The 40,430-nt window shown below is 43.5% G+C and carries 36 protein-coding genes and 1 pseudogene (1 of these 37 only partly in view); 20 read left to right on the forward strand and 17 right to left on the reverse strand.

Annotated elements, in window-relative coordinates:
- Both AC6H04_RS00895 and cobT read left to right on the forward strand, forming a co-directional pair.
- Nucleotides 1–198 carry the 3' end of a C1 family peptidase gene (locus AC6H04_RS00895; protein WP_497569896.1) on the forward strand. 1,131 nt of this gene lie to the left of the window's left edge, so 198 of the gene's 1,329 nt are visible here — the last part of the coding sequence; its start codon lies off the left edge, out of view; the stop codon is at nt 196–198.
- Nucleotides 199–438: 240 nt separating this feature from the next.
- On the forward strand, nt 439–1,482 hold the full coding sequence (cobT, locus tag AC6H04_RS00900) for a nicotinate-nucleotide--dimethylbenzimidazole phosphoribosyltransferase (RefSeq protein ID WP_497569897.1): 1,044 nt from the start codon (nt 439–441) through the stop codon (nt 1,480–1,482).
- A 297-nt stretch (nt 1,483–1,779) separates the two neighbouring features.
- Here cobT and AC6H04_RS00905 read toward each other — a convergent pair whose 3' ends face one another.
- A complete protein-coding gene (locus AC6H04_RS00905) occupies nt 1,780–3,057 on the reverse strand; it encodes a homoserine dehydrogenase (RefSeq protein ID WP_497569898.1) in 1,278 nt (425 codons plus the stop codon).
- Between the two features lie 168 nt (nt 3,058–3,225).
- Nucleotides 3,226–4,380, reverse strand: a complete 1,155-nt coding sequence (locus AC6H04_RS00910) for a D-alanyl-D-alanine carboxypeptidase family protein (protein ID WP_497569899.1) — start codon at nt 4,378–4,380, stop codon at nt 3,226–3,228.
- 603 nt (nt 4,381–4,983) lie between these two features.
- On the opposite strand from AC6H04_RS00910, the gene AC6H04_RS00915 reads away from it, so the two are divergent.
- Nucleotides 4,984–5,406 carry a GNAT family N-acetyltransferase gene (locus tag AC6H04_RS00915; RefSeq protein WP_497569900.1) on the forward strand — a complete coding sequence of 141 codons (423 nt, stop codon included), beginning with the start codon at nt 4,984–4,986 and terminating at the stop codon, nt 5,404–5,406.
- A gap of 227 nt (nt 5,407–5,633) precedes the next feature.
- Entirely contained in the window at nt 5,634–6,665 is a 1,032-nt protein-coding gene (locus AC6H04_RS00920) for a hypothetical protein (RefSeq protein WP_497569901.1), read from the forward strand.
- Nucleotides 6,666–6,760: 95 nt separating this feature from the next.
- Here the strand turns inward: AC6H04_RS00920 and AC6H04_RS00925 are convergent, their stop codons facing one another.
- From AC6H04_RS00925 to AC6H04_RS00935, 3 genes are all read right to left on the reverse strand, one after another.
- A complete protein-coding gene (locus tag AC6H04_RS00925) occupies nt 6,761–7,069 on the reverse strand; it encodes a transposase (RefSeq protein ID WP_497569902.1) in 309 nt (102 codons plus the stop codon).
- Nucleotides 7,070–7,165: 96 nt separating this feature from the next.
- Nucleotides 7,166–7,999, reverse strand: coding sequence for a phage integrase N-terminal SAM-like domain-containing protein (locus tag AC6H04_RS00930; protein WP_497569903.1), 834 nt, complete (start codon nt 7,997–7,999; stop codon nt 7,166–7,168).
- A gap of 115 nt (nt 8,000–8,114) precedes the next feature.
- Nucleotides 8,115–8,666 (reverse strand): hypothetical protein, encoded by a 552-nt coding sequence (locus AC6H04_RS00935; RefSeq protein ID WP_497569904.1) that lies wholly within the window; start codon nt 8,664–8,666, stop codon nt 8,115–8,117.
- 323 nt (nt 8,667–8,989) lie between these two features.
- On the opposite strand from AC6H04_RS00935, the gene AC6H04_RS00940 reads away from it, so the two are divergent.
- The 4 genes and pseudogenes from AC6H04_RS00940 to AC6H04_RS00955 all read left to right on the forward strand — a co-directional run bounded on the left by AC6H04_RS00940 (nt 8,990) and on the right by AC6H04_RS00955 (nt 11,667).
- On the forward strand, nt 8,990–9,463 hold the full coding sequence (locus AC6H04_RS00940) for an AP2 domain-containing protein (protein WP_497569905.1): 474 nt from the start codon (nt 8,990–8,992) through the stop codon (nt 9,461–9,463).
- Nucleotides 9,464–9,575: 112 nt separating this feature from the next.
- The gene (locus AC6H04_RS00945; protein WP_497569906.1) at nt 9,576–9,848 is read left to right on the forward strand and encodes a hypothetical protein; all 273 of its coding nucleotides are present in this window, start codon (nt 9,576–9,578) and stop codon (nt 9,846–9,848) included.
- Nucleotides 9,835–10,419, forward strand: a pseudogene (locus AC6H04_RS00950) (DNA/RNA non-specific endonuclease); the annotation flags it as partial. The gene AC6H04_RS00945 and the pseudogene AC6H04_RS00950, both read left to right, overlap by 14 nt.
- A 141-nt stretch (nt 10,420–10,560) precedes the next feature.
- A complete protein-coding gene (locus tag AC6H04_RS00955; protein WP_497569907.1) occupies nt 10,561–11,667 on the forward strand; it encodes a hypothetical protein in 1,107 nt (368 codons plus the stop codon).
- 55 nt (nt 11,668–11,722) lie between these two features.
- On the opposite strand, the gene AC6H04_RS00960 is transcribed toward AC6H04_RS00955, so the two are convergent.
- Complete coding sequence (locus AC6H04_RS00960; protein ID WP_180245625.1) at nt 11,723–11,878, reverse strand: hypothetical protein; 156 nt, start codon at nt 11,876–11,878, stop codon at nt 11,723–11,725.
- 94 nt (nt 11,879–11,972) lie between these two features.
- On the opposite strand from AC6H04_RS00960, the gene cls reads away from it, so the two are divergent.
- Nucleotides 11,973–13,427, forward strand: coding sequence for a cardiolipin synthase (gene cls, locus AC6H04_RS00965; protein ID WP_497569908.1), 1,455 nt, complete (start codon nt 11,973–11,975; stop codon nt 13,425–13,427).
- Nucleotides 13,428–14,235: 808 nt separating this feature from the next.
- Nucleotides 14,236–14,610, forward strand: coding sequence for a pyridoxamine 5'-phosphate oxidase family protein (locus tag AC6H04_RS00970; RefSeq protein WP_497569909.1), 375 nt, complete (start codon nt 14,236–14,238; stop codon nt 14,608–14,610).
- A 41-nt stretch (nt 14,611–14,651) separates the two neighbouring features.
- Here AC6H04_RS00970 and AC6H04_RS00975 read toward each other — a convergent pair whose 3' ends face one another.
- The 5 genes from AC6H04_RS00975 to AC6H04_RS00995 all read right to left on the reverse strand — a co-directional run bounded on the left by AC6H04_RS00975 (nt 14,652) and on the right by AC6H04_RS00995 (nt 18,903).
- Nucleotides 14,652–15,338, reverse strand: a complete 687-nt coding sequence (locus AC6H04_RS00975; RefSeq protein ID WP_497569910.1) for an ABC transporter ATP-binding protein — start codon at nt 15,336–15,338, stop codon at nt 14,652–14,654.
- Nucleotides 15,339–15,342: 4 nt separating this feature from the next.
- Nucleotides 15,343–16,398 (reverse strand): ABC transporter permease, encoded by a 1,056-nt coding sequence (locus AC6H04_RS00980; RefSeq protein ID WP_497569911.1) that lies wholly within the window; start codon nt 16,396–16,398, stop codon nt 15,343–15,345.
- A gap of 155 nt (nt 16,399–16,553) precedes the next feature.
- On the reverse strand, nt 16,554–17,081 hold the full coding sequence (locus AC6H04_RS00985) for a QueT transporter family protein (protein ID WP_497569912.1): 528 nt from the start codon (nt 17,079–17,081) through the stop codon (nt 16,554–16,556).
- 96 nt (nt 17,082–17,177) lie between these two features.
- Nucleotides 17,178–17,501: a MazG nucleotide pyrophosphohydrolase domain-containing protein gene (locus AC6H04_RS00990; RefSeq protein ID WP_497569913.1), complete on the reverse strand. Its 324-nt coding sequence runs from the start codon at nt 17,499–17,501 to the stop codon at nt 17,178–17,180.
- Between the two features lie 88 nt (nt 17,502–17,589).
- A complete protein-coding gene (locus tag AC6H04_RS00995; RefSeq protein ID WP_497569914.1) occupies nt 17,590–18,903 on the reverse strand; it encodes an NCS2 family permease in 1,314 nt (437 codons plus the stop codon).
- Between the two features lie 207 nt (nt 18,904–19,110).
- Between AC6H04_RS00995 and AC6H04_RS01000 the strand changes: the two genes are divergently transcribed.
- Nucleotides 19,111–19,683 (forward strand): NAD(P)H-binding protein, encoded by a 573-nt coding sequence (locus AC6H04_RS01000; protein ID WP_497569915.1) that lies wholly within the window; start codon nt 19,111–19,113, stop codon nt 19,681–19,683.
- Nucleotides 19,684–19,834: 151 nt separating this feature from the next.
- Here AC6H04_RS01000 and brnQ read toward each other — a convergent pair whose 3' ends face one another.
- Both brnQ and AC6H04_RS01010 read right to left on the reverse strand, forming a co-directional pair.
- On the reverse strand, nt 19,835–21,205 hold the full coding sequence (gene brnQ, locus AC6H04_RS01005) for a branched-chain amino acid transport system II carrier protein (protein ID WP_497569916.1): 1,371 nt from the start codon (nt 21,203–21,205) through the stop codon (nt 19,835–19,837).
- Nucleotides 21,206–21,301: 96 nt separating this feature from the next.
- Nucleotides 21,302–21,475 (reverse strand): hypothetical protein, encoded by a 174-nt coding sequence (locus tag AC6H04_RS01010; RefSeq protein ID WP_497569917.1) that lies wholly within the window; start codon nt 21,473–21,475, stop codon nt 21,302–21,304.
- Nucleotides 21,476–21,749: 274 nt separating this feature from the next.
- Between AC6H04_RS01010 and proB the strand changes: the two genes are divergently transcribed.
- From proB to AC6H04_RS01025, 3 genes are all read left to right on the forward strand, one after another.
- On the forward strand, nt 21,750–22,622 hold the full coding sequence (gene proB, locus AC6H04_RS01015) for a glutamate 5-kinase (protein WP_497569918.1): 873 nt from the start codon (nt 21,750–21,752) through the stop codon (nt 22,620–22,622).
- On the forward strand, nt 22,615–23,877 hold the full coding sequence (locus AC6H04_RS01020) for a glutamate-5-semialdehyde dehydrogenase (RefSeq protein ID WP_497569919.1): 1,263 nt from the start codon (nt 22,615–22,617) through the stop codon (nt 23,875–23,877). The genes proB and AC6H04_RS01020 overlap by 8 nt, the downstream gene beginning before the upstream one ends.
- 80 nt (nt 23,878–23,957) lie before the next feature.
- Nucleotides 23,958–24,308, forward strand: a complete 351-nt coding sequence (locus tag AC6H04_RS01025; RefSeq protein WP_497569920.1) for a hypothetical protein — start codon at nt 23,958–23,960, stop codon at nt 24,306–24,308.
- Between the two features lie 152 nt (nt 24,309–24,460).
- Here AC6H04_RS01025 and AC6H04_RS01030 read toward each other — a convergent pair whose 3' ends face one another.
- Entirely contained in the window at nt 24,461–24,847 is a 387-nt protein-coding gene (locus tag AC6H04_RS01030; protein ID WP_497569921.1) for a winged helix-turn-helix transcriptional regulator, read from the reverse strand.
- 177 nt (nt 24,848–25,024) lie between these two features.
- On the opposite strand from AC6H04_RS01030, the gene AC6H04_RS01035 reads away from it, so the two are divergent.
- The 4 genes from AC6H04_RS01035 to AC6H04_RS01050 all read left to right on the forward strand — a co-directional run bounded on the left by AC6H04_RS01035 (nt 25,025) and on the right by AC6H04_RS01050 (nt 36,349).
- Entirely contained in the window at nt 25,025–25,534 is a 510-nt protein-coding gene (locus AC6H04_RS01035; protein ID WP_497569922.1) for a type 1 glutamine amidotransferase domain-containing protein, read from the forward strand.
- A gap of 331 nt (nt 25,535–25,865) precedes the next feature.
- Nucleotides 25,866–29,429 carry a PD-(D/E)XK nuclease family protein gene (locus tag AC6H04_RS01040; RefSeq protein WP_497569923.1) on the forward strand — a complete coding sequence of 1,188 codons (3,564 nt, stop codon included), beginning with the start codon at nt 25,866–25,868 and terminating at the stop codon, nt 29,427–29,429.
- The gene (gene addA, locus AC6H04_RS01045; protein WP_497569924.1) at nt 29,416–33,108 is read left to right on the forward strand and encodes a helicase-exonuclease AddAB subunit AddA; all 3,693 of its coding nucleotides are present in this window, start codon (nt 29,416–29,418) and stop codon (nt 33,106–33,108) included. Before AC6H04_RS01040 ends, addA begins: the two co-directional genes overlap by 14 nt.
- A 154-nt stretch (nt 33,109–33,262) precedes the next feature.
- Nucleotides 33,263–36,349, forward strand: a complete 3,087-nt coding sequence (locus AC6H04_RS01050; RefSeq protein ID WP_497569925.1) for a YfhO family protein — start codon at nt 33,263–33,265, stop codon at nt 36,347–36,349.
- 74 nt (nt 36,350–36,423) lie between these two features.
- Here the strand turns inward: AC6H04_RS01050 and AC6H04_RS01055 are convergent, their stop codons facing one another.
- Nucleotides 36,424–36,612, reverse strand: a complete 189-nt coding sequence (locus tag AC6H04_RS01055) for a hypothetical protein (protein WP_497569926.1) — start codon at nt 36,610–36,612, stop codon at nt 36,424–36,426.
- Nucleotides 36,613–36,630: 18 nt separating this feature from the next.
- Nucleotides 36,631–37,155 carry a GNAT family N-acetyltransferase gene (locus AC6H04_RS01060; protein ID WP_497569927.1) on the reverse strand — a complete coding sequence of 175 codons (525 nt, stop codon included), beginning with the start codon at nt 37,153–37,155 and terminating at the stop codon, nt 36,631–36,633.
- Nucleotides 37,156–37,252: 97 nt separating this feature from the next.
- On the opposite strand from AC6H04_RS01060, the gene sfsA reads away from it, so the two are divergent.
- A complete protein-coding gene (gene sfsA / locus AC6H04_RS01065; protein WP_497569928.1) occupies nt 37,253–37,975 on the forward strand; it encodes a DNA/RNA nuclease SfsA in 723 nt (240 codons plus the stop codon).
- 241 nt (nt 37,976–38,216) lie between these two features.
- Here the strand turns inward: sfsA and AC6H04_RS01070 are convergent, their stop codons facing one another.
- Complete coding sequence (locus AC6H04_RS01070; protein ID WP_497569929.1) at nt 38,217–39,392, reverse strand: acetyl-CoA C-acetyltransferase; 1,176 nt, start codon at nt 39,390–39,392, stop codon at nt 38,217–38,219.
- Between the two features lie 157 nt (nt 39,393–39,549).
- Here AC6H04_RS01070 and AC6H04_RS01075 point away from each other — a divergent pair, with 157 nt between their 5' ends.
- Nucleotides 39,550–40,071, forward strand: coding sequence for a hypothetical protein (locus AC6H04_RS01075; RefSeq protein WP_497569930.1), 522 nt, complete (start codon nt 39,550–39,552; stop codon nt 40,069–40,071).
- Nucleotides 40,072–40,430: the final 359 nt, after the last annotated feature.

Below are 40,430 nucleotides of genomic sequence, written 5' to 3' on the forward strand. Positions count from 1 at the left end.
GGGCAGCCTAACCGTTGGAAGGTCGAAAATTCCTGGGGTGAAAAGAATGGCGAAAAGGGCTACTTTGTGATGACGGATGACTGGATGGATCAATTTGTCTACGAAGTCGTTGTGCACAAAAAGTACCTCACGGATGAGCAACGGGCGATTTTGGCTCATGAGCCAGTTGAATTAGCGCCATGGGATCCGTTGATGTAAGGTGAAATTGAATTTAAAAGAGGATAAGTCTCAATGATTAAAAACAGCGTCTCAAGAAATCTAATCTAGATTTCCTGAAGCGCTGTTTTTTCTACCAATATTTCAAAATAACACTATCTTCCACCCACTTTTTTGATAATTGCGCCATTATTATTGTTGTCTTTATGACCATTGATTGTAATCGCTTTCAGTCGGGAGTAGGCTAAATTTAAATTGTAAATCTTGAATGGAGGCACCGTCATGTTTAATGTTAGACCAACACTATCGCCTATTTCTGAAGCAAAACGTCACGCTATGAAGGTTAAACTGGATGGGCTTGCCAAACCCACCGGCGGACTTGGCAGACTTGAGACCTTGATGATCACCCTCGCCGGCATTCAGCAAACTACCGAACCCCACACAGCAAAAAGATGCGTACTGGTCTTTGCGGGTGATCACGGTGTTGAACGTGCCGGTGTTTCCGCAACACCGCGAAAGGTCACCTGGGAACAATCCATTAACACCCTTGAAGGGCACACAACCGTCGCTTCTCTTGCGATAGCGAATCACTGTGACGTCAAAGTCATCGATGTGGGTGTTGACCACGACCTTAGTGGCACTGGTGTCATCGATAAAAAAGTTAACTGGGGAACTAAGAATCTTGCTGAGGAGCCGGCAATGACCCGTGATGAAGCCATTCAGTGCCTTCAAGCCGGTTATGACGTTGCCTTAGATACCATTAACGAAGGCAATGACTTGTTGCTTATTGGTGAATTAGGGGTCGGTAACACGACCCCGGCATCTGCCATTATCAGCGTTTTACTGGGCGTCCCAGCTGCTGACGTTGTTGGTCGCGGTTCAGTGATTTCCAGTGAGCGAATGGCTCACAAAACCAAGGTGGTGGAAAAGGCTATCGCTGACTGGCAGCCCGATCCAGCTGACCCAATTGATGTTTTGAGTAAGGTGGGTGGTTTTGAAATAGGGGCTAAAGCTGGTGCCATACTTTGTGCGGCTGAACATGGTGTCCCGTTGATCTTAGATGGTTTCTTATCCTATGCCGGTGCCGTTATTGCGGAGAAACTTGATCCCGGTGTGAAGGACCACTTGATTGCCTCACATCTCTCTCGAGAATTTGGTTCTAAATGTGCGCTGGATTGGCTAGGATTAACGCCGATGTTAGACCTCCAAATGGCGGTGGGCGAAGGTAGTGGTGCTGTTTTGGCACTCAGTCTGATTGATGCCATGCAATCCGTATTGACGCACATGAATACTTTAGCCGATATCGACGTGCGCTTTAAACCGTAAATGTTATCGATATGGTAGATCCTGGAATCTAAAAACAAACGTTGTATCATCAGTTGATGCTAGTAAGTGTCAGTATTTAAACTAGTTTCTTGACCGAAACATCGCCTAAAATTTATTTTAGTTCACTACTTAAATCTAGCCTTAACTGGTTCCACAACTCAGATTCCGGCCATATAACACCCCAAAACGGCATTCCGATGTTTCTTGTCGGGATGCCGTTTTGGGGTGTTATATTCTGGAGTCTACCGAGTTGTGTCACACATTCCACTCTTTAAACGCTTATTTTCACACGCTATTTTACAAGACCTTATAAGCCGCCAGCAGTGACATGGTGTTGACTTTGCTTAAGTGAGTCTTCAAATCGTTTAATTGTGCTTTTGACATTTCATGGGTAATGATGACCACTCGTGCAGTCTGATCATCGTTTTTAGTTTGAACGATCTGACTGAAACTAGCGCCGATCTGGGTCATAATTTGCGTGAATTTCAACATTTGACCCGGGGCATCAAGCATCTTGAGTGACAGGTAGTAGGGATAAATAACGTTTTTAGGGTCAACTTTACCAACTTGACTTTGATAATTGTTAAAGCCATTACCGGTAGTGCCCAGGACGATGTTTTTAGTCACGGAAACAATGTCACTTAACACGCTGTTGGCAGTTGGTAAGCCACCGGCACCAGGGCCATAGAACAGGGTTTCACCAACGGCTTTACCAGTAACCATGACAGCGTTGTTTTCGTTGTTGATAGTGGCCAGCGGATGATCCTGAGGAACCAGTACAGGACCCACTTCGGCGAAAACACCATCATCAATTCGACGTGAGATTCCCAGTAGCTTGATAGTATAGCCAAAAGCATCGGCCTGCTGGACGTCTTTTTGTTGAATGGTTGAAATGCCTTCTACGGACATATTGGATATCTTAATGTGAGTACCATAGGAGAATTGACTGAGAATCACCATCTTGTAGGCAGCATCGATACCTTCCACATCATTGGTTGGGTCAGATTCTGCAAAACCCAGCTCTTGAGCTTTCATCAGTGCCTGATCATACGACCAGTGATTCCGTTGCATCTGGGTCAGAATGAAGTTAGTAGTACCGTTGACGATACCTTTAACTTCCGTGATGTAATCGGCTGCGAAACTGGTGACGATGGTTCTCAAAATCGGAATACCACCGGCAACGCTGGCTTCATACATCAAATCACAGTGATTTTGTTTTGCGATGACTGCCAGTTCTTCACCAGCGGAGGCAATTAAATCCTTATTAGCCGTTACCACGTGCTTCTTAGCGTTTAACAAGGAAGTGATGATTTCCTTGGCCGGATGAACGCCACCCATGACTTCAACCACAATTTTGATTTCTGGGTCGTCTACGATGGTATTCAGGTCATCAGTAACAGTGACGCCTTCTGGCACTTCGCTTTGATGTTTAGCAACGTTTCTAACGACCACGGTTTTAATGCTAAGGTTTCGACCGGTGATATTTTGAACCTTATGGGAATTTTCAGTAATCATTTTGAGGACGCTGCTGCCAACGGTCCCTAGGCCAACAAGGCCAATTTTAATTTCATCCATTTGTCGGGCTCCTTGTCTGATTCTATATTTGTCTAGTATAGCAAATAATATGAGAACTTTGTGAAAATTAAAGATGAATTCTCATATAACTAGGAAAATGCAGGTAAAAAAACTCACCTAAACTGATCAGTCTAGGTGAGTTAAGGTATTGTTCGCTTAGTGAAAAGATTAGAAAATTTGTGAAAAAGCTTTGCCGATACCAGCGAAAAGGCGACTAAACCAGTTAGTACCAGTAGCATTACCCTGTTTAGCGACTGGTTTAGCCACCGTTTCAGCAGCCGTCCCATTTTGGTTAGTGACGTTTGGTAACCCCGTATGGTTAAAACTGATGGTTGTGAGTGGCTGTCCCTTTTTCACGGGTAATTTGGTTGTAGTTAACTTGTTAGTGACGTTAATCTTGTTTGGATCTTGGCCAATACGGTACCACACCCGCGTTTGTTTTTCGGCGGGGTTAACCGTTACCTTGTGGCCTTGAATGTCATACGTTTTAGCTGTTTCGGTGACGGGTTTACTGCGCACCGTTTTATCCAAATGCGTAATTAGACCGTTCATCGCAGAGAAGGTACTCTGACTGCCAATGATCGTTGCGATGAGTTCCCGCCCGTTGCGCCAGTAGGTTATTGTTAAACACAGACCTGCCGTTTCAGTATAGCCGGTTTTCAGACCGGTTAAATGGTTGCTGGCACGGTAATAGTAGCCTGGTTTTAACATGGAATTAGCGTTGACCAGAGTTTGACCATCCAGCTTATAAGTTGCCTTATTGCTCCACTGGTTAATTTGCGGGTACGCTTTAATCAAATGCTGTGCCACGATACTAATGGCCTTAGCGCTAACCATGTTTTGTGCCTTGTCAGAAGTACCTGATAGCTGATAGCCGTAATGCTTCAAATCAGTATTATCCAGACCAGAACTGCTGATAAAATTGGCATCGATTCCCCAGGCTTTGGCTTGATGATTCATCATGCTAATAAACTTGGTATTATCGCCACCGGTAACTGCTTTGCCAAGTGCAATGGCTGCTGAGTTAGAAGAGGCAATTAATGCTGCCTGATACAATTCTTTGACGGTATATTGGTTCGAGTGCTTAATTTTAAATGTACCTAAGGCGTAACTTTTGCTCATTTTGATCAGTTGATTATCAACCGGCACTTTATCATTCCAGTTGAGTTGATGATGCTTGATGGCTTGAGTTGTCAGGTAAAGGGTCATCATTTTGGATAGACTGGCAATTGGTAATTGTCTATCGGCGTGATTTTCATATAGTGTCTGACCACTTTTTGCATCCATGACATAAGCTGATTTGACCTTCGTATAATCAGACATCCGGGTGTCCTTTTTACTCTTTGCGAAGCTAGGGCTAGCTGGTGTAAACACCAGTAGCATACAAATAAGTGCAATCAGAAAATTTGAAGTGCGCTTTTTATTGTAAGTATTTAAAATGACAGTGACACCTCCGTTACACAAAACTGAAACTAGTATAGCAGAAAACACCCATCAAAAGAGTCAAAGAAAAGGTTAAATTATAACGAGAATGGGTTGAAGGGCTCAAATGACTGGAAATATTCATATCATATTATTACTATAATATATATATTATTGATTATCATTTGCCACAAAAAACGACCGTCTATTGGGGCGGTCGTCTCTTGAGAATATTCTTTTTAACCATTGTTATGGCTATAAAGAGAATATAGATTGGTTATTAGGTTATTTGGTATGAGGTTACTATAATCCCAAATAACCGGATTTTCAACCGTTTTAAGGAGATTTTTTGGCTTTATTATGATGATAAACTAAGTATATAATTTATAATTAATGAAAATTATAAATTGGAACAAATGATTCAGTTAGTAATTTTTCCACTTCGCTCGAATAAATAATGCTATAATTTTTTCTGAAGTGAACGATAAGGGGGCAGACACTTAAGTGAAAGTTAGACCAATGAAGCCAAGTGATCGCCAAGCAGTCGCGGAAATTTATTTACGTGACCGTCAGCTGTATTTTCCGTGGGTAGCGCATCCTGACATTACGGATTTTAACCATGATTCGCGGGGCGAAGCGGTTTTCGTAGCAGAAATCGATGGACAAGTTGCTGGTTTTGTCAGTCTCTTACCCGTAATGGATTTTATCCATCTGCTGTTTGTATCGCCGGAGTTTCGGCATCAAGGGGTTGGTCATGCGCTAATTCAGCGGATGCGGCAAGAAGCTATCGGTAATTTAACCTTGAAGTGTGTGATTGATAATGAGGCTGCGCTAAACTTCTATGCTCATGAGGGATTTAAGATTAGGCGGGAGGACCGAATTGCGGTTCCAGCTAACTACACGTTAATTGACTCAGCTCAACAGTAATAACAGATAACCTGATCATTTATTGACGATGATCGGGTTATTTATTGTTTAAATGAGCTTATAAGAGGGGTTCTTATTATTTGTTGAAATGAATTAACCCGTGGACCTATTATTAAAGTAGTTTTAAAAGGGAGAGTTAGAGGATTTTGAAACGGTTTATTTTGTTCATTATAAGTTTTGTTTTGTGTTTGGTTTGGGGTCAGCCCACCAAGGTAGGGGCATCAAGCGTGCATTACCAGCATTCGTCAGCCTTAATTTATCACCCATCTCAAGTGCGTACCGTTAACGATTCAAGTGTACATTTCATCAATGCGCCAGGCAGATACACCCACATGAGAGCTTCTAACAAAGTCAATTGGGTTAAGTCAGTATCTGGTCATCATGGGGCTTTTAAGACGCGCCTGTTATTACCTTACCCTGGTAAAGGTACTGAGCACTGGGGAAATCCGCAAGCTATTGCTATGTCAAAAAATAATCTGATGTATATTGTGTATTGTCCCACTACTTTGCGAAACAGAGGGCGCATTGTACAGTATGATTTAAAACGTTTAGAGCAGTTAGGCGTTTATAAGAACCCGCAAATTTTACGGACGGTGTATGTTAAACATCACGGTAAGTATTCTAAGCGCCAACGAAAACTGCAACAAGCCATTAAAATCGGGCCGCTGTTTGATACCGGTCATGGTCAGACGCTGGCGATTAATCCAAGGGATAACGGCCTATATATGTGGCGTGATAATCGGAAGCGAGACAATAATGACAGTCAGACCACTACTCGTTCATATTTGCAGCATATTAATGCTCAGTCTTTGAAACCAGATCGAGTGATTAGTTTTTACCTACGTGCTCATGGAAAAACGTTTTACGGTGGCGGCACCCAAACTTTTGATCAGTATGGCAACACTTATTTCTGGTGTTTAAACGGCTCAGAAGCTGAGATTTACAAAGGGAGAATATCGGGTCATTCCGTTAAATTCCGACGAACCGATCAAACGCTGAAGCGGGCACCCGGAACGCACGTCCAAAGTATGGGATATAATGCGAAACGCGGCCGGCTATATTTGGTGGCCGATGATTCCATTGTTAGTTTTCCAGCTAAACAGTTGAACGGTCGCGGGTCGTTAACTAAGCATTCTTTTGAATGGTCGAGACTGGTACCTAGACGTGAGATGGAGGGATTGACCTTTGATGTATCAGGTCATGCATACCTACTGGCTAATCACAATCCAGAGGTTCTTCGATCGACATCTGTTTACTAAATAAGGCGATATAATCTGTATGGTAAAGATTAAACAGCGACTGATTCCCACGTGAGGAAATCAGTCGCTGTTTAGATTGATTTACATTTAAGTAATCACAGTTGTCTCGGTGACGGTGATTCAAAATTACGGTAATTGCCGTCATGTTTTGAGTGATGACGATGGTGACCATGGCCGTGAGAATGATCATTTTGAAGTTGCAGTGCTAACTGCTTCGTTTTTTCACGTTCGATTTGGAGCTTCTTCTTATAGATGTTAGTTTTAACATGACCATGAATTAACAGTGCCAGCGGAATCATTTGAATTGCTAGACCAGCAGGAATCAACCAGGGGTTTTCTTTTACAAATTCAGCCCGCTGATTAGCGAGTTTTGCTAAATCAATAGTAACCGTTTTCTTTGCCATAAAAACCACACTCCTTTGCCCCTAATCATACCGTAAAGTTTGTCTAAATGCAGTGGGAAGGATTGAAAAATAGGGTGTTTTTATGCTGATGATGGGTTATCCGCGATATTGCATGGCTAACTGTCGATAATAAGTCAGTGACTGAGGATCAAGACGGAGTTTTTGCCCCAGTTGCTGGTCGGTTAAACTGGGATGTTGCAACAGAAAATCGATGACAGCACTTTGATATAAGCGAGTGGGCGTCAGTGAGAAGCCTAATAGCTTTTCATCGGGTTTTAAATACTTGTGAAGACCGGCAGCCGTGAGATGCGGATCACCGTCCAATCGTTGTTTTAAAAATAAGTCCGAACTGTGCTGACGCTCCTGCAGCGGTTGAATGAATTGCTGATAGACTTGCCAAAATGTCCGTTCATTTGCATTGAAATCACGGGTATTTAACTGCTGATAAAATCCTGGCGTTAAGAATTCTGAGATGGTGTAGTAACGGCTAGACAGCAACAACGTTAGGCGGGTATAAACTGCTAGTTGCTGATTGGCTAAAATGGTTGGCATGAGGTGCAGCCATTTAGTGGTTGGTGCTTTGAGATCATCGTGTGATTTTCCTTTTAGCGTTAAAGTGGGGTAATGTGCGATCAAGTCATGGGTAAAAAGGTATTTAAAGTAAATGTTGATGTGTGACAGCATTTTATTGTAAGTACCGTTAGTGACTTGGCGTTGATTCACCAGCATAGCGAGGTACTGTTCGACATCTCGGTCTAGCAACGTCGCCACGCGGTGATCGGCCTGGTAGCCGGCGTTGAAATTGCTTAGAAAGTTAAACAAGTCAGTTAGCACTGAACGGTATTCCGCAATGGTTGGCTGCGCAAGTTCTCGTTGATGAAGATAGCGTTCGAAAGTTTCTTGGTATGGATAAGCATTGGCGTGTGACAAACGACTTGCCCCCTTTTATAATATCAGATCTTATTATCCATTATACGTTAAAACCTGCGCTATGACGGCATATTTGCCATAGCGCAGGTTTTATGATTACTGAGATTTAATTCATTTAATTGGCTTCAACAAAGACAATGTTAGTTTTGTCCATATCAACGTCGCGTACAGCGTGATAGCCGCTAAGGTGCAACTTAGTAGCCTTATTCGTTCCCTTGGTGGTATCTTTGACCGTTACGGTTTGGGTCATATCAATACCAGATAACTTACCCGCTAACTTGATCACGGTTTGGTTCTGCTTATTCTTAGTGAAAGTGTACTTAACGGTACCTTCCTTGTTGAGAGCTTTAGCTTTTTTAGCCGCACTATAAGATTTGTAGAACTTATCGACATTATACAGCGTTGCCTTACCCGTCTTCTTATCAAAGGCAAGAGCTTCAACGCCGGAGTTACTCTTATGGTTGATTTTACCGGCTAAGTACCAGAAGCCGTCCCCTGATAAAACGGTTGATTTAACGTCAGTGTGTTTAGTAGTGGCTGGTTCGTTTTTAAAACTAGCCTGTTCGTGTGACTTATTCGAAGCTGACTGATTACCGCAAGCCGTTAGAAAAATGGCTGAAACGGCAATTAAACTCAGTAGCATGACCTTTATTCGGGATGTTTTCATTACTAATCACCTCATTATTATGTGAATCGAGTATAGCAGTGAGAGTCGTGGGAAAGCAAGTGTTTGGGGTAAAGTTAAGCATTTTCAAAGAAATGTGATTGATTAAGAGCGATTAAACCGCTACACAAGCTATAATACGTGAAAGCCTTACCAATTTTTTTAAAAAATCATGAAAAAATGAGAAACACAGGATTTGCAACCTATTGTATAATATGGGCATGAACTGGGGGATATTCGATCTATAGGAGTAATTGATGGTTAATACTATTAATCATTTTTGGCATTTATCACGGGGTTAGTTAAAGTAAAAGGAGGGTTCTCGAATGAGTCATTGTATTGATTTAACACATCAAAGATTTGGCCGTCTAGTTGTCGAGAAGCGTGCAAAAACTGTTGCACGAAACGGTAACGTTTGTTGGCAATGTCAATGTGATTGCGGCAAACGGGTGGTTGTTGAAGGTTATGCACTTAGAAAGGGAATTACTCGAAGCTGCGGTTGCCTGAGACGAGAAGTTTCGCGTCGAAATGCTCGCCATAATGAACAGTTTATTGGTGCACAGGGTGGAGCACTAGTGGATGAACATGGTATTGGCTATTCGTCATTAATTCGTTCCAAACGAAATCATACGGGCGTGATCGGGGTTTCATTTGATAAGAAAACCGGAACTTATATTGCACGTTTAATGTACCACGGCCGCTACGTGTTAAACCGCTCGACCCAGTCCTTTGACGAGGCAGTTGAGTTGCGCCGCCAAGCAGAACAGCAGTACTTTAACGTAAAAGAAATGAATGATTGATTAAACGCTCACCGTGTTGCTCGAGGATGAGCGCTTTTAATTGTCAACTAGACCGAACGTATGTTTATTGGTAAACTGGTAATTAATAAACATTTAGGGGGAAGTCTAACAGATGCCAAGACGTCGACGTAAACGCAATAGTAATTCGTTTTTTACCTGGCTAGTCATTGCGGTGGCGATCATTGCCGGTATTTCAGCTACAGGGGATAGTAATCAGTCAAAATCAAACACCGCAAGCTCGGTGAGCAGCCAAACAACCTTACAGAAAAAAGCTAGTTCGGTGATTAACACTTTTAAAGGACACCAAAATAATCGGACAACGACTCAGCCAGATACCCAGGGGCAGACTAAAGCTAATGGCACGGCACCAATTAGCAGCACTTAATTATCAAGGTCAGCAGGTCGTCAAGGTCAACAACGATGTACCGACATTCACTAAGCAGGATTTGAGCACGGCTAAGGGACCATGGCAGGTTTATCATCAGCTGGACGAGTACAACCGGGTAACGGGCGCCGATGCGTTATTGTCGAAGTCACTCATGCCACACGCCCAGCGGGAACCGTTGTACGTGGATCCTACAGGCTGGCATAACAAGCGATTTACATATCAGGGGAAGACAGACTGGCTTTATAACCGGAGCCATTTGATTGGCTACCAGTTCACGGGGCAGAATAATAACGCCAAAAATCTTATGACAGGAACGCGATCACTCAACTCGCCTGGCATGGAAAATTACGAAACTGAGATAGCAACCTACCTTAAGCTCAGCCCAACAAATTACGTTAGGTATCGGGTGACGCCGGTGTTTCGAAATAAGGAACTGTTAGCACGAGGGGTTCAAATGCAGGCGCAATCCATTGGCAATAATACGATTCGGTTTAACGTTTATATTTTTAATGTTCAGCCAGGTGCCAAGCTTGATTACGCAACTGGACGTTCAACGGTATCGCAGTGATTAAAACTTGTGATAGAACGAATGATTTAATGAATGATATTGAAAAGTTTTGGAGATTTTATTGAGCAAAGAAAGCATTTTGTCTTATTATAAAAGCATATGTTTTAAATTTTGCTTAGTTTGTTTTGGGGAGGAGATATCGTGAAACGTTTTATTTTAGGGGTAATCAGTTTTGCTGCTTGCTTAATGTTGGGCCAATCCATTGGCGCGAACGCTTCTATTAAAGTATATAAGCAGCGATCAACAGCGTTAATTAACCATCCATCACGCATGCGCGTACTTAATAACTCAAAAGTGAACTACATCAAAGCACCAAAAAGTTTTACACATATGCAACGGACGAATCATGTCAATGAGATGAGGTCGTACAGCGGTAAGGGGGTTACTTTTAAGACCCGCTTCTTACTACCATATCCAGGTAAAGACAAACAGCCTTGGGGTAATCCCCAATCAATCGCGATTTCTAAAAGTGGCTATATGTATATCGTTTATTGCCCAACGAATTTAAATAACGAGGGCCGGATTGTTCGATATGATATGAAACGCTTAGTACAATTAGGGGTCGAAAAAGATCCAAAGTTATTACAATCGACTTACGTTAAGCATCATGGTCAGTATTCCGAGAAACAAAAGGAGATTCAGAAGGCGATTAAAGTTGGCGGTCTGTTTGATACCGGTCACGGACAATCATTGGCTTATAACTTGAAGAGTCACGCACTATATATGTGGCGCGATAACGAAACGAAATCGGGTGCACCTACTTCAACTGGTGGCTACATTCAGCATATTAGTGCCAGTTCACTGAAACCCGATCGTGCCATCAGCTTCCGTTTGGTTTCACATGGGTTCATTCACGGCGGCCACACCTTAACGTTTGATAAATATGGAAATGCCTATTTCTGGAGTAATCCGGGTAATGGCGTGAACGTTTATAAGGGACGAATTTCTGCCCATCACGTTATTTTTAGAAGAACTGATCAAGTCTTTAAGCACTTGCCAGGGACGCATATTCAAAGTATGGGTTACAACGAGAAACGCGGTCGGCTGTATTTAGTTGCGGATGATTCAGTGGCCAGTTTCCCAGCGAAAAAGTTAAACGGGCACGGCTCGTTAACTAACAGTTCGTTTGAGTGGTCTGGGTTAACACCAAAGCGTGAAACTGAAGGACTGACCTTCGACTCAACGGGTCACGGCTATCTACTATGCAATCATGATCCAGAAGTGTTATTGTCGACGACGGTCTATTAATAATTTAAAAGGGTGACTATTCGTAATTTTTGCGAATAAGTCACCCTTTTAGATTTCAACGTCTATTATTATAACGATAGATACCATAGAGAATAATAGCGAGTAAGAAGCCAAAACCAATCACTGGGTTTTCGCGAAACAGCCAGTGAAAGATTCGGATGGTACCGACGCCATGAATACCGTATATTGCGGGAACGATTGTAGTAAGCATGTGAAACTTCAACTTCCTTTCTCGGAGCTCAATGATGCGTGTGCTATAATTTTCCCCATAGTATCACAATTAGAATGCTAAGAGGGAGAATTGTATGGATATTACCATGACAATGATTGGTGAAGGTGTTTATCTCATCAATGTTATTTTAGCAATTATCATTATTTTTAGGCAACGTCGAGATATTGCTGCTATTTGGGCGTGGCTGTTGGTGCTTTTTTTGCTACCAGTGATTGGCTTTGTCATCTATGCGTTTCTTGGCCGCCAGTTACCTAAAAATAAACTGTTTAAAGTCAAAAGTGATGTTCAGCTTCAACTAGATGAATTGTTGGCTCAGCAGCGTCAGGAGTTGGGAACGGAAAACTTACCGGCTGATTTAGTGTCTGATTCGGTGAAGTCGTTAGTTAAGATGTTTCAGACGGCAAACCACGCCTTTTTGGCTCGGAAGAACCGGGTTCGTATTATTGCGGATGGCAAGCAGCTATTTCACGAAATGATTGAGGATATTGAACGGGCTAAAAGCAGCGTTCACATTGAATTTTACGCTTTTAAAAATGATCAAATCGGTAAGCAAATTCGTGATTTATTGGTTCGCAAAGCCTTGGCGGGTGTTGAAGTGCGCGTGATCTATGATCCATTTGGCTCCTTAGGGGCCTTTCGTTCCTTCTTCAAATCACTAATTGACGCCGGGGGCTACGTTGAGCCGTTTCTAGCCCGTTCAGCAATCATGGATTTTCGGTTGAACTTTCGTGATCACCGGAAAATTGTGGTGGTGGATGGCAGAGTTGGTTACGTTGGCGGTTTTAATATCGGTGATCAGTATCTAGGGCGTAGTAAAAAGTTTGGCTACTGGCGAGATACGCATTTACGAATTACGGGTTCGGCCGTTTTTGGCTTGCAGGGTCGATTTATTCTGGACTGGAATGCCACAGCCTCGGAGGGGTTACTACCAGCTGACCACATTGAGACGCGTTATTTTCCGTTAACACGTGTGAAGGGCGATACTAACATGCAAATCGTTAGCAGCGGTCCTGATTCAGATTTGCAGCAAATTAAAATGGGCTACATTCGATTAATTCAATCTGCGAAGAAGCGGGTGTGGATTCAATCGCCGTACCTGATTCCAGACGATAGTGTGATGGACGCTATTCGAATCGCTGTAATGGCTGGCGTTGATGTCAGAATCATGATTCCGCAGATGCCGGATCATCCCTTTGTTTACCGAGCGACACAGTATTATGCCCATGAACTAGCCAAAGATGGTGTGAAGATTTACTATTACGAAAATGGCTTCATCCACTCGAAGACCATGGTGGTGGACGACCGGTTGGCTTCGGTTGGTTCAGCTAATATGGACTATCGGAGCTTTAAACTGAACTTTGAAGTGAATGCGTTTTTGTACGACGAAAAACTAGCGGTTCAGTTAGCCGAATTGTTTGAAGAAGATCAGCGTTTAAGTCGTTTAATGACAGCTGAGGCGTTTGATAATCAGTCACTATATTTACGATTTAAGCAGAGTTTTTGCCGGCTATTATCGCCAATTTTATAGGGTGATTTTGAGCTAAAAAAGCCAAACAAATTTCTTGTAATCGGTTACAAAATGGGTTATTATATCCTTGGAAGGTTAGATAAGACCAATTAGTTTTGTAAGTAGTATCGTTGCTGTGAAGCAACAAAGATTCGACGTTTAGTGATACTAGACCAATCGAGTTGATAGTAGAATCAAATGGGTAATAGACTGTTTCCTTGTTAGGCTGCTAAAATGAGAATTGAGGCATCGAATAACAGGAGATGGAATCGGTATTCGATGGTAACCCTCGAGCCGACAAGAGTGCGAACCCCAACGGTTAAGATCCAAGATTTACCATTTGTTGGTCGATAACCTTCTACAGGTACGAAAGGGTCGTGAAGTTTGCGACCGGTTTAGATACAGGAGCCGTTTCCCTGATAACGATTATTGGGGGGCGGCTTTTTTTAGTACAGAGTGTGGAGGTAAGCGATTAGATAGCGGAGTGTAAGGGCCACCCCAGCATAAATCCATGGGCCTGGGATTTGTGCTGGGGTGGCCCTTACATGCAGCTGTCTGCTTACCGGAACACGTTTCAGGAATGTAGAAGGGAACTTGGGATTTGTGCTGGGTGGCCTTACATGCAGCTGTCTGCTTGCGTGAACACGTTTCGACTATGTAAAAGGAAAGAACCCATGGGCCTCGGGTTTGTGACAGGATTACCTTACATGCAGCTGTCTGCCTGCCGGAACACGTTTCAGCAATGTAGAATCCAAAACGTGTCTGAATTGACATCACACTCAATCTAATATATTATCGGAATAAGACATAATATAAAGAAGGAATAATCATGTTAACCGAGAAATTTCACGATGTATTAACCCATGAAGGTGTCGTTTCCGTTGTCACTTGGACCCCAGCGGAACCGCACATTACGAATACTTGGAATTCATATTTGACCGTTACGGATGATGAACGGATTTTAGTCCCAGCGGCAGGTTTTACTCATGCTGAAGGTGATTTAGCTCAAAATGATCAAGTGTTATTCACGGTGGGTGCTCGAGAAGTTGAGGGCCGCGATGGTTATCAAGGAACTGGTTTCCGGTTAACTGGGACGGCACGCTTTGTTGAAGAGGGTCAAGAATTCGATGACGTCAAAGCAAAGTATCCATTTATTCGTAAAGTGCTAGAAATTACACCAAAGTCAATTAAACAGTTACTGTAATTAAGAAGGCTCACACTGAATTTCGGTGTGGGCCTTTTAAATTAGTTGCGATTTAGTTCTTGTTTCGATAAGACACCGTCCCTGATTTCGTACAACTGATCCGCAAATGCCATCAACCGTGAGTCATGGGTCACAATTACCACGGCTTTGTTGTGTTCGGTGGCTAGATTTTTAAACAGCTCACCAACAATCTTCACTCGGGGACTATCAAGTGCTGCAGTTGGTTCATCCGCTAAAATAATGGTTGGGTTTGGATACAGTGCCCGCGCAATTGCCACCCGCTGTTGCTGACCGCTGGATAGTTCGCCCGGATATTTATGAAGCAGACTTTGGATGCCTAGCGCTTGCAGTACTTCATCTAGCTGAGCCCGAGACAAGTTGCCTTTTGGTTTCACCTTATCTACCAAGGTAAACTGATCGGCCACTGTCAGGTAAGGTAATAAATGGTATTGCTGCAATACAAACCCGATTTCATCCAAGCGTAAAGCATCACGTTGCCTTTTTGATCGATGATTATAATCCACACCATTAATGGTTACCGTGCCGCTAGTTGGGGTCAGCAAACCGCCCACAATGGTTAATAGGGTGGTTTTGCCAGAGCCAGATGGGCCCATGATCAAACTCAAAGTGCCGGATTCAGCCTCAAAGTTAACATCGTGTAAGACATGGACTTTAGCGGTCCCAGTCCCAAAGATTTGATTTACATTTTTAACGGCGAATGAACTCATGCTGTTAACCTCCAATCACTGAAACGGGATCGACTTTGAGGACGGTTCTGACTGGTATAAGACTGCCAATCAACGCCATGATCAAGATTCCTAGGCCAACGGCTGCCAACATTGGGATATCAAACGCCATTGGGACTTGTGCTGGAATGACGAAACCAGTGATCACGGTTAGGATGGTACCAATAACTAAGCCGCTCGCAACCAGTATCAGCGATTGGCTGATCGTTGCGCTGACCAGTACCCGGCTTGGAATACCTTGAGCACGCAGAACAGCGTAATTTGGTAGTTTTTGCATGGTGAGGATGTAGAGAAAAACGGCAATGATGATCAATGAAATAATCATTAAGAAACTGATCATGAGGGCGAAGGTTAAAATTTGTGCTTGATAACCAGGCAGCTTATTGATAATTTGCTGACGGGTGTAGGTCTTGGTTCCTGATTGAGACGCCTTGTACTGGCTGTTTTTGGATGCTACTACACTGGTAACCGGACCCATGGCGATGCCTCGAAGCGTGCGCCAGGTGCTCAGCTGACCGTAAAGCACTGGTGTGACGTTTAGTTTGGCTCTCTTAGTAAAACCAACAATGGTAAATTTACTTTTATCATCGGCTAATTTGAACTTGTCGCCTAATTGATACCCCTTTAATTTGAACGAGTCATCCGCCACAACCTCGTGAGAACGTTTGACCCAACGACCAGAGTCGAGTTTGATGTTTTTAGCAATAAATTGATTGGCTTTAAGCCCCACAAAGAAAGCCGACTGTTGCTTGTGTCCCTTGGCTTCGGCCACAACGGGTGTTTCACCAAGGTAAGCTTCATCTTTCGTTAGTGTGCCAACCTGTTTTTTTGTTAAAAGTGACTGCCGCATATCGACATTTGCAGTAGAACTGAGGGTAATCTTTTCAACGCCCCAAGAGTTGATGGCGTCAGTATTTTCTCGGGCTAAGCCGATTGCTAAACTGGTTAGAATGAAAATCAGATAACTGATGAGGACAATCATGACAATAATTAGCCACGATCTGAACTTTTCTTTTTTGATTTCTTTCAACGCTAGAAACATAGGCCAACTCCCCTTAATGTATGGTTACGGTTATTATTGACGTAACCATAAAGCAATTTGGATTGAGTCGCAACTGAGAAAACTTATGATTTTTCAAATGCAAAAAAATACCCGCTCACCACTATGTTTAATAGTGATCAGCGGGTATTGATGAATTAATCAAACAGTTTATTTAAATCGATTCGCAGACTCATCAAGACTAACAAGATGGCGCCAATGGTCAGTGAGATAAATTCCCCAATGGCAATGGTACCCCAGTTGATCCAGAAAGTTGGCCAAAAGGCAGCGTTGCCTAACCAGGCCAGTTCCAATGCGATGGTAAACATTGAAAAGGTCACAATCAAGACGCCAGCGACTAATTTGCCGTAGAAATTCGAAATGTGCTTCGCCACATAATAAAGTACCAGCATGGTAACAAAAGTTGATAAACTGCCCCAGATAATGTCGACGATGCCATATGGTGAAGCCAGATTGGCAATGGCAACGCCAAGTGGAACGGCGATCACATAGCGCTTGTTATAAATGGCCAATAGATTAAGCATCTCTGCCAGTCTTACCTGGACAGGTCCAAAACTAAAGGCTGCCAAGACCGTCGTGATAACGACATAGAGTGCAGCGATGACAGCGACCCGGGCAATATCTGCCACTGAGTCAATGCCGAAGTGTGTTGTCTTAGAATTCATCGTAAATTCTTCCTCCGTTTTGAGATATTTAAATGAGTGCTGCATACAGATATACAACAGTGGTATACATTACCGTACTTGAGCCCAAATTTCAAGTTAGGCTTCTGAATTGAACCGCTTTTTTAGCTTGTTTTCACCGTACTGGAAAACTTCGGCTGGGTCTAAATCGTATTTACTGCAGAGAATCAGCGTCTGGTCAAAGACGTCACATAATTCTTCTTTGAGATGGTCGCGCAACTCCTGTGCAGTGGCTTTATGTTCCCCAGGGTGGTCACGGCCTAGTTCAATGGTACGGACGACTTGTGTCAATTCGCCCATTTCCTCAGTTAAGAAGTTCATCCGAATCAGGGGATTGAACCGGTACCAGTTACGCTCTTCATAAAATTGTTTGATCCACGCTTGGTGTTCTTGGATAGTCACAAATATTGCCTCATTTCTCAGAGAATTTAAAACGGCGTTCCCACTAAAGGAAACCGCCGTTTTATTTGCATAATTGAATTGTACCACATTAGCCAGCTTGCAAGATCCACAGGAAGATGACGAAGACAACGGCTAAACCGTACATAATTGGGCTAACTTCCTTACCACGTTTAGCAGCAATCATTGATAGTGGATAAGTGATGAAACCTAAAGCAATCCCATCTGAAATACTGTAAGTCAGTGGCATACCAACCAAGATTAAGAAGGCAGGAGCCGCAATTTCGAATTTTTCCCAGTGAATGTTCTTTAAAGATTGTGCCATTAATGTCCCAACGATGATTAAAGCGGGAGCGGTCACTTGGCTAGTAATGACGGTCAGCAGTGGGGAGAAGAATGAACCTAATAGGAACAATACCCCGACGACCACAGCGGTAAACCCGGAGCGACCACCAACGGCAATCCCAGCTGAGGATTCAACGAAGGCACCCATTGGTGAAGTCCCCAACAGTGAACCCACAACCATTGTAGTAGAATCAGCTGTCAAAGCCCGACCAATACGTGGAATCTTGTTGTCCTTAACGATGCCGGCTTGTTCAGTCAAACCAACCAACGTCCCGGTAGTGTCAAAGAAGGTCACCAGTAAGAAGGTCAAAACGACCACGGCTAACTGCAAGGTGTTGATGTGGCCCACGTTCATCAGTGCCACCCCAAAAGTGGAATGAATACTTGGTACACCAGACACCCATTGAGATGGTGCATGAATTAAACCGGTTGATAAACCAACGATAACGTTGATGACCATCCCGATGAAAATAGCACCTGGCACTCTAGCACTCATTAAAATAATGGTGAGGAGTAAGCCGATAATGGTTAACCAAGTTGAGCCGACGTGTAATGAACCCAAACCAATCATTGTTGATTTGTTGGCAGTAACTAAGCCACCATCACTCAAACCGATGAAGGCGATGAATAAACCAATCCCGGCACTGATGGCCATTTTCAGATCACGAGGAATGGCGTCAACCACCATTTCCCGAATCTTAAAGGCAGTTAAAATCATAAATAAGATAGAAGCCACAAACACACCAGCCAAAGCTGTTTGCCAAGGAATCTTCATCCCTAAGACAACGGTGTATGAGAAGAAGGCGTTGATCCCTAAACTCGCTGAAATAGCGATGGGGTATTTAGCAACGATCCCCATTAAGAAACAGCCAAAGGCACTGGCCAATGCGGTTGCGGTGAAGACAGCACCCTTGTCCATGCCAGAAACCCCTAAAACGTTGGGGTTAACAAACAAAATGTAGACCATTGAAATGAATGTGGTTAAACCTGCTAGGAATTCCTTCTTATACGATGTCCCTAACTCATCGAACTGAAAGTATGACGCAATTTTTTGACCCATAAGAATTAACTCCCTTTATCTAAAATAATAGCCGTAATGTTCGTGTTTCGTAAATAAAAACCAGATATTATCGTAACATTAATTTATAGCATTTGCAATATACGAATAATAATTATTTAAAAAACCGAATGTTCGGAAATGAAGAGAGAAAATAATCGAAAAATAGTGTAAAGTGAATATCGACATGAACGAAACGAGGTTAGAAGAATGACGAAGTGTTTAATTTTGGGGATTGATCAACCAGTCGCACGATTAGTGGCTAGGCAACTGAATGATGTGGCAGTAGTTGGCTTTTCCGAAGTAGACGAAACTGCTGATTTTTATGGTGATGCACGCAAAGCAGCCACTTATGTGGAAGCAATTAAGGGCGTGGATGTCATCTATTCCGACTTTATTGGGATGGATGTGGATTGGAAGCTGGAGGCCGTGTTTACGGCATTACGGCAACAACATCAATCTGTGAGAACCGTGATGCGTTCGGTTGCGGGCATTGATCAAGAAGTCGATGGCACGCTCACTTATCCTGGAATCACCGATGTTAAAGAATTCCTCAAACAGCAACGTTATGGCATTAAAATCGTGGATGAAGCCGAGATGCCGTATACCGTTTTGCGACCGATAATTGATGATCAAACTGGCGATAGTGAGGCTCAGCTTATTAATGAAGGAAAGTCAGTACCCATTAAGCCAATCACTGGTGCAGCGTTTGCGCAGGTAGTAGTCGATGAGATTCAAAACGGCACGCATGTTAATCAGTCAATAGCGGTAGTTAGTAAGTAATGATAAATCTAAAATGACCTCCTAGTTCAGCTGTATGAGCTAAACAAGAGGTCATTTTTATATGTGTGTTTGGAGGAACTGAAACTATGTGGTTAATATGTGTGTTTTGAAAGTCTGATATTATGTGGTCTATTAATAGGAAATAAACAGTTTATTTTTTCTCAAGACTAGCAGATGGCTGTAAGTTAAAGAGCTTGGTAATTGCCCAGCTACCCAAGATACCGATCAGCATGAATGGGAAGAAGTCCAACCCCTGATTGAACAGCGGGATGAAGTTGCCAGCCCAAGCATTGATGGCTTTGAATAGGCCCATGTTAGCGAAGAATGGTGGCAAAGTGTGAAAGGCATCTAGGAAGGCTGGGATAAAGGTCAAGATGATCGTCGTCTTGTAGATGAACGTATTCTTGCCGATGAATGGGTGTAATAGACCCAAGAAGATTAGAGACATTGCTAATGGGTAGATGAAGCTAAGTAGTGGTGTGGAGTAAGTGATGATTTGATCCAAACCGAAGTTAGCGATGATGAAGGCACCAATGGAACTGAAAGTCAGGAAGAAGTGGTAGCCAAGTTTTGGAAAACGGTGGCCCCAGTCTTCTGAAAGGGCGGCCATCAAGCCAATGCATGAAGTGATGCAAGCAAGGAAGGTAACGGCACCAAGGATGGCGATACCAATCATGCCGGTGTAGTGGGCCATGATAGCGGAGAAAGCAGTCCCACCATCAGCACTTAACTTGAGGTAACTTAAACTAGAAGCACCAAGGGCAATCAAGAAGATATAGATGATAGCTTCAAGCCCCATGCTGATAGCCCCAACTTTAGCAACGGCCTTAGAACGGGCACCAGTATCGTTCATACCAAAGTACTTAAGCGCGGTAATGATCGTAACACCAAAACCTAATCCGGCAAGAGCGTCCATGGTGTTGTAACCTTGTAGGAACCCGTTGATCAGGTTGCTGCCGGCACCAGAGCCAGCTGGGAGAATTGAGATTTGACGGATGTCACCTTTGATGATGAAAGCCATGAAGAAGATGAAAGCTAAGAGAGCAATTAAGATTGGGTTGAGTAATTTACCAACGTAATCAGTGATCTTGGATTGGTTCCAAGAAAGTAAGAGTGAAATGCCGAAGAACAGGAATGAGAAGATCAGTAGTCCCATTTGATCCCAAGCCTTTGGCAAGAATGGTTGAATCCCAATGGCGAAAGTAGTGGTGGCTGTCCGTGGTGAAGCAACCAAAATCCCTAAAGTGGCGTGAATCATGATCAGGAAGAAGAGCGCGAATCCTTTACCGGCTGGTCTTGCGAGGTCATAAGCGCTACTGCTGCGAGTTAAACTAATGGCGAGAATCGATAATAACGGTAATAAAATAGCAGTTAACAGAAATCCGATAGCGGAAGGTCCCCAGTTGCCAGCGGCTAGCTGACCTAGATGAATCGGGAAGATCAAGTTCCCAGCACCGAAGAAGAGACCGAATAGCAGTGAACCTAATATAATATATTGACGTTTCGTGAGTGATGTTTTCATATATAAAACCTCCTGTGAATTTGGTGAAACAACGGGGTAATAAAAAACGCCCCTAGCTTATAAAAGCTAAGGACGTGTTATCGACGTGTTACCACCTTAATTTTCAACCACCTCGCGATGATTGACTTTGAAAGTACGGCAAACCGATGCGCGGTCGGTCCACGATACTTCATTGCTGTAATGGGCGCATTCCCAGTGACCACTTCGAACATTCGTCGCGGTCACGACTTGTAGATTACTTTCATCGCTGGGTCGATTACCTCGTCGCACTGATTGAGGCTCCCTGTGAATCTTGCCAGTGACTACTCTTCTACGCATAGTCTTTGAAAAATAATTTAAATATGTGTGAAATGAAAACTTGTTTATGTGAATAATAATAGCCATTTAAAATTAAAAGTCAAGGATAAAATTAGACTTTTTTAATCTAACTGACTAATTATCTCACCTTAATTTCATGTGCATAGATGAAAGAAAGCCATCGATATTGGTTGTCAAAAACCGAAAAATAAGCAATAATGATGGGTAATATAGAGATGGTTTTTTAATGAGAAATTATTCGAGACAGAAAGATGGGATAGGTATGGGAGCTCAGCTCAGCAACCGAAAGATGAATGTTAAACGATTAGTCGTTAAAGTTGGGACGAGTAGCTTGGTTTACCCCAGCGGCGGCCTTAACTTAAGGGTGATTGATCAACTCGCCTTCGCGCTAAGTACGCTATGCGGACAGGGTAAGGAAGTTATTTTAGTTTCGTCTGGGGCGATTGGTGTTGGCTTAAACGCACTTCGGCTGAAGGAGCGACCCAAGGAGATCAGTGAGCAGCAGGCGTTGGCTTCGATAGGCCAAAGCAAGTTGATTACCATGTTTAATCAGCGGTTTGCCCACTATAATCAAACGATTGGCCAGCTATTATTGACTCACGATGTGTTTGATTTTCCAGCTAGCAACCAACACGTTATGGATACCTTTGACCGGTTATTAGCCAAACACGTGGTGCCAATCGTTAACGAAAACGACTCCATTGCGGTAGACGAAATGGATCATCGGACTAAGTTTGGTGATAACGATCAGTTGTCCGCTATTGTGGCGACCCACGTGGATGCGGACCTGCTGATCATGCTGTCTGATATTGAGGGCTTTTACGATCAAAACCCGCTTAAACACGATGATGCTCAGTTAATTCCAACGATTCATCACATCGATGATGAAACCTATGCCGTAGCTGGTGGTCGCGGCAGTCGTTATGGTACGGGCGGCATGGTGACGAAGCTGACAGCAGCAGAGATTATGCTTAAGGATAATCGGCAAATGGTATTGGCAAGTGGCAAAGACCCCGCAATTATTTTGGATATTTTAGCTGGTAAACCAGTGGGCACCTGGTTTACTCCCGAAGAAAAAGGAGCTGTTTCGCATGGCTAATGAAACACTTAATATGACTGAATTAGAAAAAATGGGTCAGCTTGCAAAGCAGGCTGAAACTCAGTTGGCACAACTATCTAACCAGCAACGTAACGCTGGATTAACGGCCATGGCGGATGCCTTGGTGGCGAATGCGGCTACCATTTTGGCTGCTAATCAGCAGGATCTGGCAAACGCAACGGCTCTGAAAGCTAGTTTTGTAGACCGGCTGACTTTAACGACTGACCGGATCAGCGATATGGCAGAAGGTATGCGTCAAGTGGCTCAATTACCGGATCCAATCGGTAGTGTCGACAAGATGTGGAAGAATGACGCCGGGTTGATGATTGGCAAGCAGCGAGTGCCATTGGGTGTGATTGGGATTATTTTCGAAGCTCGGCCAAACGTGACGGCGGATGCTTCTGCGTTAAGTTATAAAAGTGGTAATGCCGTGATGTTGCGAGGCGGTAAAGAAGCCATCCAGACTAACATTGCCATTAGTGATGTACTCCGAGGAGCTTTAAAGGAATTGGGCGTGGACGAAAACGCCGTCCAGTTAGTTCACGATACGTCTCACGAAGTCGCTAACGAAATGATGGCATTGACTCAATATTTGGATGTGTTGATCCCCCGTGGTGGCCGTGGCTTGATCCAACGAGTTGTGACTACCGCTAAAGTGCCTGTCATTGAAACCGGCGCTGGCAATTGTCACATTTATGTAGACCAGTATGCTGAATTACAGATGGCCGTTGATATTACGGTCAACGCCAAGGTTCAGCGGCCATCAGTCTGCAACGCGGCGGAAAAGTTAGTGATTCATAGTGCCGTCGCTGACGAGTACTTGCCAGTAATTGCAGCAGCGTTGGCGGACCAAGGTGTTCAGCTTCGCGGTGATGACCGGGCTTGTGCCATTGTGCCGAGTATGGTGGCAGCAACGGATAGCGATTGGGACGAAGAATATAACGATTTGATTATGGCGGTGAAAGTCGTTGATTCTGAGGACGAAGCCATCGCTCATATTAATGCCCACAACACGAAACATTCCGAAGCCATCATCACTGATAACTATCAAAACGGACAACGTTTCCTACAGCAGATTGACGCTGCCTGCGTCTATATCAATGCATCCACTCGGTTTACGGATGGTTTCGAATTCGGCTTTGGGGCCGAGATCGGGATCAGTACTCAGAAGCTACATGCTCGTGGACCAATGGGATTACACGAATTAACGTCCACCAAGTACATTATTTACGGTGATGGACAAGTTCGGAAATAGTTAAAATGCTTTAAAAGCCTCGCGACACCTCGTTTACCGGACAAAAATTTGTTAAAATGGATGTAAAGAGGTGATGCGCTGTGACGATTAAGACGAACCCTGAACAATTGGACATGCTTAAATCGCAAATGGATGAGGCAAACCAAAAGTCTCATTTTGTTATTTTTGAATCCACTGAATTTTCTAGCGGCGATAATTTGCGATTGATCACCGATTATGAAAGCTTTAAAGAAATTCGTAAAGCTCACGCAGATCAGGCTAAGATGCATATTTTGCAGGATATTGTCCCAATCACGGATAATTTGGCCAAGTGGGCAATTGCGGAAAGTAAAGCGGCACATCAAAGTGATGATCCGGAAGCCTTAGCTGACTTGGAGCAATATACCAACGCGGTTTTGCAGGAAAACTATATTAAAGTGAATCAAGAATAAGGGCGTTACACAACTCGGTAGCTTCCAGAATTTAAAACAAACAAGCACCGTTCCGATGGCTTTATCAGAACGGTGCTTGTTTTAAATTATATTCTAGTTAAGAAACTAGATGAAATTTTGATATACGTTAAAAGTTTCACGTGAAACAAATTTCAATCTAACTTAAAGTTACTTTGTAACGCTAATTGTTCTAACCGCTTGGTTCCCCAAGTAAACATTTCTTCAATAATGGGCATTAAGCTTTTACCGGTTGTTGTTAAGCTATAATAGACAGCTTTGCGGTTGTTAGAAACTTCCTCACGGCGAGTGACCAGGCCATCAGCGACTAATTCTTTAAGCTGCTGTGCCAGCATCTTATGAGTTGCGTCAACCAGTAAACGTTGGATTTGGCTAAAGCGCATGGTACCGTCGTGAAATAAGTGATAAATGATCACTATTTTGTATTTACCAGAGAACATCGAAAGCGTGTATTCCTTAGCACAATCAAAATCTTTCTTCTGGATTTTCTCTTGCGTGTATTTTCTAAGTGCGTCAGTCATGTTATCCTCCACAAAGTAATTTTGGCAGGATAAAATCATATCTTAGAGCCAAGGAAACGGCAACTAAAACGCACTGGGATCCTTTCACTAGCAAAATCTTCATGGGCACAAAAAAGTGCGTTATTGCCGGTTTGCTCGTAAGCCGTAATAATGGACTTACAAACAAAGGAGGAAGATATGATGAAAAAAGTTGCAGTTGTGGTTACTGATTTGGTAGAAGACGTTGAGTTTGTGGATCCGGTCAACGCAATTCGTGAGGCTGGCCACGAAGTTACTGTCATTGGATTCGAAAAAGGTACCGTAACCGGTAAACACGATACAGCCATCACCATTGATCAGTCGATTGCGGATGTGAAGCCAGAAGACTTTGATGCCCTTTATATTCCGGGCGGTTTTTCACCCGACCAATTACGTGCAGATCAGCGTTTCGTTGATTTTACCAAGGACTTCTTAATGACTAATAAGCTGATTTCAGCGCTTTGTCACGGTCCGCAATTAATGATTCAGACTGGTTTAGTTCATGGTCGGACGATGACTGCCTATCTGACGGTTCAGCCGGATCTTTATTATGCTGGCGCCCGCGTTGAGGATAAGCCCGTGGTCGTTGACGGAAATCTAATTACTAGTCGAGAGCCAAAAGATATTCCGGCGTTTAATCAAACGCTGATTGATGCACTAGCAAAATAGAGTGAATATCCGTACGTTAATAATTAGGATTTTACTGATGAAATAATCGCTATTCGAATAATACGGCAAAGCCTATGCAGACCATGATCTGCATAGGCTTTGCCGTATTTATTTAAAAAGATTGAAAGGACGCTGTTGAATCCAAAGGTGATTAGACCATTTTTTCAAGACGATAATCACTGAGAAAAAGCTCCTATAAATTCCTTAAATCTGTTTGAAAACGACTAGAACAGACGTTCAAATATGCTATGATAAAATCAGCAAAATTCGAAGAGACCCAGTGCAAACCATTTCGCAGTTTCGTGAATGATGATAGAAAGGAACCAACACGATGACGTTGCAATTTGTAATTGGAAAAGCAAGTGTTAACCATGAAAATAGCCTGTTATCAGAGCTGGCAAAAGCGCAGCAGGAACACCCTGATGACCAGTTTTATTACTTGGTACCAAACCACATTAAGTTCGAGTCTGAAGTTCAGGTATTGACACAACTGGCCAAACTGTCTGGAAATGACGATGGTGCCTATGCCCAATCAGGGGTTCAGGTGCTGTCGCTGACCCGGCTGGCCTGGTTCTTTATGAAAAACGCACCGGCTTATCAACTACCTCGAATTTCACAAGCGGGCATGAACATGCTGGTTTATCAAGCCATTTTAGACCATCAAGATGAACTGCGGCTATTCGCTGGCGAAGCTGATCGTCCGGGGTTCATTAGTTTGTTAACTCGGCAAATATTGGAGTTAAAAACGGGTCAAGTAAGCGTTTTGGACTTAGATCAAGTTGCTAAAGAGATGACGGGGACTAGTGCGGACTTGGATGCCAAACTACACGATCTGGTGTTGATCTACGATAGTTTTGAACAGGCGATGACCAATAAGTATGTTGCTAATACCGACTTGCTGAATCAACTGAGTACTTACTTAGAAGAGGTTGATTTAAGCCACGCTCATTTTTACTTCGATGGTTTTTCTCAGACCCAGTTCTCGGCGCAGGAAATGAAACTGTTATCAACGCTGATGAAGCGGGCGGCTGAAGTAAAAGTGGCGCTGATTCTTGATCAGGGCACGCCAACGACTGATACCATTAACGAACAGAGTCTGTTCTACCAACCGTCACGAACTTATATGCGGCTCTATCAAACAGCAAGGGCGCTATCAGTTCCCGTATTACGTGATATTAGAGCAACAGCTGCTCGGACAACGCCAGAGTTGCAGCAATTGGAAACCTATTGGCAGACGACTGCTACAGGTGTGACGTCAACGGCTAGCGAAACGCTTCAACAGGCGGATCGCATTCAAATTATTCAGGCGGATAATCGCTATGCCGAAGTCGCTCGGGTGGCCACCATGATTCGCCAGTTAGTGGCGGAAAAAGGGTACCGGTACCGCGATTTTTTGATTTTGACTCGTCACCTCGATCAATACGAGACTATCTTGGCACCGATTATGAACGCCCAGGAAATTCCTTATTTTAGTGATGTCCAGCAATCAATGGCGGACCATCCGCTGGTTGAACTGATTGACGCGATTTTTGAGATCAAACGCAAGCATTTTCAGTATGCCGATATTATGCGGTTATTAAAAACAGAACTGTTACTTCCTAAAATAGGTGATGGCCAATATATGCCGATAGAGGATTTCCGTGACGCCCTATTTAAGACGGAAAACTGGGTGTTGAAAATGGGCTATCAGGGATCACGCTGGTTGCAAAAGGAAGACTGGCCGTATGCTCGGCTTCAAAGCGATGATTTAGGCACAGCCACCAGCGCTGACCAAGCAACCTCGGATCAGATCAACGGTATTCGCAGATTTATTCGGGATACGCTAGTACCGTTCTATCAAAAATTGGATCACGTTAAAAATGGCCGTGAAGCAGCAACGTTATTAGTGAACTTCATGACTAAAAACGGGGTCGTTGACCAACTAATGGCCTGGCGAGATCACGCCATTGAGGCTGGCGACTTAGTGTCAGCAGGCCAGCCGGAACAGGTTTGGCAGACGTTTTGCGACTTGTTAGATGAGTACGTCACCATTCTTGGCGATCGACTCTTTCAGTCGCAGGATTTCTTATCGTTGCTGCACGCTGGTTTTGAGGGGGCTAATTATTCTCAGATTCCTTCAACGCTTGACCAAGTGATGATTTCCGAAAGTGGGATCATCCAAATGAATAATCGTAAAATCACGTTTATGATTGGTTCTACCGATAAAACCATGCCGGATACCACTTTGCCAACGCACTTGCTAAATGACCAAGACCGTCAAAAACTGACGTTACCTGAAGGTGAATATTTGAACGATGATGGCATTATGACCTTACAGGGTGAGCCATACATCAACTACTTAGCCTTTATGACGCCAAGTGAACGCCTGATTTTTACGTATCCGATCAATGCGGGCGATGATGAACAAAATCAGATCAGTCCTTATTTAGCGCGGATACAAAAGCATTTTAATTTACCAATTATTAGTCATACGGCAACGCCGCAAGCTGATCAACAAGATCTTAACCCTTATCTGGGAGCTAAGCGGGCAACGTTGCGGCACTTGATTCAAGCTAGCAATGACAGTCGTGATCGTAACGTTCGGTTAAGTCCCTCGTGGCAGTACGTTTACCAAGTGCTCAGTCAAGGGGACACGCAAGCGCTAACCGAAAAGCTGTTAGGTAGTATCTCGTACCGTAACGTGCCAGCACAACTAGACGCGGAGATCGTGACTGGGTTGTACGGCAACACCATTAACAGTTCGATTTCAAAGCTGGAGGAGTTCTATCGTAATCAGTATGCGTACTTCTTGAAGTATGGGTTAAAGCTGCGTGAACGAGATGAGTTTGAACTGTCACCAGCCAATACTGGCGAATTTTTCCATGCTGCCATGGACCAGTTAATGAAACGGGTTAACGCGGAAAAAATTGATTTAGCCGATTTGGATGACCAACAGCTTAATGAGCTGATCGATGAGATTACCGGTCAAATTCTGAATGATCCTAAAAACCTGCAGTACGCTATTTTGAATAGTAGTCATCGGATGGCGTTTATTAAGGGACAGCTGATTGGTGTCGTCCGGCAAATGGCCGTGACGTTCCACAAGCAAAGTCAGTACACCCCAATGCGGGCCCGAAAAACCGAAGTCCTGTTTGGCCACATCGGTGCAGAGGATGGTCTGCCACCACTGGAATTTAATTTACCAAAGAAAAAACAAATTCGGGTGCGTGGAAAAATCGACCGAATCGACACGCTGAAACTACCGAATAACGAATACATCGGTATCGTGGATTACAAGTCCAGTGAACACACGGTGAAGTTCAACGACATCTACGAAGGTATCGCCATGCAAATGATGACGTATCTGGACGTGGTGCAAAAGAACATGGCATTAATTGCCGATGATCCGGATGCCCAGCTGGCTGGCGCACTCTACCTGCACTTGCAGAATCCGCGGTTACGTCCCAGCGATATTAGGACGGATATTTCCAGTGCTTTATTGGCCAAGGAACGTTACGAAGGGGTCTTAGTTGCCGATGACGAGTTGATTCACGGTCTGGAACCGCAGTTAGCGGTCAGTGAGGCGGCTAAGGTATTTCCGTTTAAATTAAAAAAGGATGGTTCAGCAGCTAAGTCGAACTCCATCATTACCATGGATCAGTTACAAAATCTGTTACAGTACACTGAAATGAAGATTACTGAAGCTGGCAGTAGCATTTTTGACGGTCAGATCGAGTTGAATCCCTATAAACCGCTGAGTGGTCCAACGGCGATGACGAATTCGCCGTATACCGCTATTATGCAGTTTGATCCAATGCTGCCGGAGAATAGCTATCGGGTACAAACGGCACCAGCAAAAGCGGATGAAATCATGAAGCAAATTGCAGAGGAGGTTAAACGCCGTGAAATACACTAAAAGTCAGCAGCAAGTGTTGGATACTCACCAAACTAATTTACTCGTATCAGCTTCGGCAGGTTCTGGAAAAACTCGGGTACTAGTTGATCGAGTCATCAATATGATTTTGGCGCATGAAAGCCTGGAAAACCTCCTCATCGTCACGTTTACTCGAGCCGCAGCTGCTGAAATGAAGCAACGGATTGAGACCGCCCTTCGAGAACAGATCAGTCAGGCTAACGCAACGGAACAGCGGTATCTATCCCGTCAGCTTGCGGTTTTACCGGTTGCCGACATCAGTACATTAGATGCTTTTTGTCAGCGAATTGTTGAGCGTTACTACTATTTGATTGACCTCGATCCCGTTTTTCGAATCTTGGGTGATCAATCTGAAAGTGCGCTGCTGAAAGATGAAGTCTGGAACGATGTCCGCGAACAGCTGTATCAAAATGACGAAGATGGGGTATTTAAACGGTTGGTTCAGAATTTCTCCAATGACCGTTCAGATGACGGCCTCACCGACAAAGTGATGCAAGTCTTTCAATTTATGGGTGCCAAACCGAATCCTAGTGCTTGGTTAAAGACCTTGGCTGAACCCTATCAGGTGGATGGCTCGTTAATGGCAAGTCAAATTGTTCAAGAACAGCTGTTACCCTTGATTCAGCAACAGTTGGATACGGCTAAACGGGAATTGCAGCAGGGGCGTGATTTGGCTGAAGATGCCGCAATCGATAAAGCGGTGGCCTACATGGACAGTCTGCTGTCACCATTATCAGAGTTCAACATGGACGAGCTATCCTGGAATGGTTTACGTTTAGGACTCAACGAATTTCCGTGGGGCCGGCTACCATCGATTGGCAAGAAGTCGGCTGAGTACGATGATTATCAAGCAATTAAAGAAGTTTATGTGACTCATCGGGACAATGCTAAAGATGCGCTTGAAACGGCGGCTAAATTAATGCCATTACCCGAGGTAGAAACGGCTGAGGCAATGAATAAGAGTCGCGAGATCGTTGCAGAACTTGCTGAAACCGTGGGAAAATTCGCCACTGCTTATGATGCTGAGAAGCGTCGCCGTCATGTTTGGGAGTTCAGTGACATTGAACATTTCGCGCTGCAAATATTGCAAACGACATCCCCTGAAGCAGTGGCCGTCCGCGAACAGTTGTCCAAGGATTACCACGAAATTATGGTGGATGAGTATCAAGATACCAATGAGCTTCAGGAGGCCATCGTTACCACGTTAGCGCACGAGCATCCAGGTAACCTGTTTATGGTGGGGGACATTAAACAGTCCATCTACCGTTTCAGACTAGCGGAGCCCAAGCTATTTATTGAAAAATTCAACCGGTATCGAGAAGATCCGGATGCTGGTAAAGAAATCACCCTGGCGGAAAACTTCCGTTCAATGAAAAACGTAGATGATTTTACCAACTTAATTTTCACCCAGATCATGGATGAACAATTGGGGCAAATCAAGTACGCCGGTTCAGCTAAATTAGTGTATGGTGCCAGCTATCCGGATACGTTGCCCAACGTAGCGTCATTGATGATTTATGATACAGAAGCCCCTAGTGAAGCGGGTACGGATGAGGTGCCCGATGGTGATGAAGGTCAAGTGACCTTGATGGCGCAAAAGATTCGCGAACTGCTAGGGCAGGATACCCAAATCTGGGACCGGTCTACGCAGGAATTGCGGTCATTGAAATACCAAGACATTGCGATTATTGCTTCAACGAAGAAGAATAATCTGGAGATTCAGGATCAGTTTGGCCGAGCTGATATTCCGGTTCAAATCAATGATGCTCAAAGTTACTTTAAAACCACGGAAGTTCAGATAATGATGGCCATGCTGCAGATTATTGATAATCCTTACCAGGATATTCCGCTGGCTGCCGTTTTACGGTCACCAATTGTTGGTTTGAATGAAAATGAATTGGCCTATTTAAGAATTAGTGACAAAACGGATGATTACTATTCTGCGTTACTCCACTTTTATGAACGCTATCATACCGAATATGCTGGTAATCAGTATGCGGATGGTTTATACCCCAAGATTCAGAAGTTCTTGGAACAGTTAAGCCAGTTCCAAACCACAGCGCGGCAAAAACAGCTGGCAACCTTGATCTGGCAAATCTATCAGACTACTGGTTTCCTGGATTATGTTGCTGGAATGCCAGCGGGGCCGCAACGTCAGGCGAACTTACATGCTTTGTACGAACGGGCGGCTGACTATGAACAAAACGGATTTAAGGGCCTGTTTCAATTTGTTCGGTTCATTGAACGGATGCAGAAAAATGACCATGACCTCGCCGAAGCAAAAACCAGAGCCACCGAAAATGCGGTACAGGTCATGACGATTCATGGCAGTAAAGGACTGGAATTTCCAGTTGTCTTCTTGCTGAATGCTTCAAAGAAGTTCAACCTTCAAGATCTCACTGATAAGGCAATTCTCAATAACCAACTCGGCATCGGTATCGATTATTTTGATCCTGAAAAGCGGCTTATGGCGCCAACCCTGCCTAAGTTAGTCATTCAGGCAGCTACTCGAAAAGAGGCGCTGGCTGAGGAAATGCGTAAACTCTATGTGGCACTAACTCGAGCCGAACAGCGACTTTATATCGTGGGTGAGTGTAAGGGCCAAGACAGTTTGCTTAAGGGCTGGAGCGCAGCTAATCACGATGACTCGCTAGTTTTGAATCCCAACCTGAGAGAGAAAACCCATAACTTCCTAGACTGGATCGGGTTGGCGCTGATGAGGCACCCGAGATTTGAACTGAATCCGGAGAAAAAGGTGTTGCCGGCTTTACAAAGCGATGATACTCAGTTTGACCTTACCTTTTATTCAGCAGACGACCTCATTGGTATGGGGCCACGACTAAAAGCTGAAACGGGCGAGAAATGGTTACAGGACTTGAAGGAACAGGCGGCTATTTCGGATTATGCGGATGTTAACGTTGATGAGATTGATCAGCTGATGACCTTTAGCTATCAAAATCAAGCTGAAACGCAGACCACTGCTTATCAGTCGGTATCCGAAATTAAGCGGCTGTTTGAAGACCCTGACTTGAAGCAGTTAGGGGATTATCAGCCAGATTGGCAAACGGCTCAAGGCGGCAATCGCTTTGTGACCCATGAACTTGAGCAACCTGCTTTTATGCAAACTATTAACGCGCCAACTTCTGCGGAAATTGGAACTGCTACTCATTTGATTTTTCAGGAATTAGATCTATCCAAGCCCGTTGATCTTGATGCTGTTCAGACGGTTATCGACCGATTAGTTGATCAAAAAGTCATGCAGCAGCCGGTTGCTGCACGCATTAAGCAGGAACAGGTAGTGAACTTCTTTACCAGCGAATTTGGACAGACCATTTTGCGACACCAAGACAGTCTGAAACGGGAAACGCCATTTTCACTGTTATTGCCAGCAACAGATGCCTTCACAACTGTGCGGGACGAAGGCGCCAAAATCCTGATCCATGGGATTATCGATGGGTACTTTTTAACTGAAGAGGGTATCACGTTGTTTGATTACAAGACGGATTATCTACAGCCAACGGAAGCTGGTCTTGAAAAAGTAAAGCACCGTTATGAGGGTCAGTTGCGATTATACGCACTGGCTTTGGAGAAGATGCTGCATCGGCCAGTGGCTCAAAAGTATCTTTATCTGCTATCGGTTAATCAGCTGGTTCGGGTATGATGATTCAAGTTTGAATAAAAGAAATTGTTATGGGAACGTTATTCTTGAAAGAAAATCTTAATCGAATTGCAAACAGAAGCGTCTGTTTTTCATGTCAGAGGTATGGCATAATGGCATAATGTGAACAATTGATTCTAAAACGGAGAGAATAATTTTGAGAAAGATATTTGAAAAAATTCCAATTTGGTTAATTTATACGGTTACTTTTGGCTTTATCATACTTTTTTCTTTTGGTGCTTTGCGCCTCATGGGACAAACCACGATTTGGAACATGGATGGTATTACGCAGCATTATCCAATATTAGAAGAGTTTTATCGCATACTTCGCGGAACCGGGCATCAGTCGTTATTTAGCTGGTCGTGGAATTTGGGACTTGGTGCCGATCAAATGACCACTTTTTCTTACTATGTAGTGGGAGATCCCTTTAGTTACCTGATCGCGTTGTTCCCAGCGGATAAGATTCAGCTAGGATATCAGGTGCTTACCATTCTGCGTGTGTATGCAGTGGGACTAGCCTTTTTAACTTTTGCTAAGCAGATGAAGTTAAAACGTACAGGTAGTCTCATTTCAACGTTAATCTATACGTTCTGCAGTTTTTCGTTCTACGTTGCTTACCATCACCCATTCTTCTTGCTACCACTGATCTTCTTCCCGTTACTTTGTGTAGCGATTGATAAGATCTATCACGGTCAATCATTTTTGTGGTTAGTGGCAATCACAGCAATCGTTTTAATTAGTAACGTTTACTTTGCTTATTTACTCGCAATGGGGTCGTTAGTGTTTGCTGTAGTTCGTTACCTTGATCTTAAACGTAAAGACGAGTTAGTTCGCACGCTACCGAAATCGCTTGGTTATTTTATCTTGACCATTGTGATGGCATTACTGATCTCGGGCATCATATTATTACCAAACGTCATGTCGATGCTTAATTCCTCAAGGTCAGGATCCAGTACTTTTGCGAATGGATTGAAACTTTATCCAGCAATTTATTACATGAAGTTACCTAACGTTATTCTGGATTCTAGTGGTTCAAAAATGTACTGGGTTGTTATGGGGACCAGTGGGCTAACCGTACTGGCAATAATGTGGTCACTACGGCACTTTAAGAAGTATCTGATGCTCAATTTAACCCTGATATTAATTGCGGTTGGCTTACTGCTCCCACAATTTGCAGCGGTGATGAACGTGATGAGCACGCCATCCAATCGTTGGGTCTTACTGGCACAGCTACCGTTTGCCCTAGTTGCGGGGCTATTTATTGATCATTTGCATGAACTTGTTCCCGCTGATTTTAAATGGTTTGTGCGGGGCACTTTGCTGTTATTAGCATTAGTTTGGGTCGGTAACGGGTTTATTTTCAAAATGCGGGCTCATAATGCCGTGATGTACGGCATTTACTTCGTGACGTTACTAGTGCTTGCTTATGGGTTTATTGGCGGGCTTAAAAGTCAGCGATTAAAGTTTAGTTTATTTGTGCTAGTAGTCGTGAACGCTGCTAGCATGGGACTTGGTTTTTATAGTAGTAAATACAGTGACACGACATCCTCTCAACTCAGTCTTGGTGTTGCTCCACACTGGATCTCGACGTATTACGATTACGCGAACCGGTATCTGACAAAGCACGACAAGAGTTTTTACCGCACAGCGGAGACGTCTGATTATTACACGCTGAAAACAGCGGGGAACAACATCCCGATGCTGTTAAATATGCATTCGATCAGTTCGTACTTTTCCGTTCAAAACGGTTCGGTTGATGATGTCAATAAAGAGTTGCTTAACAGTGAGAACACTATGAATAATCCAACTCGAAACGTTGATAATCGGACAACATTCTCATCACTGTTACACGTCAAATATCTATTCGTTCGTGAAGATGAAGTGGGTAAATCGAAAGTGCCTTACGGGTTTGAGCCAATCAAGGATAAAGATGGCCAGCCCATGATCTTTCAAAATCAAGCTGTCTATACCCTAGATAACCATACTGGTACAGCGATTTATCGGAATAAGTATGCTTTACCGCTTGCCTATACCCAAACTCAGCAGCTTGATAAACAATCATATCAGAAACTTTCAGGTAGTGATAAGGAACAGGCGATGCTGGATGGCACCTTAACTGATCACAAGGTGAGTGGTGTTAAGACGGTCAAAGCGGCAACAACGGCGAAGACGGTTCCATATACTGTTAAAATGAACTATCAACCAATTACCACGGAAGACCAGGCAATTGCTTATCAGGTCAAACATGATACTGGTCATTCAGTTCTCTCCCAAATTAAGTCGAAAGAACTGACGCCAAAGCAAATTGAAGCGTATGATCAAATTGCCAAAACGACGAAACCCTCCAAAGCAATCACTAACATGATGAAGCAAAACCAAGCGATTGTTGAAAAGGATAGTCAGACTAATCAAAATGGGTTAAAGACCATGACAAGTGACGTCCTCGGTCAAAATGCTGATTATCAAATCACATTAAAGAATCCTTCTGCATATAAGAACAGTGAACTTTACATTGAATTTGATGGTATTAAAACCAAATTCCCTTCTATTTCTGAACGTTTAGATTACACTGCACGTCGGTCAATAATGGGGGATGTTCCGTTTTCACAAGGAGCTAAATTAAACTACTGGCGAAACTTTATGAATAACCAGTACTTTAACTCTTACAATCTTCAAGTGACAACTCAGAACAAAGACGCTAATATCCTGCAATTAGGAATTAATAATTTGTCGGATTATGAGAAGCGCGATAAAGTTTTGATTAATCTTGGATATGCTAAGAAAGCACGACAAACGATCAATGTTTCCTTTACCAAAGCTAATCAGATGAGTTTCAAGAACGTGCGAGTGATTGCGGTTCCGTTTGGTCAAAGTTACCGTCAAAAGACGACCCAAATTCAAAAACAAGGTCTTAAACAATTAAAGGTAACCAACAACCACGTGTCAGGAACCACTGACCGCACTCAAGCGAGTGTGCTAACAACTTCCATTCCTTACACGAAGGGCTGGCATTTGACGGTGGATGGGCGTAGTACGCCTACGCAACAAGTTAATACGGGTTTTATTGGTGCTAAAATTCCTGCTGGGAAACATCAGATTCGGTTAACTTATCAAACGCCGGGACTATCAGCAGGACGATTGCTTTCAGTTCTTGGGCTAGTGCTATTTGTCCTAGGAACTATATGGAGCGTTTGGCGTTGGTTGCTTCGCAGGCGAGCGGATCACAGTCAGCAACAGGCTTAATTCATATATGATATAAAAAGGCTTGGTCCTTCAACTTTTGTGTTGAAGAATCAAGCCTTTTTGAGTATCGTTTTTTACAGAAGCAGTAGGCTGATTAAGACAATCAGCATGAAGAACGCCACAATAATTAAGGGCAGCGTTGAATTTAAAGCAATTCGGTGATCGCGTCGAATGCTAAGGATAATGACCGTTAGCAATGCAATCAGGCCAATTGCAAATAAAATCATTAATTTCATTTGCACTGCGGTATCCGCAATGGTCATAGGAGTTCACCTCGCTGACTATTTAATGAGCAACTGATAGGCGTAACGAACCGCGTTATCTCGTTGCATGTGTACGATACCACGATAGTCAAAGCCACTGCTGGTAATGACGTGTTGCATGCCCTTGTTTTCTGGATGGGTATCGATGCGGATGTCCTTAAAACCCAGTAAACCGGAAATGGTGATGAGACCAGTCATCAAAGTTTCTGACAAGTGATGCCCACGAAAATCGCTGGCTACAGCAATTCGGTGAATCGCCGAATAATGGTCGCTGGTACCACTGATCCATTGACCATCTTCAATCTTGAGGTAGTTAACATCGATACCCTGGTGTAAAGCTGCAGTTCCAGCAACCGTGTTGTTGTAGATCAAAACAAAGGTGATACCATCTTTGATATCTTGTTTAAGGGTTGCAGGATCTGGATAGCCATCTTGCCACTGATTAATTTGTTGTTCCTTTAAGTAGGCTTTAGCACCACTAATAATGGCTGTAATTGCGGGTAAGTCTGCTGGGGTCGCCCGTCTTAAGTATGTAGCTGACATGTTTTGCCTCCTAATAAATAGTTAGCCTAAATTTTACCCCTTTAGTGGCTTTTTAAAAAGGTCTAGTGCAGTGTAAAATGAAAAAGAGGTGGTTGGAATGCAGTATGAGGATGTTAAGTTAGCAACGTTCATTGATCGGCCTAACCGATTTATTGCGCACTGCAAGTTAGCGGATGAAACGGTAACGGTCCACATTAAAAATACCGGACGAAGTAAAGAATTACTGGTGCCCGGTACGCAAGTTGCGTTAAATTATCAGCCAAAACAAACGCGAAAGACAGATTACGATTTGGTTGCTGTCAAAAAGCAGGGACTTCACTGGATCAATATTGACAGTCAGCTGCCCAATCAGCTAGTGAAAGAAGCTCAGCTGATGCACAGACTTCAACTGCCAGATTTGCCGGAGTTAAGCCACTTTAAACCTGAAACCGTCTATCATGACTCACGACTAGATTTTTGGGGGCAAACAAAATCAGAGCAGGATCTTTGGATCGAAGTTAAGGGAGTGACCTTGGAGAATAATGGGGTGGCTGCTTTTCCAGATGCCCCCACCGTGCGCGCTGTGAAGCACGTTCATGAGTTAACGCGGGCGGCTCAAGAGGGTGCCATTACTTACTTACTGTTCGTTGTGCAATTGGATTACGCACGTCTGATGACGATTTATCGCGAACGGGCACCAAAGTTGACGGATGCAATTGCCGCAGCACAGCAAGCGGGTGTTCAAGTGGTGGCACTGGATTGTCAGGTAGCACCAGATACAGTAACGTTAAGGCGACGTGTTCCTTTCGAGCTATATGCTGAGTTTGAAGAGGCTAAATAACGGGATGAAGTTGTGACATAAGTGTCTGTTGGTAAAAATTTCATCTGGTTTCTTGACTAAAAGACAACTTAAAGTTTGTGTTTGTGCAATACTTTAATTTAGCCCAAACCTGTTATACAGTTCAGGTTCTGGCCATATAACGTAAATAAGCCATTTCGACGTTTTTGTCGGAATGGCTTGTTTACGTTATATTCTGGAATCTACCGAGTTGTGTCACACTTTCATACTTAGTAAGTAATCGTTAGTTTCGGTGAACAGAAAGTGCGATCCCCATTCCGCCACCGATGCAAATCGCCGCTATACCGGATTCAAGCCGTTCACGCTGCAAATCATGAACGAGAGTTGTCAGAATTCGGGCACCAGAAGCACCAACAGGGTGACCTAAGGCAATGGCACCACCGCTAACGTTAAGGCGATCTTCGGGAATCTTCAGGTCACGGGAAACGGCTACTGACTGCGCGGCAAAGGCTTCGTTTAGTTCATAGCGATCAAAATCTGCAATCGTTTTTTTCTGTTTCGCTAATAGCTGTGAAATAGCGTAATAGGGAGCGTACCCCATGATGCTTGGATCAATTCCCACTTCTTGATAGCCATCAAGCACGGCTAAATAGTTTAATCCAGCAGCATCGGCGGCTTCTTTTGACATTAATACCAGCATACTGGCACCATCGTTCAAACCAGCAGAGTTACCGGCAGTCACAGTGCCATTTGATTTAAAGGCTGGCTTTAAGTGACTGAGGGCTTCAAGGGAGGTGTCGGGGCGGATAGCTTCATCTTGAGTCATCACAGTAGTGTTTTTCCCGGCAATGGTGATTGGAATAATTTCATCGTTGAAGTAACCAGCTTGAGTAGCAGCTAGTGCTCGCTGATGAGAGCGCAGAGAGAAGGCATCTTGTTCGGCACGTGAAACACGGTATTTTTCCGCAACGTTTTCGGCTGTAATCCCCATTAAGTCCTGGGTAAATGCATCGCGTAATGCATCATGTTCGATGCCGTCTAGTACTTTTTTCTCGCCGTACTTTGTTCCTTGTCGCATATCGGGGAGCAGGTAAGGGACGTTGGACATGCTTTCAGTACCGCCGACAAGAACCGTGTCAGCGTCGCCCATGATAATCGCAGATTGTGCCAGACGAATGGCTTTGATTCCAGAACCACATACTTGGTTGATGGTCATGGCAGTACTGGTAGCTGGCAGTCCACTATTAAGGGCAATCTGCCGAGCGACGTTTTGACCTGAGCCGGCTTGCAAAACGTTGCCAATAATAGTTTGGTCGATGATATCGGGTTGAATCTGTGCCTGTTGAATAGCAGCTTTAGCAGCCAGTGTTCCCAATTGAACGGATGAATAGTTTGCTAATTGGCGGCCCATTTTCCCTATTGGGGTCCTAACTGCACTTAGGATAACGACTTCTTTCATGATTAACTTCCTCTTTAAGTTTAAATATACGTTTGATAAGGATACATGAAAATCGTTAAAATGTCTTTAGCTTTGATTTTGCTTTTCCATAATTTTAAGAGTTTGTATTATAGTAGAAACTTTCATATAATGATAAAACTGAATGAGGAGGAAAGACATGGCACAATTTGATGAACAACTAGATAGCTGGCTTGACCAGGTTGCTGAGGTGCCTCTTGTTAGTAATATGAGTGAAGCTGATCAACAAAATATCGTCTTAATTAACTCACTCGTGCTACAGGTACTTATAGAAGGTTATGGTAAACAACCTGCTGAATGGACTACGGAGATGATGGCAGATTTATTTTTCAACCGCTTTGTGAGGTTATTGGATGATCACGAAAAGCAGCAACGGTTATTCGAACTGGTTCCAACTGCAGTGACGGTCTTATTGAATGTCGTGCAACCAGCTCATCAGAAAGAGTTAGCAAGTTGGATTCAAGTTAATCACGATCTACTGGTTCATTTATATGACCCCGTTGCTGATCAATTTTATTCTCAACTGACTAAAGCAATGACATCAGCTAATGTAAATGTTAATAATAAAGCAGAAGTTGCGGTGTTTACTAAGCAATATTTGCGTAAACACCCGGCCCAAAGCAAATTGCTCTTCACAAAGGACGATGGTCATGAGAAATAGATGTGGAACTATCTTAACGCCTCAACTAGCTATAAAACTAGTTATGATGGTCGATAAGACGGTTAAAACGGTTATAATTTTCAACTAATAAATGTGATTACCATTAGAAGTGATAAATTCCGTTGACACATGTTTGTACGGATGATATATTGGTTAAGTTGCTTCGCGAGGAAAGCACAAACGCGATTATAAATAAATATAAATTGTGTTTGACATTTTCCAAACAAAGCGGTATATTAATTAAGTTGCTTGCGACGGAAATCGAAATTCAAAATTATAAAATTTAAAATTTCGGTTGACAAGTTAAAGGCAATGAGATATGATTAAAAGGCTGGTTCATAAGTAATCAGCTTGGTAGA

Source organism: Secundilactobacillus sp. MJ173, from assembly GCF_059704265.1.

Coding starts and splice junctions, on each gene's coding strand:
- AC6H04_RS00940 (WP_497569905.1), top strand. CDS start 8,990: ATGAGTCATTGTATTGATTTAACACATCAAAGATTTGGCCGTCTAGTT.
- AC6H04_RS00960 (WP_180245625.1), bottom strand. CDS start 11,878: ATGCTTACTACAATCGTTCCCGCAATATACGGTATTCATGGCGTCGGT.
- AC6H04_RS00985 (WP_497569912.1), bottom strand. CDS start 17,081: ATGAATTCTAAGACAACACACTTCGGCATTGACTCAGTGGCAGATATT.
- AC6H04_RS01000 (WP_497569915.1), top strand. CDS start 19,111: ATGACGAAGTGTTTAATTTTGGGGATTGATCAACCAGTCGCACGATTA.
- cobT (WP_497569897.1), top strand. CDS start 439: ATGTTTAATGTTAGACCAACACTATCGCCTATTTCTGAAGCAAAACGT.
- AC6H04_RS00975 (WP_497569910.1), bottom strand. CDS start 15,338: ATGAGTTCATTCGCCGTTAAAAATGTAAATCAAATCTTTGGGACTGGG.
- AC6H04_RS00925 (WP_497569902.1), bottom strand. CDS start 7,069: ATGGCAAAGAAAACGGTTACTATTGATTTAGCAAAACTCGCTAATCAG.
- AC6H04_RS01075 (WP_497569930.1), top strand. CDS start 39,550: ATGGCACAATTTGATGAACAACTAGATAGCTGGCTTGACCAGGTTGCT.
- AC6H04_RS01060 (WP_497569927.1), bottom strand. CDS start 37,155: ATGTCAGCTACATACTTAAGACGGGCGACCCCAGCAGACTTACCCGCA.
- AC6H04_RS01035 (WP_497569922.1), top strand. CDS start 25,025: ATGATGAAAAAAGTTGCAGTTGTGGTTACTGATTTGGTAGAAGACGTT.
- AC6H04_RS00970 (WP_497569909.1), top strand. CDS start 14,236: ATGTTAACCGAGAAATTTCACGATGTATTAACCCATGAAGGTGTCGTT.
- cls (WP_497569908.1), top strand. CDS start 11,973: ATGGATATTACCATGACAATGATTGGTGAAGGTGTTTATCTCATCAAT.
- AC6H04_RS01055 (WP_497569926.1), bottom strand. CDS start 36,612: ATGACCATTGCGGATACCGCAGTGCAAATGAAATTAATGATTTTATTT.
- proB (WP_497569918.1), top strand. CDS start 21,750: ATGAGAAATTATTCGAGACAGAAAGATGGGATAGGTATGGGAGCTCAG.
- AC6H04_RS01030 (WP_497569921.1), bottom strand. CDS start 24,847: ATGACTGACGCACTTAGAAAATACACGCAAGAGAAAATCCAGAAGAAA.
- AC6H04_RS00980 (WP_497569911.1), bottom strand. CDS start 16,398: ATGTTTCTAGCGTTGAAAGAAATCAAAAAAGAAAAGTTCAGATCGTGG.
- AC6H04_RS01020 (WP_497569919.1), top strand. CDS start 22,615: ATGGCTAATGAAACACTTAATATGACTGAATTAGAAAAAATGGGTCAG.
- AC6H04_RS00995 (WP_497569914.1), bottom strand. CDS start 18,903: ATGGGTCAAAAAATTGCGTCATACTTTCAGTTCGATGAGTTAGGGACA.
- AC6H04_RS00935 (WP_497569904.1), bottom strand. CDS start 8,666: ATGAAAACATCCCGAATAAAGGTCATGCTACTGAGTTTAATTGCCGTT.
- AC6H04_RS00905 (WP_497569898.1), bottom strand. CDS start 3,057: ATGGATGAAATTAAAATTGGCCTTGTTGGCCTAGGGACCGTTGGCAGC.
- sfsA (WP_497569928.1), top strand. CDS start 37,253: ATGCAGTATGAGGATGTTAAGTTAGCAACGTTCATTGATCGGCCTAAC.
- AC6H04_RS00910 (WP_497569899.1), bottom strand. CDS start 4,380: ATGTCTGATTATACGAAGGTCAAATCAGCTTATGTCATGGATGCAAAA.
- AC6H04_RS01070 (WP_497569929.1), bottom strand. CDS start 39,392: ATGAAAGAAGTCGTTATCCTAAGTGCAGTTAGGACCCCAATAGGGAAA.
- AC6H04_RS01040 (WP_497569923.1), top strand. CDS start 25,866: ATGACGTTGCAATTTGTAATTGGAAAAGCAAGTGTTAACCATGAAAAT.
- AC6H04_RS00945 (WP_497569906.1), top strand. CDS start 9,576: ATGCCAAGACGTCGACGTAAACGCAATAGTAATTCGTTTTTTACCTGG.
- brnQ (WP_497569916.1), bottom strand. CDS start 21,205: ATGAAAACATCACTCACGAAACGTCAATATATTATATTAGGTTCACTG.